The organism is Jeotgalicoccus coquinae, assembly GCF_014207425.1.
GTDB lineage: Bacteria > Bacillota > Bacilli > Staphylococcales > Salinicoccaceae > Jeotgalicoccus > Jeotgalicoccus coquinae.
The window spans coordinates 57672-115342 of record NZ_JACHFF010000001.1 but is presented as its reverse complement, the minus strand read 5'-3'; the positions used below and the strand labels follow the sequence as shown (position 1 = coordinate 115342).

Here is a 57671-nt window from a genome sequence, read left to right as displayed (position 1 = left end):
TCTCATCTACTAATGCTTTAACCTGATCTTCATCGCTGACATCACATTTGAAAAACTGTGCTTCGCCCCCGCCTTCTTTAATTAACTTGACTGTTTCTCTGCCGCCCTCTTCACTGACATCGGAGACCATTACTTTAGCACCTGCTTTTGCCAAAGCAACAGCACTTGCTCGACCGATTCCTGAGCCTCCCGCTGTTACCAAACCGGCTTTATCTTTTAGTAATTCTGTCATCAAATACATTCCTTTCAAAAAATTATTTTATTACCAGACATTTCTTTTTGATTTTTATTACTCATTTTGAGTTACTAATTATTTTCAAATACCATTCTTTCATCTCTTGTATGGCTTTCAAATTTAGCAATAATATTATCATCATTATCTTTAAATTCTATAAGAGGAAGAGTACCATGTTCTTTATTGTAAAGAACTCCGGAGGTCATTTCTCTAATAGATTTACCCATACCTTCTAATTTTGAATTATATCCTTTTTCATTAATATCATCAAATTTGTCACTTACGTAAACTGTAAGTTCCATATACTCGTCATTCTGAGTCTCGATTGATTCTATAAAACCATCACGAGTCATTTCATCGTATTTTTCTTCTAAAATGGTGATCTGATTATCGGAAGGATTATTCTCTGAATTCGTCTCTTCTTGTGAATTTTCTACAGGAGATTCATTTTCTTTTTCATCTAATTTCTCTTTTTCCACAGTGTCTTCACCGACCTGCTGGTTTTCTTCTGATGAATTATCATTTTCCGCAGTTTGTTCTGCGGTTTCATCTGCCCCGCCGCAAGCTGTTAAAAATAAAATTGATGATAAGGTGCCTGTTAGAAACAATCTTTTCATAATATAAATCTCTCCCATAAGTATTAAAGTGCACTATAAAATATACCAAAAATCGGATATATCGGCAACAACTGAGAGGATTATAATTGATTAATAATAATTACAGAAGTTTATGCGCTTCCTTTATCTCGCTCGTTATATAAATAGTCAAAAGTTTTTTTAATACGGATGAGCCCATCTTCTATTCGTGCACGACTTGAAGCCACGTTAAATCTGAAGTGTTTATTCTCGTAGTCCAAGTATAATTTGCCCGGTGATACTGCAATTCCTCCTACTTCAACCAATGCTTTGTGGACCAGTTCGGCATCGAACCCCGATTTTTCAAAGCTTATCCACCCGAGATATGTTGCTCTTGGAATATCAAGAGATAAATATTGAGATAGATTGTCATCAATGTATTTCTGGACATATTCAAAATTGTTCAAGATATGATTATTTAATTGATCCACCCACTCGTTACACTCAGTGTAAGCAGCTTCAATAGCTGCGAGAGCGAGGCTGGAAGCATTGCCAACGTTGTATACTTCTTTCGTTACCTCTGTAAGAGTTTTAGTGAGTGTTCTGTCTTTCGTAACGAAATAAGAATGAGGGATACTTGCTAGATTAAACGTTTTGCCAAGGCAACTTGCAACCAAAACCTGATCGCCTTCTTCAGATAAAGCTGCCAATGATACAAAATCCTCTTTCGGTCTGACGAAATCCATATGTATTTCATCGCTGATTAAGTATATATTATTTGCTGCGCAGATGTCTTTGATAGTTTGCAATTCTTCTCTTGTCCAGACTTTGCCGGTTGGATTATGTGGATTGCAGTGGATGTACATGCTTACATCATCACGTTCACATAATGAAGTGAAATGATTTACATCCAAAAAGTATTCCTTTAAATCCTTATCATATATTAAAGGAGACTCGACGATTTTCCGGTTATTGCTTTCAATTAAGCTGGGAAATTTATTGTATGAAGGAGTCGTTAATATAATACCGTCTCTCTCTTTTGTCACTTGTCTCAGCGCTTCCCCCGCAGTAAACAGAACTGTCGGTGAGTAGTGGATGTCAGTGTCACTCAGTACTGTATTATAGCGAGATTGCCACCAATGTTTAATGGGTTCATAGAACTGTTCGTTTTGCCATATTGTATAACCGAAAATACCATTATCAAGACGTTCTTTGATTGCCTCCCTGATTGTTTCAGGTGTTTCTATATCCATATCGGCAATCCAGAAAGGTTCCAGGCCCCCTACTCCGAATAAAGCCTCAGTCCCTTCATATTGAACGCTATGCGTGCCTTCTCTTGTTGTTTCCTTATTAAAGTCGAATTGCATAATTCCTGCCCCTTTTCAATCTAAATATTCAGTTTTTTATTATCTTATCATTAAACTTCAAATAAATATATCATGGAGAAAGAATGTGATTTCTGACATATCCATCTTGAAACTAAATGTCTGTCTTGTTTTTGTGGCTGACACAGCTGTTCTTTCAGAGTTCGACAGAATTTAAATATAAAAAGTATCATACAAATTCTTCTGTTCCAATAACTCTGTAAAGCCTTCTAGAACCTTAGATTGATAATGACTGTTTTTCAAATAAGAAAAAGTTCTTTTTAAAGATATATCCGCTGGGTTTACTGTAATCAAATCTCCGTACTTCAGTTCTTTTTGAATGGCCCATCGGGACAATAGACTGAGACCGAGCCCTGCTTCAGCTGCTGCTTTTATAGATTGGGTACTGCTGAATGTTAAAAAACTCTGTGGAACTATTTTAAATTCCTCAAACAATTTTTCACTCGCTTCCCGTGTTCCTGATCCGTTTTCTCTCATCAGCCATGTATACTTTCCGAGTTCTTTCACTGAAATACTATCTTCCCGTTTTAAAGGAAATCCAGGCGATGCGACAATCACCATGGAATCTTCCAAAAATTCTTTCTGAACCAGAAATTTTTTCGGTGTATAACCTTCTATGATACCAATATCCAGCTGGCTGTTGTTAACTAAATGGGCAATTTCTTCTGTATTTCCAATGGTTACAGCGGGCTGACTGTAGGGATACAGGCTAAGCAGTTCAGCAATTAAATTTGGAAGCAGATATTCTCCAAAAGTATAACTGGCTCCGATGTTAATAGGTCCACTTGCATTATTCGTCAAATCATCGACAAGGTATTCCATTTTGTTATAGAGCGCGGCAATTTCTTTACCGTAATGATATACAATTTCACCTGCTTTATTTAATTTTACAAATTTGTTATTACGATCAAGCAGCTTTGTTCCTATTCTTTCCTCCAGTGCTTGTATATGCTGACTGACAGCAGGTTGGGACATGTAATATTTTTCTGCTGTTCGTGAAAAACTTTTATTTTCGGCAACGCTTAAAAATATTTTTAATTGGGAATCCATGTTAAGTGCCTCCTTCTATAACCATATGCTTATAGTATATATCACTATAATTTATTTTACTTATCCATGTGGAGATTTTAAACTTATAACTATCAGGAGATGATACTTATATCTATAGAAAAGAAACAAAAACTAAACTCCCTTTTATGGTGGTCAGCGGGCGTCGCCTTTACATTTTTAATTGCTTTTTGGGGTTATCTTTTTTCATTATTACCGGGTTTGAATAATGTCGGACAGCTGGCATGTGCAATAATTATTGCTGTGATTTACCGGCATTTTTTTGGATACCCGATGATTTTGAAAAATGGTATAGTATTTTCTTCTCAAAAACTTTTGCGTCTTGCGATAATATTATATGGTCTTAAATTAAATATTGACGTTATTTTACAAGATGGACTGGGACTGCTACTGAGAGACGGGATAATTATTGCTTCCGTGATTCTATTAACAGTCTGGGCTGCCAAAATCTTTAAAGCAGACAGTACAATATCTTTATTATTGGGTGTTGGGACAGGTGTGTGCGGAGCAGCTGCAATTGCAGCGATAGCTCCAATTGTAAAATCTAAAGATGAAGACACAGCAATCAGTGTAGGTATTATTGCACTGGTGGGTACTGTGTTTGCTGTCGGTTATACTTTGATTGAACCTGTGCTGCCTTTGTCTTCCGAAAGTTACGGTATCTGGGCGGGATCTACGCTTCATGAACTGGCACATGTCGCCATTGCGGCGGAACCCGCTGGTGAAGATGCATTGGCAATTTCTCTGCTGGCAAAACTGGGCAGGGTTTTCTTACTGGTTCCACTGGCGTTTATATTTATATTGATAATGAACCGTAAAGAAAAAGGGAAACAGACGGAACGTAATAAAGTACAATTTCCATGGTTTCTCGTTGGATTTCTCTTAATGAGCATTATTGGGAGTTACGTCATCGACAATACTGTACAGGTGACAGATAATATAATGGAAGATGTTTCCACTCTCACGACATGGCTTTTAACTGCCGCTATGGTTGGGTTGGGTCTGAATGTTAATTTAAGTGATTTACGCAGTAAAGCATTTAAACCTCTTATTATTATGATTATCGTCTCTCTAATCTTATCTGTACTGACATACTTTTCTGTTTAGATTTAGCTATGATCATTAGAATAAGATAATGGTATGTCAACAGAATATTAGACACTTTTTATAGAAGTTTTCTTTATACTCCTTTGGTGTGAGATAATCCAATGCACCATGCGGTCTGATTGTGTTATACCAGTTTACATAGTCGAATAGTCCCATTTTTAACTGTTTGATTTTTCTAGAACTTTATTATCTTTCATGTATTTCTTCATGCCTTCAGCTGCTCTGTAAGTGAGTGCGCCAAGTGTACCTGTAGGATTTGATTTTGAATGTAACGGGAACGAAGATGCACCGACTACAAACAAATTTTCCATATCCCACATTTGTGAATAAGTATTTACTGCTGAAGTTTCCGAGTCGTCACCTATTATTACTCCGCCGCCTGTATGGTCGGACAGAGAGTCTTTTCCAAACTCTACTGAATCATCTATTTCAGGAACATTAATATAATCTGCACCCATTTCTTCTAAAATTTCTTTACATTGCTGATGTGCATATTTTACAATATTTCTATCTATATCACTGAATTTGTAAGTTACATGCAGTAATGGGTCTCCGAAAACATCTGTATAGTTCGGATCTAAATACATATAATTTCCTTGTTGCGGCAGTACGCCGTTTTGCTGCTGCATATCGATTCTTCTGTTTGTATAAAATAACAACTTATCTTTAAATTCCTGACCCCATGGTGATAACTCCAATGCTCTAATTTAATAACTAAAAATAACAATATTTCTTGATTCTTCTAGGCAAATTAAATTATTAACTCAGTTGTAGAAGCTCCGCATTATTAAAATTCTGTGCAGTTTCGATGGAGTTTTACAATATCGGTTTATATGCGAAACAGATGGGAATTCACTCAATGTAAGTGATTCAATTCTATAGGAGGGATTTACAATGGCACATGAACAACACCAACAACTGATTCAGACGTTACATGAATGTATGGAAGCCTGTAACCATTGCTACGATGCCTGTTTGAAGAAAGAAGACGTAAATATGATGGCAAAGTGCATCAGACTGGATCACGAATGTGCAGATATCTGTGCATTTCTAGAACAAGCATTAATGAGAGGCACTCCATTTTCTTCTGATTTAGCAGCAGTATGCGCCAAAATTTGCGAAGCTTGCGGAAATGAATGTCAGAAACACGACCATGAACACTGTCAGAGATGTGCAGAAGCGTGCTTCAAATGTGCAGAAGCATGTAAGGAAATTGCTTAGAATAAAACTTGTGTAGAAGAAGTGCCATGTCAGATAATAATTCTGGCATGGCACTTCTTATTAATCGAACAAAAGCAAGCAGTCTAACGTTTTAATATTGAAAATGTGTTTTAATTTTTAATCCATTTGTAACCAACGCCCCACACCGTGTGAAAGTAATCATCGATAGGAAAGCCGACTTCCCGAATTTTTTCCCGCATATTTCTAACATGGGAATCCACAGTACGTCCTTCCGTTTCAGAATGCATGCCCCACACTAAATCAATCAATTGATTTCTAGAAAATACCCTTCCTGGATTTTTCATGAGTAATCCAATGAGTGCAAATTCTTTTGGTGTTAATTTTACAAGCTGTTTTTTATAGGATAGTTCAAATTGATCTTCGTCCCATAACAGTCTTTCGACTTCAATCCGGTTGACAGGTCTTGTTCTTCTTAGTAATGCATCCATTCTTGCAACCAATTCTTCTTCATTAAAAGGTTTTGTGATATAGTCATCTGCACCCAGCTTGAGTCCTTTTACAATATCTTCTTTCTGCTCACGTGCAGTCACCATGATAATAGGTACATCTGAGTATTGCCGTATTTCTCTGCATACTTCCCATCCATTCATTTCAGGCATCATGATATCCAGTAGAATAAGATCAAACTTCTCTTCTTTAACAAACTTAAGCCCTGCTTTTGCACCTACTGCTTTTCGACAAAAATAAGGGTAAGGTTTCAAGTATAATGTCAACAGTTCGAGCATTCTCTCTTCATCATCGATTAACAGCACTTTATTCATTTACATTCTCCTTCTTTAAAGATATGACGAAAACAGTCCCCTTGCCGAGTGTACTTTCTACTCCAATCTCGCCACCATGCAACTCCACAATTTCTTTAGCGATTGTCAGCCCGAGACCAGACCCTCCGCTTACCCGGGATCTAGACTTTTCAGAACGATACAGTCGATCGAATATAAAGGGTATATCTTCTTCTGGGATTCCTTCTCCTGTATCTGAAATAGTTGTTAAAATTTCATTTTTATTTTGAATAACTTCCATTGTGATATGACCTTTCTCGGGAGTATACTTTATTGCATTATCTAATATATTCAATATAACTTGTTGAATTCTTTCGGGATCTGCCATAACAACCAAGTTGTCCGGACAATGAAAGAAAAGCTCTATCTTTTTTTCATTGAGCGCTGGACGGATTCGTGCTAAAACCGTCTCAATGAAAGCGCTAAATACTACCCTCTCTTTTGTGATGGCAAATTCATTATGATCGATTTTAGCTAATTCAAACAGATTTTTTATCAGGTCTGCTAAATGCTCTGTTTCTTCCTGAATGATTTTAATGTATCTATTCCTGTCCGTCGTGGATATTTCTTTTCTGCTAATAATATCCGTATACCCTTTCATATAGGTTAAAGGTGTTCGTAGCTCATGCGATATACTCCCTAAAAATTCATTTCTCTCGTTTTTTAAACGTTCCAGATCTTGCGACAGCAAAGTAATCGAAGTCGCCAAATCTCCAAGCTCATCTTTTCGATGTGTATACAATTCCACGTTATGATTGCCTCTACTTAATTGTTCTGTCGCTTTTTTCATCCTCAATACCGGTTGGGTAATAACTCTGGAAAGAATAAACACCGTTATAACAGTCAGAAGTAAAGTCAATAGACCCACAAGCCAAAACTTATGGCTGAGATGATCAATAATCCGTTCGATGCTATCACTTTCAGCAAACATAAAAACATGCCCGCTATGAGTTTCGTTAAAAGTTAGGGGGCTGTCTGTAGCGGTGTGTCAACAGAATATTAGACAGTTTTTATAGAAGTTTTCTTTATACTCCTTTGGCGTGAGATAATTCAATGCACCATGGGGTCTAATATTGTTATACCAGTTTACGTAGTCGAATAGTTCGATGTTTAATTGTTTTAATGATATAAAAGTATATTGGTTAATAAATTCAGTTTTCATCGCTTTGAACGTGGTTTCAGCCACAGCGTTGTCATAAGGACAGCCTTTCATACTAAGTGATCTTTCAATATCAAAGCCATCTAAAACTTCATCAATCAGCTGGTTATCGAACTCCTTTCCTCTGTCTGTGTGAAACATCTGCACATCTCTTAAATCATGCTTAATGGTGCTGATTGATGACAAGACCAGCTCATCACTCTTTCTTGAACCTGCACTGTAACCAACAATTTCTCGATTAAAGAGATCAATAAATACACATATGTAATGCCATTTCCCTGCTACTTTTACATATGTTAAATCACTGACAATGACTTCCATTGGTTGTGCTCTGTTAAAATCTCGGTCTAGACCATTCGTGATCAGACGCTCGTTCGACTTCGACGGATAGGGCCTATAGCTTGCGATAGTATAGGTTGACACCAGATTATTCTGTTTCATGACCCGACCGATGCGTCTTCTCGAGACTGTCAAACCTAGTTTATGTAACGCATTTTTTATTCTTCGGGTACCAAAACATTTTCGGTTTGAATTAAATACCTGAATAATCGTTTCATTGATATCGTTATCGCGCTCACACTGCTTGTTGGTTCTTTGTTTATTAATTTCAAAATAATAGGTACTTCTAGAGATTTGCAGGACTTTGCACATTGCTGACACTGAATATTTGTGTGCATTCTTACGAATGACTTCTATTTTCGTCCCATGATCAGCGCTGCTTGCTTTAGAATCTCGTTTTCCATTTTTAACTGTTGAATGTCTTTGCGAAGTCTTCTGAGTTCGCGCTCTTCTTCAGATAAATTGTCAATATGATTAAATGAACCTGTGTTCTGATGATTTTTAACCCATTTATCTAAAGCTGAAGCCGTGAGATCATACTCCCGTACAATTTCAGATTTTGATTTACCATTTTCAAATAATCGGACCATCTGTAGTTTAAATTCAGGGGTAAATGTTCTTCTCGTTCTTGACATAAAAAAACGCCTACTTTCATTGATTTAACAATAACCTCCCTCATAGGAGTTGTCCAATCAAGTGTAGACGATTCATTAGCATGGAAGGAGGTGACATCATGTGGCTAACTTTATTTGATTTAATAATTGCACCAATTATTGTCGGTGTAATTATAGCTCTATTTAATTATTGGTTAGATAGAGATAAAAAATAGCTAGATGACTTCCAATACACCATTAAAAATCCCCAATCTACGGACATAGATTGGGGATTCGGTGTTTCATCATGTGGAAACTTTATTTGTTAAGTAAATTATAGCATTCCGAATACTCACTTGTAAATAAAAAAAGTCTATACCTGTCAAAACAATTCAGTATATTTATTGCCCTTATGTCACTCACTTTTTCTCTCATTAATCACTTTATAAATGGTTAATCTATACACACCTACCATCTTTGCGATTTCTTCATCTGAATAGTTGTACTATTTATATAGCGACATTATCATCCCTTTCTTTTGATCCGTTATGCCAGGTCGCCCACATAATCATCCTCTGTCACGTGCTGGCTCTAGACCTTTCTTTGTCGCTCACTTAATAAGTTTGTTTATAGTTCTGCAAATTCACTCATCATAGTAAAGTACATTTCCCCCATCGCATCTTTAGTTGTAATATTCACATCTATAATTTGAAAATCAATCTTTTCATTTTCAAGGTGTTGAGATAGCTCAATCAATTGTTTCGTCGTGCGACCTAATCATCTAGCTCAGTAATCACAAGTGTGTCACCATCACGCATGTAATCTAAAAACTTATCTAACTCTGTCCGTCTATACTTTCTTCCACTGAATTTCTCTGAGAATATGCGATTACACCCATATTCTTTTAATACATCGATTTTTAAGAACGATCAATATTTTGCATATAAATTTATGAACGTTTTCATTTATAAAAAGAAAATTAATCTTCTGGTTAAACAATTTATAGATGTGCTTCTTTCTATTAAATTTTGTTTTTTAGGGTAGACCCTTATCACACAGATAGTGTTTGCTGATAATCCTCATTATTTGATGTATGATTAGGGTGTTAAATAAGCATTAGATAAAACGGATGGTTTCATGATAGTTGCGTATTCTCGTGTTTCTATATTGTATTAGATTCTTAAAAGACAGTTTTCCATAAAAAAATAATGTCCCCTTGAGGGACATTATTTTTTTATAATTTATCTAAACGCAGTACCAAATGCTGTCCCTTTAATAAACGCACCCTGGCCTTTTTCTCCAACGTATTTACCGTCTTTAACCACTTGCGTTCCTCTTAAGAACACCGCATCACATTCACCAATCTGGTCAAATCCTTCATACACTGTATAGTCCAGTGCATTCAAGCTATCTTCTGCCGTAACTTTCTTCTCGACAGCCGGATTATAAATCACAACATCCGCATCATATCCCGGCGCGATGTATCCTTTTCTGTGATCGAGGCCGTTGTTTTTAGCCGGCATCGTCGAATAGTAATCCACCAACTCTGATTTCGTAATTCTCCCTGCTTCCACCCCGTACGTCCATAACATCGGCAGGCGGTTTTCAAGTCCCGGTGTCCCGTTCGGAATCAGTCTGAAGTCATCCAGTCCCATCTTCTTCTGGTCAAACGTAAATCCGCAGTGGTCAGAGCTTACAGCATTAATCGAACCGTCTTTTAACGATTTCCATAAATACTCCTGGTCACCCACATCTCTTAATGCAGGTGAACATACATATTTAGAGCCTTCGAAGTCTTCTTTGGCAAGATATTCTTTATCGAAAAGTAAATACTGCGTACATGTTTCACCATATACCGGCAGTCCTTCTTCTTTCGCTTTCTTAATTGCATTTACTGCACCTTCAGTCGTTACATGAACGATATAAATCGGTGCTTCTGCAAATCGCGCTAAGTTAATCGCACGTTCCGTTGCTTCCGTTTCAACAATCGGCGGACGTGTTAATGCGTGATAATACGGATCCGTCTCGCCATTCGCAATTGCTTTTTTCTGCATAAGTTCAATCAGATCCGCATTCTCTGCATGAACCATGACAGTTACACCCGCCTCTTTAGCTTCCAGTAATGCATTCGTTATCGCTTCATCATCCGAATGGAAGAACTGCCCTTTATACGCCATAAACAACTTCACCGTCGGATAACCTGCTGCAGGCAGGTTTTTAATATCCTTAAACGTTTCCGGTGTCGGGTCAGTAATTACCGGGTGGAAACTGTAGTCCACCATTGAGATACCCTCAACCCACTCTTTACGGTACCCTTCGACAGTTTCAACAAGGCCTTTGCCCTGTTCCTGGTTTACGAACTCAATGACCGTAGTTGTGCCCCCAAGTGCCGCTGCATTCGTCGTTTCAAAACCTTTCGTCCGCTCTCCCATAAACTCAAACGAAAAGTGCGCATGCTGGTCCACACCACCCGGTAAAATGTACATACCTTCTGCATCGATTACTTTGTCCGCTTCCACTCTTAAGTTTCTGCCGACCGCTTCTATTTTAGTCCCCTCGATTAAAATATCGCCTTTATATTCATTATCTGTCGTTACGATAATTCCATTTTTAATTAATGTATTCATGTATTATATCCCCTTTTCAACTTCCTCTTCTTCCTTCTTATCTTCAATCAGCCAGCGGCGGTTCTCTTTGGCATCAAGTGCTTTTTGTTCCCGCAATTCACGTTCTTTTTTAACCTTTTCAAGTTCAAGTGCCATCACTTTATTTTCCAGCAGATAATTATCCTGTTTAACCTGTTCAAGCTTACGCTGCTCAATCATCTTTTTGATTTCAAGTTTCTCGTCGCTCTGGTTATATCCCCGGCGCATTGCATATAACGGAATACTCACGACGCCACCGACCAGTACAAGTGATGTAAAAAAGATAAATTCAAATACGCCCATGTCATTCCCCCCGATTTTTCTTAGTTACAGTTTAACATACGATGCTCTTGCTGATTAAAAAAGACAAAGCCTTATTCAGCTCTGTCTTTCTCTTCTTCACTCTCTTCAATCAGCCAGCGTCGTTCTTCTTTATTCTCCAATGCTTGTTGTTTCTTCGCATTTTCTTTTTTGATTTTATCCAGTTCAATACGCATCGATTCATTTTCAAGCAGGTAGTTCTCCTGTTTAATTTCTTCCAGTCTTCTCTGTTCGTATAATTTCTTTGTTTCTATCTTGTCGTCACTCTGATTATACCCTCTGTAAATAGCATACAGCGGTATTCCCAAACTAAGCAGCACAGCGATTAATCCAATAAAATTTTCCACCGGCACACTCCCCTTGTATTTAATTTTATTTTACCATAATCAGAAACAAAAAAATCGGGACATCTCTGTCCCGATTGCTAATTAAATATTATTTTTCGTCTTCTGATTCAGCGTCTTCTTCAAGTTCTGTTTCATCAGATACTTTGTTGTATTCTTTTAGATATGCAACCTGTTTAATCGAGTGGTTTTCAACTTCCAGCACCTGCCAGCGGTCAAATTCCGTATCGATATATTCGCCTTCTTCGATGTCAGTATTAATGCTCTGCATCCATCCGCCGATCGTATCGATATCTTCGCTTTCATTAAAGGCAATTTTAAAGTCGTCTTCCAGATCATCAAGCAGCACTCTTCCGCTGATGTGGTAAATATTCTCGTCGACTTTAACCATATCCAGTTCTTCATTTTCATCGAACTCGTCACGGATTTCCCCGACGATTTCTTCAAGTATATCTTCCATTGTAATCATCCCGGCAGTTCCGCCGTATTCATCAATGATTAACGCGATATGCACACTTTCTCTCTGCATCTTAACTAACGCGTCACTGATGCGTGATGATTCTGTAATCACCGGAAGTTCATGTATATAATCGCCTGCAGCGACATGTTCATCCGATACGTGATTTGTTAAATATTCTCTGACGTTAATGAAGCCGATAATGTTATCTTTGTCTCCATTGCTTTCAGTCACAGGATATCTTGTATAGTTGTACTCTTTAATTGTTTCAATAACCTGTTCAACCGTTACCGGTTCTTCCAGTGTAATCATTTGTGTACGCGGCACCATAACGTCTTTCGCCGTACGTTCATCAAATGAGAATATATTCTGCATGTAAGCAAGTTCTGTCTGGTTAATTTCACCGCTCTGGTAACTTTCAGTCATAATCACTTTAAGCTCTTCTTCCGAGTGTGCCTGTTCTGTCGGCATTTCTTTAATACCGACTAAACGTACAAGTCCTCTTGCTGCACCGTTCATTGTCCAGATAAATGGTTTTAAAACGACACCGAAGAAATATAACGGACCGCTTAATGCCATTGACATTTTTTCTGCATACTGAATCGCAACTGTCTTAGGTGCAAGTTCACCAACAACTACGTGAATGAACGTTACAATAATAAATGCTGCTGCCACTGTTGCAACAGTTGACATTGATTCAGGAATACCGATCAGGTTAAACAGCGGGTGTAAGATTACTTCGAACGTAGATTCCCCGATCCAACCTAAGCCCAGCGCTGTAACTGTAATACCCAGCTGACAGGCAGATAAATAATAGTCCAGGTTGTTAATCATTTTCTCTACACGTATTGCTTTCTTATCTCCCTGTTCAACCAATGCGTGAATTCTCGACATGCGCGCTTTAACAAATGCAAATTCTGAACCTACAAACAGCATTGTAAGTACAATTAATAATATAAATAGTAATAAATTAGTTATAGTGGATATATCCAATCTTTCCCCCTCCTACGGGGTTCACCTCCGATAATTTGTGACCGCCTGGGTCGTTTGTTCATGAAATAGATTTTTATTTATATTATTTAACAGAGTATTCTCTGCAGTTCTTTTCAGATACACCTTCCCAACAGCCGTCACCTCCACTAATTTTGTTAAATTAAGAACATTATATCATAAATTAATCCGTTTTCATAAGGTTATCCCTATGTTAAAGATATCTTTACAATGCGTCCCTGTACCGTTTATATGCTTCTTTAACCGGTCCGTCCTGCTGCAGTGCATTTGTAACACTGCTGCTTTCAGTTATCGTGCCGTTTTCAAGGTAGTGCACATAGTCAAACTGTTCCAGATGACTGAGATCATGCGTTGCTGCAATGACTGTATCTTTTTTGAATATTTCTTCCCAGATTTTACCTCTCAGGCGCGTATTTAAACTCGCTGTCGGTTCATCCAGTATCCATATATTTTTGTTTTCGATATACATACGGATCAGATGCATTCTTTTTTTCTCACCGAGTGACAGATACTCTGCCGACGTAATATAGTCTTCAGGATTAAAGTGATCCAGCTCGAATTGTTCAAGCAGATTCTTCATTTCACTTTCCTCTGATTCAAAATGATTAAACATCGTAATATTCTCTTCCACTGTCGCATTGTAAAAATCCAGATGCTGCGGCATAATTCCTGCATCCGACTGTTTAATCAGCTGATTGAGCAGTGTCGTTTTACCTGAGCCGCTGCTCCCGATCAACGCATGTTTCTCACCGGGTTTAATATCGATATTTATATTGGTCAGTACATCGCGCTTCGTTGACGGGTAGCGGAATGTCATGTTCGACAGAGTCAGCGACTGATGTTTATCTTCTGTTACTGACTCCCCGGTATCGCTGACTGCTTCAACACGTGCTTTAACTGCTTTGTATTTACTTGCCGGCTTAATAACCGGGATCGCCAGCTCAAAGAAACTCATTAACAGTAAAATAAGCATCGGAATTAATAATGGATAGTCTCCGCTGAACAGTACAATGATTAAAATAATGACACCCAGCTGGATCAGCAGACTGACAGTATCAATCACTGCATCGAGCGCCGCTTCTTTGTTTTCATTTTTAGTAATCTTTTTATAGGTTTTTTTAATATTTTGATTAACTTTTGTATCTTCTTTAACGACAAACAGATTCGTAAAGTCATGAATGTAATGATACAGCTGTGTAAACAGCGTATCTTCAGCACTGTTTCTCTCATCGTACAGCTTACCTGAAATGCTGCTGATAACAAGCGGCATCAGGAGAAGCATAACTAATACGGATGCGAGCAGTATAAAGAGCAGTTTCGGGTCGATTAACAATGATAACACTGTCAGTATTAACGAGATAAAGACCGCAACAATATACGGATAAATAATCCGGATGTAGTAATCTTCAATATCATCAAAGTAGCTCGTCAGCTTTTGAATGTAGCGTACGCTGTGCGTGTCTTCAGCACTGTTTACCGACTGTTTGAAGTACGATGCTCTTAATCTTCCAATCATCTTGAACGTTGCATCATGGCTTAACAGTCTTTCCATATACTTCGCTGTACCTTTCGTCAGCCCGAACATTTTAATCATCGCGATAATTAAAATAATAAGGAAGAACGGCGGTTCAAAGAAACTTAAGCTGATCATATAACCGCTTAAACCGAAAATCGCCACACCGACCAGTCCGCCGATAATACCAAGGACGATACTGTAGAAAATATGCATCTTTTCACCTTTTAAATACATCATACCGCGTCACCTCTTTTCAGTTCGCCGTTATCCAGCACATAGTGGCTGTCTGCTATTGACAGCAGCTGACGGCGGTGAATGACTGCAATAATTGCAGATGTTTCTTTTAATTCAGTGAGATACTTCATAACCAGCTGCTCTGTTTCGGCATCGAGGAATTCTGTCGGTTCATCCATAATAATAATCTCAGGTTTATTTATTAATACTCTCGCCATCTTAAGACGGACGATTTCCCCGCCCGATAACGGAATATCATGGTTCACGATCGGTGTGTAAATGCCCTGTTCAAGATTGTCGATACTTGCTGACAGCTTCAGTTTGTTTAAGATGCCGTGTACTTCATCTTCTGAATGATTATTTGCAGAGACATAATCGTAAATCGTCGTATCCGAGAAATACACCTGATCCGATACATAGCCGATATCTTTCGTCAGTACATTTAATTGTCCTGATACCGGTTCGTGCAGACCGAGCAATGTGCGGAGCAGTGTCGTCTTCCCTGCACCCGACTCACCTGTAATAGCTGTCAGGCCTGTTTTACTGAACGTAAAGTCCGAGTTATTTAAGAGTATTTTATCTCCGTGGCCGACAGAGAGGCTTTCCGCCTCGGCGGCAAAGCTTTCTGTTTTGCCTCTGTATGATGTATTCATCTTCGGTTTATTTATAATCTTCTCTGCTTTTTCGAAACTCCCCATCGCGAGCTTGCCGTTATGGAATTCCGTACCGAGTACTTTTAACGCATTGTAAAACTCCGGTGCCAGAAGCAGCACGAAAAATGCAGTATAGAACGAGATATTCTGGAATATAATAATGCGCAGCGCCACTTCCAGTGCGACAAGTCCGATACCCAGTATCGTTATAAACTCGAGCATCATCGTCGACTGAAATGCATATTTTAAAATGTGCATTGTCTCTTTAACGAAACCTTTGTTGTCCGCTTCCAGTCTTTTAATAACCGTCTCTTTCGAGTTCGTATTTTTAACCGTGTCCTTGCCGCGGATCAGGTTTAAAAATAACGTCCCGATATTATCAAATCGCGTTGCCTGTTTCACCGATTCTTCCTGTGTCTGCAGTCCGACCAGCACGTAATACAGCGGTATAAACGGTGCTGTAAACAGCAGTATTGATGCGGCAAAACCGTCTATAAAGAATAAGGACGCTATAATGAGCGTGACTTTAACAGCCGTTTTAATAATTGTCGGCACAAATGATGTTTCATACGGACGGTATGCTTCCAGATGCACAAGCAGCGCATTAATCATTCTTTCCGATTCACGCTGTGTTTTTACATCGATGCTGTCAATCAGCTGATTGGCTTTCTGCTCAATCGATTTGTTCGCAATTGTTCCTGTAAATAAATTGTAGAGCTTATCCGTCAGTATAAACAGCACAAAAAACGCGCTCATGTATATGAGCGGCTCTGAAATTTCCAGGCCGGTATTCATCACGATGCTTTCCAGTATACGGGACAGATGATGGCCGAATGCTATATAAAATACAACGCTGATTATCGCGATTATACTGTATAATACAGCGTATTTTAAGTTTAAATTCAGTTTCATATTCTCACCTTCAGACACAAAAAACGTGAAGAGTCCCCTTCACGTTTTTTGTAATTTAACCGCCGATGTAGCTCATGTTGATTTTCTTTCTCTTTTGGCGCATTTCTTCTGTAATTTCAGTTCTGATTTCCGAATAACGGTCATCACGTTTGTCCCATACACCCATCAGTACTTCTGTCAGTTCCTCGTCGCTGATACCATCCCGCATCAGTGTCTTAATATCGAAACCGTCGACTGCGAACAGACAGCCGTAGAATTTACCGTCAGATGACAGTCTTGCTCTCGTACAGGTTGAACAGAAACTTTCGGAGACACTCGTAATAAATCCAAGGTACGAATCCGCAGCATCATTATGCTTATACACTTTCGCCACTTCACCGTAATATGCCGGATCCAGCGGCTCAAGATCAAATTCAGTCTGCAGTGTTTCAAGTATTTCTTTTTTACTGACTACTTTATCGAAGTTCCAGCCGTTGTCGTTGCCGACATCCATAAATTCAATGAAACGCAATGTGACCGGCAGATTTTTAAAGTATCTCGCCATCGGCAGTATTTCCTGCTCGTTTAAGCCTTTTTGCACAACCATGTTGATTTTAATCTGGAATCCGAGACTAATCGCATACTCAATTTGTTCAAGGATGCGTGACGTACCGATACCGCGGTCGTTAATTTTGCCGAACAGCTCGTCGTCCATTGCATCGAGACTAATATTAATGCGTCGCAGTCCTGCATCATACAATTTCTTACCGTGCTTTTTAAGCAGCAGTCCATTCGTTGTTAAACCGATATCTTCAATTCCTTCAATAACATTTAATCTTGCGATTAATTCATGAAGGTCTTTTCTCATCATCGGTTCCCCGCCTGTTAAGCGTAACTTCTTCACACCAAGACTTGCATAAATTCTTGCGAGCCTTTCAATTTCATCAAATGAAAGCAGCTGTTCGCGCTTTAAGAATTCAAAATCATCACCGAAAATCTCTTTCGGCATGCAGTATCGGCATCTGAAGTTACATTTATCAGTGACCGATATTCTTAAGTCCCTGATCGGACGGCCAAATTTATCTGTAACTACCTGAGCCATGTAATTCCTCCTTATTTAATATCAGTCTTCCGATTGATATTAACCAGCGTCGTACTATTGAGATTATAGGACTCAATGTTTATGTAATCGACATTGAGATTCTCGAAAAACGCTTTTAAACTTAACCTTTTCGTCTCAAGCTGATTCTTTAACAGTTCAGCCAGAGTGTCATGCTGATAAACCCCGATGAGCGGATGCTCTCTGTCATTATCAGTCGTAATGGTCGTGTTGCCTGTTTTCCGGGCTTCGTCCGCCAGTATATTCAGCCATGCTGAACCCACATATGGTGTATCACATGAGACAATCATTAACGGTTTTCCCGGATACTCTTTTGCCGCAGCATACAGCCCGCCGAGCGGTCCGTGATCAATATAATCCGGATCATCGACAATTACTTTATAATTTTTGAAGCGTGTCTTCAGTTTATCATTTGTATTAACGACAATCCCGTCTATTGCTTGAACATTTTCCAACGATTGTGCGACATGTTCATACATCGGCATGCCGTCGAGTTCATAAAGTGACTTATCTTCACCGAAACGGCTCGATTTGCCGCCGGCTAAAATAACGCCAATCATCTTCAGCCTCCGCTTACCGGCGGGATTAATGCCACAGTATCGTCCGATGTAACGACTTCGTCATCTTTTACAAATGATTCATTTTTAGCGACCTGGAACACTTCGCCGTCCAGTTCAGGATAGTCGATAAAAATATGATTCTTTAACTCGCCTACTGTAATTGAGTCACCGATAAATAAATCAATTGTGTCACTGCCGATTTTTTCTTTTATACTCGCAAAAACTTTAATTTCCATTTATTTTCCCTCCACACTTGGATGATATTTACGGGAATCGCCAATCCATTCTTCGCCGTCTTCCCATATTTCTTTTTTCCAGATCGGTACGATTTCTTTTAACCGTTCCACTGCGTATTCATTCGCACGGTAGCTGTCTGTACGGTGCGGCGAGCTCGTGACGATTACAACTGCGATATCGGAAATTTCAAGCTTGCCGATACGGTGGCCGATTGCTGTAATCACGCCCGGCCATCGTTCCGATATTTCATCGCCGATCTGTGCAAGCATCTTTTCCGCCATCGGAATATACGCTTCATATTCCAGATGTACAGTACGCGTGCCTTTTGTCCATTCACGGACATGTCCTGTAAATGTACAAACAGCACCCTGATGTTCGTTTACGGTCATCCGGTGATAATTGTTTATATCCAGTTCATCAAATGTAACTTCAAACATTTTCATTGCCAATATTGCTCCATTCTTTAAACCAGTCCATTGCATTATCCATATCATAACGCATATCAAAACGGTTTAACACGTTCGTCAGACCGATTTCGTTAATATCCGTTTTGCCTTCAGTGAACGAATATGTCAGGATAATTTTCGAGTAGTTTTCCTTTTTATAGCCTTCAACGAGGACGAAGTCCACACCTTCGGTCTGGAAACGCTGCAGCTGTACTGTCAGCGGTTTTTCCGGACGTTCGGTCATAACGGAATGCCCCGGCATATTGAATGCTGTATAATCTGCCCCCGCTTCATAAAATCTGCCGGTATCTGTATCGTTCGGCACGATTTCTTCAACGTGGTGATGTTTAATAATCGCAACAGTATAGCCGTGCTGTTTTAATAACTTTACAAAATCGAGAATCAGCGTTGTTTTCCCGGTATTTTTATAGCCTGCTATCTGTAAGGTTTTCATTTACTCCACCCCGAAACTGTCTGCACCGGTTGTTACATCGGTCATCATAACCTTCACAGCATCACCTTTTTCAAAGCCGCGTGTTCCGCCCGGCAGGACGATTACGCCGTTGCTTCGTGCGATTGATGTGACTGCGTTTGATTTATTGAATCCCGATGGCCGTGCATAAATTTTTCCTTCTTTAAAAAACAGCTCTGCACGGATAAAACGCGAGAACGGGTTCGGTTTTGTGTGATCTTCATCGAGCACCGCATCAACAATCGGCGCGAACGGCAGTGCCGCTTCCTGCATTAAGTTCAGCGCAGGACGTGCGAATAACTCGAACCCTGAATAACATGCGGACGGGTTGCCGCTCAGGCCGAAGAGCAGTTTATCGCCTAAAGCACTTACAGTTGTGACACTGCCCGGACGCATTGCGACTTTGTTAAATAATACTTCCGCGCCAAGCTCATCATATATTTTCGGCAGCAGGTCGTAGTCTCCGACCGAAACGCCGCCTGTCGTAATAATAACGTCCACTTCGTCGAGCATTGATTTAATACGCGTATATAACGTATCGAAATCATCTGTCTCAAGTTTATAGTGTTTCCCTGCGATGCCCATGCGTTTCAGCTGGCCGAGCACCATCGGTGTATTCGAGTTGCGGATTTTGCCGCGTTCGAGTTCGTCTTCAACTTCCAGCAGTTCCGTTCCTGTAGATAGAACACCCACAACCGGCTGTTTGAACACTTCCACTTCGCTGTAGCCGAAAGTTGCAAGCGTTGCGACAGTCCCCGGGTTAATCATCGTGCCTCTTTCTACGATTACGTCGCCGACTGAACACTCTTCACCCTTTTCGGCGATGTTTTCTCCTGTTTTAAATTCACGGCGTACCGTGAAGCCGCCATCTGTTTCTTTCGTCTGTTCAAACATCACGACTGTATCCGCCGACTCCGGAATTTCCGCGCCGGTCATAATTCGGAATGCTTCATTTTCTTTTAACACGTAATCACTCGAACTGCCTGCAGGCACTTCCTCCACTACTTTGAACGCGACTCTGCTGACGCCTGAAGCCCCTTCAGAATGTTTTGAGTTAATCGCAAAACCGTCCATTGCAGATTTAGTAAATAACGGAACATCAGACGTCGCTGTTAAATCTTTCGCCAGCACTCTGCCGTAGCTGTCGTTGTAGCCGACAGTTTCCGTACTTAAAGAAGTGACACGCTCCATCAATTTAGCTACTGCATCGTTTACATGAACCGGTGTTCTGTTTAAAGTCATTTCTATCATCCTCGCTGTATTTAAGATATTTATCGTTTTGTCTTAATGTCTGATATAATTTGATTACTTACTACTTATTGTACTAAATGGGAGGATTAAAATGTCCAATTTCACGCATTTTAATGATGAAGGCCGTGCCAGAATGGTCGATATATCAGATAAATCAGTAACGAAACGCAGTGCAACTGCACAGGCAATGCTCGTCGTACCGGAGAACATTTACCTCGGCATTACTGAAGGCACTGTGAAAAAAGGCGATGTTCTCGGTGTCGCACAGGTTGCAGGCATTATGGCTGCGAAAAATACGCATCAGATTATTCCGATGTGCCACCCGCTGCCACTTTCAGGCATTGACATCTCGTTCCGCTGGGAAACACAGGATGCCTGTACGCTGATTATTGAAGCGACAGTTAAAACGACGGGCAAAACCGGCGTTGAAATGGAAGCTCTGACGGCAGCAAGCGCTGCAGCTTTGACCGTATATGATATGTGCAAAGCCCTCGATAAGGGAATGATTATTAAAGAAACAAAACTCCTTGAAAAGTCAGGCGGAAAATCCGGCGACTACAAAGCGTAAATATGATTGAATCCGTCTGCTCGAGTGAGCAGGCGGATTTTTTGGGGAGTGCGGGTGGTGATGTTGCGCGCTCATTGAGACGAATAATCGTATTTGTCTCGATGTGACGTGCTCGATGAGATGATTAACCTTTATCGTCTCAATGAACTGCTTTCGATGGGACGTTAGACTTTAATTGTCTCAATGTGACGTGCTCATTGGGACAAAACTTCGTATTCGTCTCAATGTGGAGCACAGTCACCCCCGAATACACCCTAGTTTTCCTTAGTCAGTTCAAATACCAGGTGATTCAGTTCCGGCATCACAAGTTTTTCCATACCGAGTTTCACCGCTCCGCTTGAACCCGGCAGTGAAATAATCAGCTGGTTATCGTGGGTGCCTGCTGCTGCGCGTGACAACAGGCTGCGTGAACCGATGTCTTCCGTATAGCTCAGCATACGGAACAGTTCGCCGAAACCTTCGATTTCTTTGTCGAACAGCGGCGTGACCGCTTCAATCGTGACGTCGCGTCTTGCGATGCCTGTGCCGCCTGTCGTAATGACAGCGTCCACACCTGCCGCAAGGTGTTTCTTCACTGCGTTCTGGATCGTATCGATATCGTCTTTCACAATTTCATAATGCTCGTCCGGTACAAATGCGTTCACTGTATTGATGTAGTCGATAACGAGCTTGCCGCCCTTATCCGTTGACTTGTCACGCGTATCACTGACTGTCAGTACCGCCACTTTGATATCTCTATCTATTCTGTCCACAATACTCATTTAAAATCCGCTCCTAGCCAAATAGTTGATTGACGATCGTACGTGCTTTATTTAAATTTTCGACATTATGCATCAGCATTCTGCCGTTTGAAAAACTGACGATTCTTGTACTTCCGTAATTAAACTCGATAAAGTACGGTGTCTTCTTATAGTCAATGTCCGCCTGCTTCAGTGTTTTCGTCACTACACTTTCAGTCAGTCGTCCATCGATAACCTGAATCATATCTCGTCCGCAGAATTTCATTGCGTTCGATTCCGTGCGGTTCAGTTCCGGGAATTCTTTAGTCCGGCACGTCGGACAAGCAGCTTCCGTCATATTCCCGATATTGAACTTCATATAGTCCATATCCCAGACGTTGCCGATATGCATAAGGTACGGTGCTGAAAATTGTTCCGTCAGTATTTTAATTGCGGTCGTGACCTGGTTGCTGACGGCCATATGGACTGCCGGCGAGATAACGCCTGCGGTGTCGCACGTCAATGTCGTCGACGGCAGCACCGGCGTTAAGCATCTGAAGCACGGTGTTTCTTCAGGGACGAATGCTGCACTCGAATATGAGCCTTCCACACATGCAGCGTAAATCCACGGAATACCGAATTTAAATGCCGCATCGTTAATCAGCATGCGTGTATCGAAGTTGTCCGTACCGTCCAGCAGCAGATCGGCATTCTTAGCCACCGACTCAATTAAACCTGTATCACAATGTGCGACATGCACTTCGATATCGATTTCGCTGTTAATTTTGGATAGTTTATCGTATGCGGCAACGGCTTTCGGTTTTTTTAGTTCTGCATCCTCTTCGTTATATAACGTCTGGCGCTGCAGATTCGTCAGTTCCACATAGTCGCGGTCAATTAAAATCAGTTTGCCGACGCCTGCCCGCGCGAGTATTTCCGACGACAGTGAACCGAGCGCCCCAAGGCCGACAATAACCACTGTCTTTTCCCCGAGCAGACGCTGTCCCTGAACACCAATATTAGAATAAAGCAACTGTCTTGAATATCTGTTATCCATTATTTTCACTCATTAATATATTAAATTTAAGTAAACGATTCACCTCTGATTTTAGCATAGACACGGGGTGAAATCATTTTATTGATTTACAATATATGGGCATTCCGCCCTATTGTTAAGATGGTGTAAAGTTCGTCTGATAATTGTATGAATTGTGCTAAAATGTAGTTGTTGTAATATAAAGAAATTTACGGAGGGCATTATAGATGAAAAAGCTGCTAGTCGTTGATGACGAACCATCAATTTTAACATTACTGAAATTCAACCTGGAACAGAGTGGATTTGAAGTACTCACAGCGGAGAACGGCAACGATGCACTTGAAATTGCTACGAATGAAGACCTGACGTTAATCGTACTCGACCTGATGCTGCCGGGAATAGACGGCATGGATGTGTGTAAAACACTCCGCCAGGAAAAAATTAATACACCTATTTTAATGTTGACAGCAAAAGACGATGAATTCGATAAAATTCTCGGTCTTGAACTGGGTGCAGATGACTATATGACTAAACCGTTCAGTCCGAGAGAAGTGGTTGCACGCGTGAAAGCTATTTTACGCCGGACGAACCTGGTGACTGCAGAAGCAAAAGATGAAGTAATCAAAATCGGCGAACTGGAAATTCATCCGGACAAATACATGGTGATGTTTAAAGGTGAACAGCTTGTATTAACACCGAAAGAGTTTGAACTGCTCCTGTATCTGGCAAACCACCGCGGTAAAGTATTAAGCCGCGACCAGCTGTTAAACGGCGTGTGGGATTTCCACTACGACGGCGATACACGTATCGTGGATGTCCATATCAGCCACCTGCGTGAAAAAATTGAAGCGGACACGAAGCAGCCGGTTTATATCAGAACGATCCGCGGCTTCGGGTACAAGATGGAAGGACAGGATTAAATGCAGAGACTGTGGCTGAAAATCACAGGATCGTATTTAATATTATCGATAACATTTATTCTCGTGCTGTGGTTTTTTATCAGCTCAATCATTCAGAATACATATACAGATATGACGGAAGACCACCTGATAGAAAATGCCCAGCTGGTGTCGGAAGTAATTACGCTCGGCGGGCTCGATGAAGACCGCAAAACGCTTGATGAATGGACAAGTCATTTCAATGAGGAAATTACGCTGCGCTATACGATTATCGGGAAAGACGGTACAGTAATTGCCGATTCTGAAAGCGATATTGAAACGATGGATAATCATATTGACCGCCCGGAAATTGATGCGGTGCTCGTGCGCAATCAGGACGTGGGTTCCTCCACACGCCTCAGCGATACGAAAGATACTTCGATGATGTACGTCGCGACTCCGGTTAAAGCCGATGGTGAAATTATCGGTGCCGTCAGAACATCTATTACGACGGAATCAATCGATAATGCCATCAGTGCCATCTGGACGACGCTGAGTGCGATTCTGTTTATCATTCTGCTCGTTTCTGTAATTTCCGCCGCACTGTTAAGCTATAACATTACGAAGCCGATTAACAGAGTAATTAATGTGACGAAGCGGCTGCAGAATAAAGATTACAGTGCGCGCATCAATGCAGACTATTCCGGGGAAATCGGTAATTTAAATACATCCGTTAACGCGCTCGCGGCAAGTCTGCAGGCGCACGTGAATGAAATAGAAGAAAGCGAAAAGCAGTTAAACAGTATACTGTCGAACCTGGTGAGCGGCGTTGTACTGATTGACGATAAAGGTTTCGTCGATTTGACGAACCATGCAACAGAGCGATTTTTATCGAAACATACTTCGAAAATTACAGGCAAGGAATACAGCTATGTATTCGGTCCGCTCGGTATCGATCATTTAATTGAAACGGTGATTGAAGACAATGTGAAGCGGCATGACGAAGCCCATATTTACTTCCCGGAAGAACGCATTCTGGACGTGCATATTGCGCCGTACTACAGTCAGGGCTGGCATCAGCGCGGTGCAATTATTGTGATGCATGATATTACCAATATCAGACGTCTTGAAAAAATGCGCAGCGAGTTCGTTGCGAACGTATCGCACGAACTCAAGACGCCGATTACCTCAGTTAAAGGCTTTGCGGAAACACTGCTGAGCGGCGATGTTCCCGACAAAGAAACATCCGATCAGTTCCTGCGTATTATTTACGACGAAAGTGAGCGGTTAAACCGGCTGATTACGGACCTGCTCGAACTGTCGAAAATCGAGAAGCAGGCAATGCCGCTGCAGATCACTGACGTTAACGTGAATGAAATTATTAACAACTCGACGCAGACGATTTCCAAGTTCGCACGCGATAAAAATATTACGCTGCACCTGCCTGAAATTGACGAGGCGGTTCACGTTGAAGCCGATAAAGACAGACTTGGCCAGATCGTGCTGAATCTGGTCGCAAATGCGGTGAACTACACGGCGGATAACGGCGCGATTTTTATCAATGTTGAAGAACGCACATCGAAAGTTGTAATTTCTGTACGGGATACCGGTATGGGCATACCCGCCGAATCACTCGACCGGTTATTCGAACGATTCTACCGCGTTGACCAGGCACGGAGCCGTCATTCCGGCGGTACCGGACTCGGACTCGCTATCGTTAAACATTTGGTTGAATCACACGGCGGGAATATATTCGTAAAAAGTAAAGAAGGCATCGGCTCTACATTTACGGTGGAACTGCCGAAGACCCAGGATTAGACATATTTAAGATTTATTGCCCGGACGCAGGTGCTGCGTCCGGTTTTTTGTGCGGGGAAATCGCAGGATTAATCGCTCATCTGCGTGACAGTCCCTATCCCGGGTACTTGTCAAAATCACAATGACCCGACAGCTCCCTTCCCGGGTACTTGTCAAAACCACAATGACCCGGCACCCCCTTTCCCGGGTACTTGTCGAAATCACAATGACCCCGCAGCTCCTTCCCCGGGTACTTGTCAAAATCACAATGACCCGGCACCACCCATAAACAACAAAAAACCCGCTCATTCCAGCGGGTTTTCAAATTTTCACATCTCCAGCCTATCTAAATGGAGTGAACAACAGATTGTTTTCCAAGTGCAGCAGGGTCATAATGTTTTCTTCGTTTTCTTCCAGTTTCTTCATTACAAAGACGTTTAATGGTTCGTTGCTGTCGACCGGCGTGTAGCCGTTTGTCAGCGAACGGATCTGCTTGAACCAGTTGACAATGTTTTTGTGTTCATCCAGCAGTCTTGTAATGTGCGGTTTCAATGCTTCGAAAGCTACCTGGCTGTCATGTTCATAATACGTTAAAAGGAGCGGATAAACATCCGACTGTTCTGTTTCGATATGAACCGTCATTTCCCGGTAAATATTATAGAAAAGTTCGGCTACTTTATCGTATTCCGCATCTTCTTTCTTGTATTTACTGCCAAGTTTTTCTACATAGTCGTTTAAGACAGGCAGCTCATCCAGCAAGTCTTCGTAGTATTTACGTTCGATATATTTAATGATGCTGATCTGGTCCATATAGGACACATCGATACCTTCAATCCGTTCTTTGCCAAGTTCGTTGACTTCATAAACAATATTGACCAGATCAAAGTTGACTTCTTCATGTGCTTCTTTCAACGTCTGCTCTCCGTGATTCACAAAGTCGATATCAATTTCGCGGAATATGCCCGCCGCAGCAGGGACTTTAAATAAAATATCTTTTAATTTCATCGTTTCATTTATATTTGACATGTCGAATCCTCCTCGTCTATTCTTTATATTCATACCATTAATTGAAATTATTTAAACCTCGGTATCCGTTTAATTCTTTATCCCCGGGGGTATTGTATAATTAATCTAAACAGCTATTTTATATGGAGGTCAGTCCCAGTGAATAAAAACTTAAAAATGTTGGCAACAATAATACCATTAATTGCAGTTCCATTATTTAATGAACGTAAAAAGATAACGAAACATCCGGACATGCAGAAGCTCGGTGCAGTATCGGGCTCTGTTTACACACGCGTTAAGGACAGTACAGCAGGTGCTGCATCAACAGCATATGAAACAACCAGAAACACTGCACAGAATATCAGCAGTAAAGTGAGTCATACGCTTGAAGAACGCAGCTACAACAAGGAAGCGAAGAGTTATCAAAAGAGCCTTAACAAAGAAGAAACTTTAGAAAAACGTTTTGAAAAAGATAAAGCAGCTCATAAAGCGAAGCGTAATGCGGATAACGAAGAAAAAGGCCGTTCATTCGTGCCTAAAATCTTCCAGTCACACAGCGAAAAATCTGCTGAAGATATTCAGGACGGCATGACAGTGTCAGACGAAGTAATGGATTCGAACGAAGTCATACCTGATATTAACACTGATAAATTAACGGAGCCTGACAACCGGGAGCCGGATTACGGTGAAATGTACATGTTCGAAGATATTGAAGAAGAGCCTGAAGATAGGTTAGAAGATGACAAAGTTCAGAACGAACTGGTACCATATAAAGGTAACGAAATTCAAATTAATGAAAGCAGTGAGAAAATGACTAACATCCAGGAAGTTAATGAAGAAAAAGTTCTCAAGGATACAGAATTCACAAGAAACTCCAACGAACAGCCTGACGGGACTTTACCACTTCGCGAACAGCACAAAAACATCTTAGATCCACGCAGTGCTGCACGTGACAAGTACATTGCAGAGAAGAAAAAAGAAAAAGAAGAACTGCGCAACAGCAACAGCTTGTTCAACCAGCACCGCCGTATGAATCTGGAGCACTCTAACAAACTTACACGCAAAGTTACTGACGGCAGTGCGTATGTTAAAGACCAGTCAATTAAAAACTACGAAGCGTTAATGTTTAATAAATAAGTTTAACATCATAGGAGCATAACTTTATGAACGTTAAAAAAATTACTGTATTTTGCGGTGCGAAAACCGGCAAAAACGAAAATTATGAAAAAGCTGCATATAAGCTCGGTGCAGATGCTGCGAAAAAGAACCTGACTGTCGTTTACGGCGGCGGCGCGACCGGCCTTATGGGCGCAGTCGCGAACGGTGCGCTTTCTGAAGACGGCCACGTTACAGGGGTTATCCCGCAGTTTCTCGTCGACCGTGAAGTTGCCCATCCCGGTGTGGAGGATATGCGTATCGTGCAGTCAATGCACCAGCGCAAGCTTGAACTGGAAGCTGAAGGTGACGCAATTATTATGATGCCCGGGGGTGCCGGCACGCTTGAAGAATTCTTTGAAGTATTCACGTGGGGTCAGCTCGGTCTTCATGAAAAACCTATCGGCATATTAAATGTCGACGGTTATTTCGATGCGTTAAAAACGGTTATTTACAAGTCAATTGAAGAAGGTTTTTTAGAAGAACGCTATCTCGATATGCTGTTCATTTACGATAACCTGAATGATATTCTCGCAGGGTTTGAAACATACGTCCCTGTTAAAGTGAGAACTTATGAAGATTTAAAATAAACAGTAAAAAAAGAGCGTGGATTCAAAGTTACAACTTGAATCTGCGCTTTTTTTGTGTGGATTTTTTAAACAGCACGTGCCGTTTTAAAGAATGGCCGTCCATAATTCCCGGATGGTCAAACGTTTTTACGGGCTCCATGCCAATTTTCTCCATTATATTTATCGATGGAATATTGCGTACCGAAGTATAAGCATATACTTCTTTAATATCCGTCTGGCGTTCAACGAACTTCAGCACAGCACGGGCGGCTTCCGTTGCGAATCCCTGGTTCCAGTGTTTCTTCTGAAGCCGCCATCCGATTTCAATGGCAGGTAGAAAATCAAAGTCCAGTGTGTCGTCTGCTTCCAGCACATGGATTCCCGTAAAACCGATAAATTCTTTCGTATCTTTCCGTTCCACAGCAAACAGACCGAAGCCTCTGTCGACAATACACTTTTGAGCTGTGCGTGCGTATTCGACAGATTCTTCAGGTGTCTGGAGAGATGGGAAATAGCGTCTGACATCCGGATCCTGATTCATCCTGATAAATGTTTTTAAATCACTTTCCTGCCAGTCGCGTAAAATTAGACGTTTTGTCTTAATATACTTCATTTTACCTCAGGCCTATCTATTAAAGTTCTGATTCATTTTTCATTGGTACATCACGGCGGATGTAGCTGATTAAACGCACGGTGAACTCATTGTTCTCAAAGTCGTAGTCAGAAAGGTGTTTTTTCTTGTTGTCAGTCGTCACAACTGCATCGATGAGATCTACTGTATGTTTCATTTTAAACGTAATAGTAAATGCTTCAAAGCCCTGTTCCGGCGCCGGCTTCTTAACAACTACACGATTAATTGAACCGCGGATATCTTCCAGTTCCCCGCCGGTTGCCGACTCAATTTCATTTGCCAGTTCTGTGAGCTTCATTTTCTTACCTTCTATTAAATAAAATTTCTCTTCATGCATTGCTAAAACTCCTTTACTCTTTAGTTTCTTTATCTTCTTCGGTTTCTGCTGATCCGTCAGCAGAAACCTCTTTTTCAGGCTGCTGGTTTTCTTCGAATTCCTTCTCAAGTTCTTCCAGTTCCGACTCTTTGGCATCTACTTTTTGCTGGAGTTCTTCATTGTCACCCTGCATGTTATTAATATTTTCTTCCAGCTCAGTGATTTCCTTGTTGATATTTTCAAGATCTTTTTCCGCCTGGGTTGCTTCATTGCTGCACGCTGCAAGTCCCAGTACAAGTATTAGCATCATCAGTTTTTTCATTATATCCACCTATATTTTATCTTACCCAATATTATACCATTCATATGCCTGTTTTTAAATTTTATAGAAAAGAACCCGGCAAAAATCTGCCGGGCTCTTCTATATTTTACTATTCTTCAATTGTTACCTGATCCACATGATAAATACCCTGTGCATCAACCCAGAAACCTTTAACATTACTGTTTAGGCCTGTCAGGTAGTTTTGGTGGTGAATGTACGCCATTGGCGCAGCTTCAACCAGCTGTTCCTGAAGTTCCGAGTAGATTTCCAGACGTTTTTCTTCGTCTGTTTCACGACGTCCTGCTTCAAGTAATTCGTCTACTTTATCGTCTGTCAGGAATGAACGGTTACCCGGGTCACCATGCATAGATGAGTGGAATAGCGGGTAAGTGCCGTAGTCCGCGTCACCTGTTACAGTTGACCAGCCCAGGATGAACATGTCGTGGTTGCCGGCTGCTGTTTCTTCCAGATACGCACCCCACTCCATCTGCTGAACTTCCAGGTTAATACCGATATCTTTAAGTGATTCCTGCAAGTAGATTGCAGTGTTAACACGTTCCGGACTGTCGTTAGTCAGAATTGACACATCGAAACCGTCTTCGTATCCTGCTTCTGCCATTAATTCTTTCGCACGGTCAAGGTCATAGCTGATACCTTCAACGTTTTCATCGTAACCGAATACGCCTGGAGCAAGCGGTCCGTTAGCCGGAATACCTACGCCGTCGTAAACACCGTTGATAATTTCTTCACGGTCGATCGCGTAAGAAATTGCCTGGCGTACTTTTGGATCGTTTAATGGTTCTTTTTCAGTGTTGTAACCGATATAAGAAAGTGACATTGACTCAGTTTCGTCAAGTTCAGTATCTGCACCTTCAGCTACACGCTCAGCGTTACTTGATTCTACAGCACCTGCAACGTGTGAAGATCCTTGTTCGATTTCAGCGATACGTGCTGCTGTTTCCGGAATAACTTTGAAAGTTACTGTATCAAGAGTTGCGACTTCACCGAAGTAGTCGTCGTTGCGCTCAAGTACAACCTGTTCACCAGGCGTGCGTTCCTGTAACTTGAATGCGCCCGTTCCAACCGGATTACCAGTTACATACTGACCAAGGTCAGATGAAATAGCATCCTGTACTTCTTCAGCGTCACCGCTGTCGCGTAATTCGTAGTATTCTTCTGCAGTCATATCTTCGCCTGCATTATCAAGTGCCTGCTGATAGTCAGCATCGATAACATCTTTACTGATCATGCCGCCCCCATCGTGTGCAAGGTGTGCAAGTAATGGTGCGAACGGATATTCAGTCGTAATTTCAACCGTGTACTCATCTACCGCTTCTACATCTGTGATCATTTCGTATAAGAACATACGAGGTGATGCCATAGCCGGGTCAAGCACGCGGTCTAAGTTTGCAACAACAGCTTCAGCGTTGAAAGGTGTGCCGTCGTGGAATGTAACATCGTCACGCAGAGTGAAGCTCCATGTTGTGTCATCCACAGGTTCCCATTCTGTCGCAAGAGCAGGTTCCACTTCCATATCTTCATTCAGGACAGTGAGTCCATTGTATAAGTTGTAACGAACGTTTGATGATGGTACGTCGTTATTTCCGTGCGGGTCCATTGATACGATGTCACTCATTTCAGAGATAACAAGGTCCTGGCCGCTGGCCGGTGTACCTTCTGCAGCACCGTCTTCCGCTTCAGGATCAACGTCGCTGTCGCTTGTACAAGCTGCCAGTACTAATGTGAACATCAGCACTAAACTTAAAGTCAGCAGTTGTTTAAGACTTTTCATTATGTATTTCCCCCTAAAATAATTTTAAATTTTAAGACTATTTAGAATCCTAAAATTTCACTCTTACAATACTACCGTAAAACATTTTTTCTTACAAGGTTGAATTTTGAAAATATTAACACTATAATCATTTGCTGTTAATTCATCAAATTCCAACTCCCTATCACTATATCATTACTTTTATTTAAAATAAAGCGCTTTCAATAATATTTATGAGTGTGTGCATAATTGATACAGTTAAAATAATACAGCTGTGACATTTCAAAATATCACAGCTGCATAATGAAATTTTATACTTATTCTTCGTCGATATAAGTTTCACTGAAATCAAGCATATTGAAGCCGTCAGCTTTAAATTCATGGACATTGCCGTTATGTGCATTTAAATATTCTCCGTGGCGGATAAAAATAGATGGTGCTTCTTCTATGATGATTTCCTGTGCTTCAATGTACATTTGTTCCCGCGCTGCTTCATCAGTTTCCTGACGTGCATTATCTAAAATCTCATCGAGTTCCGGATTGCTGTAAAACGCACGGTTTCCGTTGTTTCCGGCATTATCCGTATGATACAGCGATGTTATCGTTTCATCCGGATCTCCGGTTGTATTACCCCAGCCGAGAATAAACATATCGTGTTCTGCATTGCCGGTCGCATCGAGATACGCACCCCACTCGACCTGCTCCACATTTAATGTAACACCGATTTCATTTAATGATTCCTGCAGCCACAGTGCAACGTCCAGACGTTCCGGATTATCATCGTTCACCATGAGGTTTATCGTTAAATCTTCCGCATCTGCTTCATCGAGCAGTTCTTCTGCACGCGCCATATCATATTCCCGTCCTTCGAGTTCTTCGGAATAACCGAGCAGTGCCGGGGCCAGCGGGCCGTCAGCCGGCATACCTGAACCATTATAGACGCCGTCCAGTACAGCTTCGCTGTCGAAAGCATGAGATATTGCCTGACGGATTTTCGGATTATCAAACGGTGCTTTGCTCGTATTGAAACCGATGTAGTCGACGTTTACCGCATCACTCCGCATTAATGTCATGCCGTCTGTCTGTTCCACACGGTCGGTGTTGCTCGTTAATGTGGAAATAATTGCATCTGATGAACCTGACTCAAGTTCTGCGATACGCGTTGCCGGTTCCGTTACGACTTTAAATGTGATGTCATCGAGCAGTGCCGGAGTATTCCAGTAGTCATCATTTCGTGAGACAACTGTTTCCTCACCCGGATTTCTCGACTCAAATTTGAAATAGTTTGTTCCTACAGGACCGGTTTCAACTTTCTCACCAACATACTGACTGATGTCTTCAACTGCGGCCTCGTGTTCTTCGCCGCCGGCCGTACGGAGTTCGTAGTATTCTTCAAGCGATAAATCACTTTCCGCCTGTTCAAGCGCATTTGTATAATCCGCGTCAATCAGATCTTTACTGATCATCTTGCCTGCGCCGTGCGATAGGTTGTTTAAGAGCGGTGCATATGGATATTCAGTAACGAGTTCAATATTATAATCGTCGATGATGTTTATTTCGCTGACCATATCAAAATACGATGCACGGGCAGAAGCCCTTGCCGGATCCTGAATACGTTCGATATTCGCTTTAACTACGTCGGCATTAAAATCACTGCCGTCATGAAACTTAACTCCTTACGCAATTTAAAACGCCACGTTGTCTCATCGACCTGCTCATATTCCTCAGCAAGAGCCGGTACGAGATTTAAATCCTCATCATGAGTAACGAGCGGTTCGTAAATTGTATCGCGAATCTGTTCTGATGGATCATCGTTGCTGCCATGCGGATCAAGGGATACAATGTCCGATGGGATTGCAATCGTCATATTGCCGCCCTGTTGTGAATTACCTGAATCGCTGCTCTCTGCCTCTTTATCAACATTGCTGTCATCCGAACACGCTGCGAGAATGAACAGTAAAAATACTGTCAGTGAAATAAAACCGAACCTCTTCATGAACAAAACCTCCGGATTTTTTATTTAGTTTTATATCACTAATACCCTGTTGCCGGAAAGATATTTCTGTATATGATAAAAATTGCATTTTTTTACAATGCGGGATGTCGAAGGGCCTCGTGACTTGGACGGGGGATAGCAAACAAAAAAACCGTAAATCTTATTGCTAAGATTTACGGGATGTTTATCGTGTTTAATATTCTGTTACTGCATTGAAGTTCCTCTGAAGTCGAAGATGTTGTATGCATCGCCTTCGAATCCTTCAACGTGATTGCCATGAGCATTTAAGTTTTCACCGTGGCGGATAAAGATTGCCGGTGCGTCGTCTACTAAGATTTGCTGAGCGTCCATGTATAGCTGTTCGCGTTCGCTTTCTTCAGTTGACTGACGGGCTTCGTCTAAAATGCTGTCCAGTTCAGGGTTGCTGTAGAATGAACGGTTACCGTCCGGACCGATGTTATCGCTGTGGAATAATGGTGCAATTCCGTTATCCGGGTCACCTGTTGAGTTGCTCCAGCCAAGGATGTACATGTCGTGTTCACCTTCACCAGTTGCTGCAAGGTACGCACCCCACTCAACTTGTTCAACGTTCACTTTAATTCCAAGTGTGCTTAATGATTCCTGTAACCATAAGGCAACGTCTACACGTTCAGGGTTGTCATCGTTAACCATTAAATTAATCGTTAAGTCTTCAACGCCTGCTTCATCAAGAAGTTCCTGTGCGCGTTCCATATCGTAGTCCAGTCCTTCAAGGTCTTCCGAGTAACCAAGTACTCCCGGAGCAAGCGGCGCTTCCGCCGGTGTCCCTGATCCGTTGTAAACTCCGTCAAGTACAGCTTCACTGTCAAACGCGTGAGTGATTGCCTGACGTACTTTCGGATCGTTAAATGGTTCTTTTTCAGTATTGAAACCGATGTAGTCGATTGATACTGATTCATTACGTAACAGTGTTACGTCCTCGTTGCTGTCTACACGTTCAATGTTACTTGAAAGTGTTGCAAGAATTGCATCTGATGAACCTGACTCAAGTTCTGCAATACGAGAACCCGGCTCTGATACTACTTTGAACGTTACACCGTCAAGTTTCGAAGTATCTCCCCAGTAATCGTCGTTGCGTACTACAGAAGTCTGTTCACCGGGGCTTCTTGAATCAAACTTGAAATAGTTCGTTCCAACAGGCTCGGTTTCAACAAGCTGTCCGACATATGCACTGATCTCATTCGCTACAGCTTCGTGCTCATCGCCGCCTGCATCGCGCAGTTCATAATACTCTTCAAGCGATAAATCGCTGCCTGCTTCGTCAAGTGCCTGCTGGTAATCAGCATCGATTAAATCTTTACTGATCATTTTACCGGCACCATGCGTTAAGTTGTTCGTAAGTGGTGCGAAAGGATACTCAGTTACAAGTTCCACAGTGTAGTCATCGATAATGTTAACCTCAGTTACCATGTCCAATAGGAATGAACGCGGTGATGCTTTAGCTACATCCTTAACACGTTCGATATTCGATTTAACAACCTCTGCATTGAATTCACTGCCATCATGGAAAGTCACACCCTCACGGAGTTTGAACTCCCATGTTGTCTCGTCAATCTGTTCATACTCTTCAGCTAAGACAGGAACGATTTCAAAATTCTCATCCTGTGTTAACAGCGGCTCATAAATTGTATCGCGGACTTGTTCAGACGGCACATCGTTACTGCCGTGCGGATCCATCGATACAGCATCACTAGGTATTGCCAGAGTCAGAGTACCGCCTTCAGCAGCAGCAGCCTCCTCACCTTCAGTTGCTTCCTCTTCCACATTACTGTCATCAGTACATGCTGCGAGAATAAGTATTAATACACCGAGCAATGCGATAAAACTAAACTTTTTCATTTAATTCCCCCCAATTCCCAGAAGCTATAAAATAACTTCTTATAATATTCAGAATTTTACACTAGAAATTGAAATTATACAACTGTTATTTCTGAAAACTCTAATTATTGTATACGCTTACTATTTTGGTGGTGATTAGGGTGGGGTTTTGGTGTTTTTAAGGATGTAATTCATTTCTGTTGTGTATTGGATGTGCTGGAATGACAACGGCGGGTCCCTGTTGTGAACCGGCTTATTCTGAATCAGAAAAGCTTTTAAAATACACCACCTAACCCCCCATACCCAAAAATATACCCCTGAATCCAGACTCCAAATCCGGTTTCAGGGGCTTACAGGTCTTTATCAACCTAATTTAAATTAGTGCAGTGCTGCAGGTGTTTCTTTTTTCCATTTCGCATAGTTGACTGCGAAGATTGCGATTGCCATGCCCAGTCCGATAATATCGGTGTAGCCTTCAGGAACGACAAGCAACAGTGCCGAGATAACCAGCAGTATCCGGAACAGCGGATTAACGTGAGTCTTGAAGAATCCTTCAAGTCCCGCGGCCAGTGCGATCAGCCCAATGGTGGTGCTGGCGACGACTATGGCTACATCCATAAAGCTGGCGAGCGGGTATTCACGTGCGTTCGTCATCAGACCGTCGATATCAACCAGCAGCATGGCCGGTTCGTAAATAAAGATAAACGGTATCAGGAATCCTGCGAGTGACAATCTCAATGCCTGGAATCCGGTCTTCATTGGATCCCCGTCCGCGATTCCCGCTCCGGCGAATGCCGCAAGGGCAACCGGCGGTGTAACGTTTGCGAAGATACCAAAGTAGAATACAAACATGTGCGCTAACAGAATCGGAACACCGAATTCTGCAAGTGCCGGTGCCGCCATTGTTGCTGTAATGATGTATGCCGGAATTGACGGCAGACCCATTCCAAGTACCATTGACGCAATCATTGTAAAGAATAGTGTCAGGAACAGTGAACCTGCACCTAAACCCGCGATTGCTGATGTCATGATTGCACCGAAACTTGTTAATGAAACGACTCCGATAATAATTCCGACAACCGCACAGGCAATCATTACTGATAGTGCCTGCTGTGCACCAAGTGCAAGACCGTCAAAGATATCCCTGAATGACATGCGGGTAGTTTTCCTTAATGTTGCGACGATAATTGTCAGGAAGATCGTGAAAATCGCTGCTCTCGGAATCGGCATGTTCATGAATAACATCACGATTAAACCGACAAGAGGAATCAGCAAATGTCCGCGTTCTTTCATTACTTCTTTAATTCTCGGTAAATCTGCTTTCGGAATTCCGAGCAGATTCTTTTTACCTGCTCTGTAGTGCACCTGCATGATTACCGCGAAGTAATATAAAAGTGCCGGGAACATCGCCGCAAGTGCAATTGTTCCGTAGTTGATCCCTGTCGTCTCAGCCATGATGAATGCACTCGCACCCATGATCGGCGGCAGTATCTGTCCGCCGACCGAAGCACTGGCTTCAACAGCACCGGCGAAGTTTCTGTGATACCCGACTTTTTTCATCAGCGGTATCGTAAATGCACCGGTACTTACTACGTTCGCAACGGCTGCACCGTTAATACTTCCCATAAACCCGCTGGAAACAACGGCAACTTTCGCCGGTCCCCCGCGCTGTGCCCCTGCCAGTGCCAGAGCAAGATCATTAAAGAACTGACCCATACCTGACTTTTGCAGGAAGGCACCGAACAGAATGAACAGGAAGATAAAGTTTACAGATGCACCGATGGCTGTGGAATACAGACCTTCAGTTTTTAAGTAAAGCTGCCCGAATATATCCCCAAGATCAAACGGGCGCGTCATCATCATGTTCGGTAAGAAGTCCATATGACTGAAGAACGGATAAGCCAGGAATATCAGTGCCAGTATCGGCAGTATCCATCCTGTGACGCGGCGTGCCGCTTCAAGAATTAACAGCACCGTGACGATTGCCATAATAATATCGACTGTATTCGGAACGCCTCCGCGTTCAGTTACAATAGCCTGGTACTCAATTAATATGTATCCGGCTGTAAATAAACTTGCTGCTGCGAGCACCCAGTCTAAAATCGGAAGCTTCGACCGGTCCTGTTTTTTGAACATCGGGTAAAGCATATAAACTAATGCAAGTCCGACTGCAACGTGAATCGAGCGCTGCTGCAATGCAGGCATCGGGTTAAATACCATGTATAAATGGAATAGCGAGTACAGCACTGCTAAAATTGTGACTGTCCAAATAGTGCCTTTACTGCTGAATTTCCGCGTTCGTGAGTCTTTATCGTATTTCTCCTGAATGGCCTGAGTATCAGGAGCAACTGCCGGTTCCGTCTGTTTGTTCATGTTAACCCCCCAGAATTTGTTTGATTAAAGGTACGTTTTCTACTGTAATTTCGACTGCAGTGTACGGTTCGTACATTTCATACAGCAAAACTTCTTCGTCATCCTGTACAATTTTCGTTTTGACATTTTCAGAGACATTCAGGTAAATATCCGGATACGGGTCGTTTATTACGTACTTCACGAAACCGTCATCCGTCATTTCAACCTGCTCATCCGAATCACTTGGCACACCGGCCCCAAACGTTTTGAAATGCGACTCTGTTAAAATAAAACTGTCATCTCCAATATCGTAAACTTCGAACCATTCTTCTTTTTCAACGGAATGAATCCAGTGAATTTCAAAAGTTTCCGGAGGCAGATAAAAATCCCCCGCCGCTTCTGCGTCAATTACAATCTTTTTTTGCGGTAACAAAAAGATGAAAAGGAGCACAACGAACATGCTCCCCATTATCATCCATTTTAATTTACTGCTCATCGTAATACTTTTGAGCTCCAGGGTGAATATCAATAACTGCACTGTCTTCTGCTGTTTCAACATTGATATCGTTCGCCGCCTGGTGGGCGTTGCCCAAACGTTCGAGGTTTTCAAACATGTACTTAGTTAAGTTATAAACATCATCTTCACTCATATCCGAACGGACAACGAGTGCGTTCATAATCGCAACAGTCGGCACCGCTTCTTCGTTACCGTAAGTATCTGCCGGAATTTCCATAGCTTCAAAGTAATCCGCATCTTCACTCAGCACATCCACAGCCTCCTGTTCGATTGGAACAATTTTGAGGTCTACTGAATTTTGAAGTTCCATTACAGATGCGTTAGGCAGTCCGCTCGTTAAGAACGCTGCATCAAGCTGTCCACCGCGCATTGCTTCAGAAGCTTCCGCGTAACCTAAGTAGTCGACTTCAATATCATCGTAAGTTATACCGTGAGCTTCCAGTACTGCACGTGTTGCGATTTCAACACCAGAGTTCTGGTCACCAACTGCTACGCGTTTACCTTTAAGATCTTCAACACTGTCCACTCCCGCACCGTCAGTTGAAATTAACTGAACAAAGTTAGGATAAAGAGCGGCTACCTGTTGAATGTTGTCTATTGGTTCTGAGAACGTCTCTTCACCATTAACAGCCTGCGTTAACGCATCACTCATAACAAATGACATTTCAACTTTTTCATCCGCCATTAAGTTTAAGTTCTCAGCAGAAGCACCAGTCGTCTGTGTTCTTGAGTTTACGCCAAACTCATTGCTGTAACCCTCTGCTAGCGTTGTTGCAATAATATTATACGGCCCTGAAGAACCGCCGGTAGCAATCGTAACGATATTCGTTTCAAGAGAAGCCCCATCCCCGGAACTCTCTTCACCTGCTGCTTCTTCTGTATCCGCAGCATCCCCGTCCCCCGAATCATCTCCACAGGCCGAAAGTACTAAAGTTGCACCCAGTAACATCGCTAAATACTTGTTAAATTTCATGATAAACCCCCTTCATATGTAATTAACTAGAAGTATAACAGAGTTATCCATTTATGAAAACGCTAACTTTTTTAATTTTCTAATAATTGATGATGGATTGTCACAACTTGAGGAAGTATGGTTGTTTTACAATGACAACGGTGGATGCCCGTCGTACCCCAGCACCCTTTAAAGTACGACAGCGAAACGCCGTTGTATTCCAACACCCTTTAAAGTACGACAGCGAAACACCGTCGTATTCCAGCACCCTTTAAAGTACGACAGCAAAACACCGTCGTATTCCAGCACCCTTTAAAGTACGACAGCGAAACGCCGTCGTACCCCAACCAATCCAACCACACCCCCATAAACAAAAAAGCAGAGCCGCGGCTCTGCTTTCTTCATATCAATACCTATTCAGCATAACTGATCAGTATTTCACCAATCTGTTTTCTCGCTTCAATGCCTTCTTTTATCGGATACAGCGGAAATACATGGTTCTGCATCTCATACTCGTAATATTCGTAGTCTGCTCCAGCCGTTTCAAGCAGCTGAACGTATTTACGTGCGTCGGGAAGTATAATTTCACGGGTTCCCACAATTAAATACAGTTTCGGCAAGCCGTTTAAATCTCCGAGCATCGGCGATACTTTATAGTAATCAGGATCTGCGTCACCTGACCAGATTTTCCCGATTATTTTCAGGTTATCCGGTTTAAGCATCGGCTCTACTGTTTCGTATGCTTCAATATCCGGATTGCCCAGCGTAATATCAAGCCAGGGTGAAATCACAATTTGTGCTTTCGGCATCGGCAGCTGTTCTTTTTTCAGCCACTGCACCAGTCCGAGTGTCAGCCCGCCGCCTGCCGAGTCTCCCATTATAATGATGTCGTCATTTTCACTGACAAGCTGTTTATATAATTCCTGAACCGGTTCGTATGCTTCGTCATACGTATGTTCCGGTGCTTTCGGATATATCGGCACGATAAATTCCGTTTCCGTTTCTTTCACGAGCTTGCTTATAAATCTCCAGTGAAAGACTGATGGCTGGTGTATATAACCGCCGCCGTGCAGATACAGTACCCGCTGCTTCCGCCTCTCAGTTTTAGGAGACACGACAAATACTTTCATGCCGTCCGATTCATAACTCTCAATATGCGATGTCACGACGCTCCTTGGAATTTCATACTCCTTACGGTTTTCTTCAGCATTATGATCAAGCATTTCATCGTCAACTTCAGCAATATCAAAGTTTGCGACTCTGATTAAATCTTCAGCGAGTTCACTGCCGATACTTCTTTTATTTACAAACAGTGCCCTGTAGATATACATAATGACACCGGATATTGCGGTGAACGCCGCCACACCTCTGAATAATGCTCTCATCTTATCCGTCCCTTTTATCTTCTATTGTATTAAAAATGAAATCGTCTGCCGAGCTGGGTCATCACTGACTGGTTGGCTACGAGCAGCATGACGATAAACGTCGCGACTCCGAATGATGCTGCGGATACGCTTGGCCACAGTACATCTGCGACACCTGATAAGTAAAGTATAAGCGGCAGAAATCCGAATCCTATCATCAGCAGCAGGAAGCTGATGTAGCCTGTCCAGTTCATGCGGACTTTCAGCATAATAATTGAAATCAGCATGATACCTGCAATAATGACAAACGGCACAACGTAATTGACCGACCACTGCATCGAACCTGACATGCCGTCGATAACGAGCAGCAGTATGGTCAGACTGATAACCTGTGCGGTTATTTTACCGCCGAGATGCGATGCTGACAGTATCGTATGGTTCAGCGACACGAGCAGATAAAAAATTGCGACTGCCACGTAGAACACCCACAGGAAGTGCGGCATCACAATTAAATTGATTGTAAAGCAGATCAGCGTTGCGAGTATGCCGCCGATGATTGCGAGTTTTGATACGCGTGCACGGGTTTTATATTCCTGCTGGTCATAAACAGGATATGCCCGGGTGTCTTCATCATTCCCGTTTTCACTCAGCACTTTGTGGCACAGCGGACACGTATTTTCCTCTGTAACGATTTCACATTCCGTGCATCTTTTCATCGCTACTCCCCCCATCCATTTGAAGATACTGTCACATCAAGTCCTGTCAGTCTTGTGATTTCTTTGAAAAATGTTCTTATAATTTCATTTTCCTCTATTGAACGTGAAAATGTAATGGTTAATTTATCGTTTACTGTTGCAGTGCCGCAGTTAATCGGACTTTTATTCGTCGGATAAAGTACGACATCCATCGAGTCCGCATACGGTCTCATCGATTCGGGCAGCTGTACGTTACCGAGATTTGATACCGTAATCGTTTTGGCACGTTCACCGAACTGATTAAAGGCAAAGCGCATCACCGGGTATTTAATGAACACCGGAACAATTCTAAGCCAGAGATGGCTCTGGAATGCGACAAACCGGTTAATACTTTCCTGCAGAAAGTTCTTATCGGTTTTTGTAATCAGCTGCTCTGTTACATGCTCGATAACTTCTTCAAGCGGTACATCATCGTTCATCTTCACACCGATATTCGATACCGAGAAAAAGTTACGGATTGAGACAGAGGGAAAATGTCTTCTGAGACTCACCGGCATCGCTACAGTGATCAGCGATGATTTGGATTTCACACGACGTTTTTCCATATGAATGACATTAATCAGCACACTCGTAATGAATCCAGTCAGTGAAGTCCCCTGTGATTTGGCATATGTATTGAGTGCTTTCGCATCAACAATACCCTGAATCACATTAATACCCGGCGGGTTTAATGACGTGCCTTTCAGCTGATATGCTTTCTTATCACTTGAAGCCGGATTTTTTACTGTTCGTGACGTCGCATATTTTTCGAAGCTGTCTTCTGTTTCTTCGCGTTTCGGTGTGTCATCCGGCAGCATAATATACGTGCCGTCTGCTTCAACCGGTTCGCCTTTTTGCGTTAAGTATTCGTAGATTAACGTTTTTAAAAACTCCGTTGCCCCGCCGCCGTCTGTCAGTGAATGGAATACTTCGACTGAAATACGCTTTTTAAAGTACAGTACACGGATTAAAAATGCATTGTTTTCTTTTCTGTCTATCGGTGCACATGGATAATCCGTTTCCTCTTTAACGAGCAGCACCTGATCATTCTGTTCGAGGAAATCCCAGAACAGTCCTTTTCGTACTCTTACTGTCAGCGTCGGGAACCGGAGTGCGACCGTGTCCAGCGCTTCCTGCAGAATTTTAGGATCAATCATTTCGTGCAGCGTCATCGATACACGGAACACCGCAGAGTTCGAAGCATTCGATACTGCATGAAAAATCTTCCCTGTATTATCTATTTTATACCACTGATCCATACTACTACCTCCGCCGTGCAATTTTCATATTACTTTGAAACCCAAAGAGATTCCTTTTTCTTTTTTATAATATCTGCTTATGAAATTCCCTCTTAAAATTATTTTATGCTTTATTAAAGTATAGCTGATTTACTTTTTCACGACTAAATTTTATACTCAAAATTAAGAAAAGGCTATTTTTTCTTTCCTCCGGGAAATTATAAATAAAAAACAGAAGCAAAACATACTATTGTAATAGCAGTTCCGCTTCTGTTTGATTCTATTCTCCCGTCTGCTCTTCCAGAGTCACCGTTCTGTAATCGGGTTTCGCCAGATGTCCTGTATCGAGATTACCGACTTCAGCACGTGCCGCATGAGCACTTGCTGCCTGTCTGATAAATATAGACGGCTGTTCTTCAACGAGTATTTCGTCAACCTGCTTATAAATCTCCGCACGTTTTTCTGTATCGGATTCTTCGCGTCCTGCTTCCAGCAGTTTATCGACTTCAGGATTATCGTAAAACGCACGGTTACCCGCCTGTCCTTTCATCGATGAGTGGAACAGCGGCCATAAGCCCTGATCCGGGTCGCCTACTGCGTTGGGCCAGCCGAGAATAAATAAATCCTGCTCTCCGTTTGAGATTGCCTCTAAGTAAGTCCCCCACTCAAGCTGTTCAACCTGCAGGTTAATCCCGATTTCCTTCAGCTCTTCCTGAAGCAATATTGCGATATCGATACGTTCCGGTACGTCGTTTGTCAGAATTTTAAGGTCGAGTCCGTCTTCGTAGCCCGCTTCCTTCATTAACTCTTTCGCACGTTCGGGGTCATGTCCAAGGTCAACGAGATCTTCGTTATACCCGAGAACTTCTTTTTGCAGTGCACCTTTCATCGTGCGGCCCTGTCCATAGTATACGCCGTCCATAATCGCTTCTTTGTCGACCATGTAGGCAATTGCCTGACGAACTCTCTTATCTTTAAGTGCACCTTTTTCTGTGTTCATACCGATGTACTCATTTGAAATATTGTAAATGCCGTCTTCAGTCTGCAGTTCCGGATTGCTTGCCAGTCTGTCCCACTGAGAGTTTTCAATACCGTAAATAAAGTGTGACTGTCCTGTTTCAAGTTCAGCGATACGCGCTGTTGATTCAGTCACCACTTTAAATGTCAGCGTATCGATTTTAGCCGGCTCCTGCCAGTAGTCATCAAAACGTTCAACCACAACTGATTCCCCCGGTGTTCTCGACTGGAACTTCATGTATCCTGTACCGACCGGTTTCTGTTCTATCACTGCACCGGTTTCCCCGCCGATTGCATTCGCTGTTTTCTCGAACTCTTCGCCGCCCTCAGCACGCAGCTCGTAATATTCCTCTGCTGTCATATCAAGTCCTGAATTATCGATTGCGTTCTGATAATCTTCATCGATGACTGCTTTTGAGACAATACCGCCCGCATCGTGCGCCAGATAGTTCGGCAGCGCTGCGAATGGATATTCAGTCACAATTTCAACAGTATGATCATCGATGACATTTATTTCAGAAATCATTTCAAAAATATTTGCACGTGATGACGCAACTGCCGGATCCACGATACGCTCGATGCTTGCTTTAAAAGCTTCCGCATTAAAATCTGTGCCGTCATGGAACTTCACATCATCTCTCAGATTGAATTGCCACGTCGTGTCATTGACCTGCTTGAAGTCCGACGCAAGTGTCATTTCCGGCTCCATATTTTCGTCTATATCAAATAACCCTTCATATAATACATCTCTTCGCTGATCGGAAGGCAGATCATTCTGCCCTGCCGGATCAAGCGATGAAGTATCACTCGCATATGATGCGATGAAATCTCCCCCTGAAGTATTTGTTTCCCCGTCTTCATCTGCAACTTCCACATTTGCATCACTCGTACATGCCGCAAGTCCCAGTGTCATTGCAGCGATTGTCAAACGTTTCAAATACTTCATATTATAATATCCCCCTGGATTAAGACTGAATTTTTATGATAAAACCCTATTGCTCATTAATAGTGACATTTCTGAAATCCGGTTTATTAAAGTGACTGATATATAATCCTTCCACTTCTGTGCGTGCTGCGTTTGCGCTCTGTGACTGTCTGATAAATACTGCCGGCTGTTCTTCGACGAGTATTTTATCGATTTCCTGATATATTTCTTTACGCTTTTCCTCATCTAATTCTCTCCGTCCCTGTTCGAGCAGTTCATCGACTTTTGCATTATCAAAAAATGAGCGGTTGCCGGGTGCGCCCTGCATCGAAGAATGGAACAATGGCCAGATGCCCTGATCAGGGTCGCCGACCGGGTTCGGCCAGCCTAAGATGAATAAATCATGTTCGCCGTTTGAGACTGCTTCCAGGTAAGCACCCCACTCAAGCTGTTCAATGTTTAATTTAATTCCGACTTCCTTCAGTTCTTCCTGCAGGTATATCGCAAGGTCGACACGTTCAGGTGTGTCGTTCGTCATAATATTCATTTCAAAGCCGTCGCCGTAACCCGCTTCTTCAAGCAGCTCTTTGGCACGTTCCGGATCGTATTCAAGATCTTCAAGGTCTTCGTTATATCCGAGAAGCTCTTCCTGCAGCGCGCCCTTCATCGTGCGGCCGACGCCGTAGTAAATGCCTTCCATTATCGTTTCCTTGTCGACCATGTGCCCGATTGCCTGGCGGACTCTCTTATCTTCGAGCGGTCCTTTTTGGGTATTCATGCCGACGTATTCATTTGAAAGGTTGTATACCGGATGAGTTTCCATTTCCGGATGTTCTTCAATGCGCTCCCACTGTCCGTTGTCGAAGCCCTGAATGAAGTGCGACTGTCCGCTTTCCAGTTCAGCGATGCGTGACGCATCTTCTGTCACGACTTTAAATGTAATCGTGTCGAGTTTCGCAGGCTCATCCCAATAATTATCAAAACGTTCAACAACTACGTTTTCACCTGGTGAACGGGACTGGAATTTCATATAGCCTGTACCGACGGGTTTCTGTTCAACAACAGTTCCCGTTGCACGGCCGACTGCGTCTGCTGTTTCTTCGTATTCTTTCCCGCCTGCTTCACGCTCTGCGTAAAACTCATCGAGTGTAATATTAAGTTCCGCTTCATCAATGGCATTCTGATAATCTTCATCGATTATTGCTTTAGATACCATGCCGCCTGCATCGTGTGCCAGATATTTCGGCAGCGGTGCAAATGGATATTCAGTTACGATTTCAACTGTGTAATCATCGATGACATTTACTTCTTCAATCATTTCGAAAATATTTGCACGTGATGATGCAACTGCCGGATCGACAATGCGTTCGATATTCGCTTTTACAGCTTCGGCCGTAAATTCAGTCCCGTCGTGAAATTCAACACCTTCTCGCAGATTGAACACCCACGTCGTGTCATCTGTCTGCTCGAAATCAGTCGCAAGACGCGGTTCCGGCTCCAGATCATCGTTTAAATATAAAAGTCCTTCATATATAACATTTCTGCGCTGATCCGACGGAAGGTCGTTCTGTCCTGCCGGGTCAAGTGACGATACGTCCGTTGCATATGAAGCAACCAGGTCTCCGCCTGATGATGCTTCTTCTGTGCTTCCTTCTCCATCCCCAACATCCACTTCGGAATCGTCCGTACAGGCAGCAAGCACAATGACCATTGCCGCCATTAATAGATATGTAAAATATTTTTTCGCCAATTTACAACCTCCGTTATTGTGATACTATCAATTCATAGTTTTCTCGTATGTATTGTAAATCAGATTATAGCACTAGGAATTGAAATGATGCAACATCTATTTTAAAGTTCACAATTTCCCGGAACCGTTGATACGTATAAGGAAACGCTTTCAATTACGTGGAGTTTTGTGAATATTGGCAGTAAAAAGTATAGACTAATACGTTTCATTCTTGTTATAGTCTATACAACGATGTATTATGAGTGAATATGTCTGTTATTTTTTGAGTAGTCTCAATATTTAGTATTAAGAGGGGGTTAAGTTGTATGTCAAATATACAACCAAGTCAGGTTCCAGCAACAAAACCTGCCAATCGTAGACTCGACAATTTCAAAGACTTCTATAAGAAGCTTCGAAAGAACAAAGCAGCACTCGTCGGCCTCTACGTATTGGTGTTTTTATTTTTTGTTTCAATCTTTGGCGCGCTGGACGCAAACTATAATATATTAGGCGTGAATTCAAACGCCACCAACCTTACTGATAAGCTGCTGGGTCCTTCGGCACAGTACTGGTTTGGTACGGATCACCTGGGACGCGATATCTTTTATCGTGTGCTTCACGGTATGTACATAACATTGGGTGTGGGTTTTGCAGCAACATTTATGGCTGCATTAGTAGGAGTGCCGATCGGTCTTTTGGCAGGTTACTACGGCGGATGGCTTGATACAGTCATCATGCGTTTAATGGACGTACTTCTTGCATTCCCTGGTATCTTACTTGCTCTTGCAATCGTAAGTGTACTTGGCGGAAGCACGTTTAACGTAACAGTTGCCATCGCAATCGGAGCACTGCCCCAGTTCGCACGTATTGTCCGCGGGTCAACGCTGACTACGCGCAAACTTGAATACATCGATGCTATCAGAGCATTGGGTGCACGCGACGGAAAAATTATATTCCAGCACATTCTGCCGAATATAATGTCGCCGATTATCGTTAACACAACTTTATTTGTCGCAACAGCGATTTTATCAGCAGCGGGTCTGTCTTTCCTAGGTTTAGGTGTACAGCCGCCGACTCCTGAGTGGGGAGCTATGCTTAACGACGGTCGTAACTACATGTATCAGGCAGCACACATTACGTTCTTCCCTGGTATGATGATCGTTATCGTAGTACTCGCATTTAACTTATTCGGGGACGGCTTGCGTGATGCGCTGGATCCGAAGGCCAAGAAATAGGAGGAGGATATCATGACAAAATTTATAATTCGCAGATTGTTTCAGCTTATTCCCGTTCTCCTCGGAGTTACGGTACTCGTTTTCAGTCTGATGCACCTCACTCCAGGTAACCCTGCCGTTATTATGGCCGGGGAAAGTGCGCCGGAAGCGACTGTAAAAGCGATTGAAGCAAGACTCGGGCTGAATGACCCGCTTTACGAGCAATATTTCAGGTTCTTAGGGAACGCGGCACAGCTGGACTTCGGTTCATCTATCCGTGACAACATTCCCGTCTTTAACCATATAAGCGCACGTTTCGCTATTACTCTAGAGTTATCTGTAATGGCTATGATCTTCAGTGTATTCTGGGGTCTGTTAGCTGGTATTATTTCTGCAGTAAGAAGATATACATTCGAAGACGTTGCAATGATGGTTGTTGCACTTTTCGGTCTCTCAATGCCAAACTTCTGGCTTGGGCTGATGTTAATCCAATGGTTTGCAATTGAATTCCAGATCTTTAAACCTACGGGCTGGGGCAGCCTTGAACAGAACGTCCTGCCGGTTATTACTCTCGGTACGGCCGGTGCTGCCATAATCGCACGTATGACACGAAGCAGCATGCTCGACGTAATTGATCAGGATTACATTAGAACTGCACGTGCCAAAGGTGTTAAAGAAGGTACAGTTATTTTACGCCACGCGCTTAAGAACGCGATGATTCCTGTAATTACTGTAATCGGTATTCAATTTGGTTCATTCCTTGCAGGTTCTGTATTAACAGAAAGTGTATTCGCGATAAACGGTCTCGGAAGATTGATCATCGATTCAATCCTTCAGCGTGACTTCCCTGTCGTTCAGGGTGCAATTCTTGTTATTGCAGTAGTATTCGTTATCGTTAACCTTGTTGTTGATATTACGTACAGACTGCTTAACAAACGGGTGGACTTAAACTAAGAAGGAGTGAAAATCATGTCAGAAGAAATGATTCTCGATATAAAAGATCTCCGCACTTCCTTCTTCGTTGATTCCAACGAAGTAAAGGCTGTCGACGGAGTGACATTCCAGGTTCCTAAAGGTAAAACTTTAGGTATCGTTGGAGAGAGTGGTTCAGGAAAAAGTATTTCTGCCCTCTCAGTATTAAGACTAATTGACCAGCCCGGTGAAATTATCGGGGGGAGCATTAAATATAAAGGTGAAGATTTAACAAAAGTTAAAAACTCACGTATGCGCCAGATCCGCGGTAACGAAATCTCAATGATTTTCCAGGAGCCTATGACGTCTCTTAACCCGACATTCACTATCGGACAGCAGCTTCGTGAATCTTATAAAATTCACGAAGGTCTCGGTAAAAAAGCCGGAACGCAGCGCGCGATTGAAATGCTTGAACTTGTTGGTATTCCTTCACCGGAAAAACGCGTTGACCAGTATCCGTTTGAATTATCCGGCGGTATGAGACAGCGCGTAATGATTGCGATGGCACTGGCCTGTAAGCCTGAGCTGCTAATCGCCGATGAGCCGACAACTGCACTGGACGTAACAATCCAGGCTCAGATTCTCGAACTGATAAAAGAACTTCAGGAAGAAATCGGCATGAGTGTTGTAATGATTACACACGACCTTGGTGTTGTTGCAGAGACATGTGATTATGTTGCTGTAATGTATGCCGGTAAAGTCGTTGAGTATGCTGATGTTTATACATTATTTGAAAACCCGAAACACCCTTATACAGTCGGTCTGCTGAATTCACTGCCGCGTCACGATAAAACGCAAGATGAACTTATTCCGATTAAAGGTAATGTACCTGCACCGAACGAGATGCCTACAGGCTGCCGTTTTGCACCCCGCTGCCCTTTCGCTTCGGATATATGCAACACGCTTCCTGAACTTGAAGATCTTGGAAACGGCAATGAAGTCAGATGCTGGATTCATACAGATCAGTGGGACGGAGACAAGGAGGTACAGTTAAATGCCAAGTAATCACTTATTAAATGTTGAAAACCTGGAGCAGCACTTCCCGATTAAAGGGGGCTTCTTAGGACGTACAGTCAATCACGTTAAAGCTGTCGACGGTATTACTTTCTCTATCGATAAAGGTGAAACTGTTGCAGTCGTTGGTGAGTCGGGCTGTGGTAAATCAACTACTGGCCGTGCCATCCTCCGTCTTGACGAGCCTACGGGCGGTAAAGTCGAATTCGAAGGACAGGACGTTCTTGCAATGTCCAAAGATGAAATGCGCAAGATGAGAAAAGATATGCAGATCATTTTCCAGGATCCATATGCATCGCTTAACCCGCGTAAAACTGTCAGACAGACATTATGGGAAGCGATGGATATTCAGAAAGTTGTCCCTCGCAGAGAGCGTAACGAACGAATTCTTGAATTAATGGAAACTGTTGGACTGCAGCGCCACCAGATCGACCGCTACCCGCACGAATTCTCGGGCGGACAGCGTCAGCGTATCGGTATTGCGCGTGCTCTGTCAGTTAATCCTAAACTTATCATCTGTGATGAGGCAGTATCTGCACTGGACGTATCAATCCAGGCACAGGTACTTAACCTGTTAAAGAGATTACAGCGCGAGCTTGGTTTAACTTATCTCTTTATCTCACATGACCTTGGTGTTGTCCGTCATATCGCTGACCGCATCATCGTAATGTACTTAGGTAAAATCGTTGAGGTCGGAGATACAGAAGAAATCTTTAATAACCCTCAGCACCCTTACACGAAGGCATTATTATCAGCAATCCCTGTACCGGATCCGCGCAAAAAATCAGAGCGGATTTTCCTGCGCGGCGACGTTCCGTCACCAATCGATCCGCCAACAGGCTGCCGATTCCATACAAGATGCCCGTTTGCGACAGACCTCTGCCGCACGGACTCACCGGAATTGGAGCAGAAAGACACTGAAACAGAAGGCTTCCATAAAGTTTCTTGTCACTTCGCATTAGACATCCAGAGAGGAAAACACGAACCGCAGTACGAAATGTACAACGTACGTAAAATACTCGATGACGAAGGCGAAGATGCAGCAACAGAAAGTGGAGAAGAATTTACAAAAACTGAAAAGTAGATGATGAAGAATGACACTGGAAGCTGTGAAAATAATAATAACGATACTGTTTATACTCGGTATTGCAGCAGTGCTGCTGTTGAAAAACGGCAACCTGAAATGGATTATCGGGCTTATAATTGCCCACTCCGTTATCATCTTTCTGATCCGCATGTTTATTGAAGATCAGAACTTCGTGAACTCCCTGTTGAGTATCGTATATTTTATTATTATCTCGGCAACTGCAGTGTTAGTATTCAGAGCTATGAAATATAATCAGTAATGATTGAATTGTGTTGTGTTGGAAGACCCCGCCATGTGCGGGGTCTTTTTTGGTTTGGTGGATGTTGGATTGGTCTTGGATGATTTGAAGCTCTATGAGAGGAGCTCATAGAAATCCAAACAGGTTTGAAGCTCGATGAGAGGGGCTCATAGAAATCCAAACAGATTTGAAGCTCTATGAGAGGGGCTCATAGAAATCCCAGCGGATTTGAAGCTCGATGAGAGGGGCTCATAGAAATCCAAACAGGTTTGAAGCTCGATGAGAGGAGTTCATAGAAATCCCAGCGGATTTGAAGCTCGATGAGAGGGGCTCATAGAATTCCCAACGGGTTTGAAGCTCGATGAGAGGGGCTCATAGAAATCCAAACAGGTTTGAAGCTCTATAAACACTTCCAACCATCACTTTCCTCCTCATTATCCCCATAAAAATACCCGCGCCTCATCCGAGGTGCGGGTTTTATCGTCCTAATATAAGAATACATCCAGCAGGAAGAATACAATCAGGAAGATATAAATAATCACATCGAAGATTGCGCTCGAAATGAATGCTAAAAACGAGCCTATCGATGCTTTAAATGCTTTGTTCATATCTTTTATTTCGATAAATTCCACTGCAAAAACGAAGATAAACGGTACGAATAATACACCGAATGGCGGGTAGACAAACATCCCGACGATTGCACCGATTATCGCTGCAAATTCACCTTTTTTGCTGCCTCCGAATTTCTTCACGAAGTAACTGTTTGCTGCAACGTCACTAATGAGAGCGACGAGTGTCAGTGCACCTGCGATAACCCAGAACATCCACGACAGTTCGTCGCCGATAAAGAAGTTATATACTAAAAAACCGACCCAGAACATGAGTACCGACGGCAGCACCGGATAAATAATTCCGGCAAATCCGAGTACAAATGATGCAATGACTATAAGCCATAAAATAATGTCCATCAAATTTCTCCTTTTCTGACTTCTTTCTTAGTAAAGAAGAACAGTATAAATGCGATAAATAAAAATGCGCCGCTGATGTAGAATGAGTTCTCTACACCGAGCGTATCGTTTGCGATACCGCCGAGCAAATTACCTACGAGCTGTCCGACAATCATTGCGTTTGCAAATAACGTCGATGCGTAACCCGGGAACTGAGGCAGCAGATCCTGGAAGTAGCTGATTCCAAGTCCTAAAAGTATCGCCAGAAATAATGCCAATGGCAGCTGGCCGATTAGCATCATCGTGTAGCTTTCAAATATTCCAATCGATAAAAAGTACATACTGCCGATGAATCCGGCAATTATCAGTAATGTCTTCGATGATACACGCGATGCGACATATCCCATAAAGATCATGAGCGGCACTTCAAGTCCCGCACACAGACTCGCAAGTATACCGACCGCACTGTCCGCTTCTCCTAAATACCCTGTAACAAACAGCGGCATATTGAGAAGATACATCCATTGTCCCACGTGCAGAAAGACAAAAGCAATAAATGGAATGAATAATCCCATATTGGTTAACAGATTCGGACTTTTCGGTTCTTCATAACTGGTTATTTCTATCGACTGTTCGACAGCCGGCGGATTCGAGTTTTTAATTAAGAAGCTCGACATAAACACAACTGCGAACATAATGACTGTTCCGAAAAACAGTCCTGTAAAGTCGTAACGTGCGAGTAAAATTGAACCGACGAGCGGGCCGAACAGGAAACCGAAACTGAACATCGAGCGCAATATCATGTTTGCCATAACTGCGATGCCGGAACGGTACTGGTTAATCGATTCGCGTGCAGATGCATAAAGCTGAGGCATTGCCGGAGCTCCAAGTGAAAAGAATATAATATAAGAAATAATAAGTATCCAGGTGTTCGGAATGATTAAGAAGCTTAAGAATGCCATAATCTGCATCAACAGGGCTGCGATAATTAAATACTTCCGGTCAAATTTCAGCCTGTCGCTGTATCGTCCCATAATCGTATTAACAAAGAAACTGCCGACAGCGGCCGAAGCCATAAATATACCGTAACCGGTTGAGGATAGCCCGTGGGTTTCCGTCATAAAAATAACGAGGAATGGTGCAGTTATTGCAACGGCCATTCCAAGCATAGTCATATTCGTTAAAAACAATTTATAATTCTGTATTTGAAATAAGTCTTTTATCATCATCATCCCCCGATTTTAGTTTCTGCTGATAATTGAATCTTTTTTAATTAAATCGATAAAAGACTCCACCTGCGGCAGCATCAGTACGCTCTTGTCGTAAGAAATGTAAGTGTCGCGTGTCAGCGGCTTGTCGCCGACAAGTACTTCTTCGATATGGTAGTTATCGAGGTCAAGTCCATCGAGCACAAGCTCAGGCAGCACCGTAATACCAACCTTTTTGCGTAGCAGTTCGCGGCACGTCGTAATCTGATCGACAAAAATCTGAGGTTCATACTTAATATTGAAGCGCGCTTCAAAATAGTTTTTAATATGGGTAATATAATCCGGGTCCGCCTGGAACTCTATAACAGCCAGATCTTCAAGTTCAACGTCTTTCGGAGTGACAAGGTAATGTTTATCGCTGTAAAGCAGTTCGTTTTCCTTATTTAATACACGGGACCCCCGTATGATTGATAAGTGGTAATCTCCCTGGTTCGCAATAATTTCCTTCGTCGAACCGACGTCGATTTTAACGTTAACATTCGGAAAATCACTTAAATATTTGGCCAGAATATCCGGCAGAATTGTATAACCGATTAGCGACGATACGCCGATTGATATTTTACCTTCAACCGCACCTTCATTCGCCGCAATATAATCTTTAACGAGGCGTTCTTCATCCACAACCTTTTTGGCATGTGCAATGATTCTTTCCCCGACACCTGTCGTATAAAGTGCCTTTTTCGTTCTGATAAAAATCTGTACGCCCCACTCGTCTTCAATTGACTTCAGACGCTGACTGACTGCCGGCTGTGATATGTACAGCTTTTCGGCTGCTTTACGCAATGTTTTCGCTTCGCTTAATGTTGCAAGTAAACGATAGTCATCTACTTTCACGACAATACCTCCAGTGAATAAGCCATCCTGATAAACCGGATGGCTCTACATTAATTTTTTAAGTTCTTTTAAGCACGCTGCCGCAAGTGTTTTAAACTGATCGAAATCTCTGTCGATTTCATCCATCAATTCGCGTGCGGTCTGATAAGCAAAATCTTTTTCTTTTGAACTGATAATTCCTTTTTTGAAGGCGCGTTTTATGTCCTCTTCATCTACGAGCTCATAACGTCCGTCCGGCAGCACCAGTACATCGAGATATAAATCCTGGCGCCGCGCTTTGCCGAGTTCCAATGTATGAGAATAGTTTATATCAAAATAATATTGTATTTCCTGCCATCTCTCATCGTACATGACAGTAATGCTGTAATTGCGTTTTTCAGGCAGGAGCTGCATCCATTTGAAATTATTGGCCACGACTAAGGTATCTTCCCCGACCACGGGAACGCTTAACGGTTCACGGACTTTATGCATATGAATCATACCCGCAAGGAACTTCTCACCTTGGATGGTAATGATCGTTTCATCATATTTTGAGCGCACCAGCCGCCGCCATTTTTTCTTATCCAGATACTTAGTTTTCATGGCATTCATCTCCTAAAGATAATTATACAAAAAAAAGAAAACAAAAGTATAGAGATAGGCATTATTTTTACCTATCTCTATAACTTTTGCTTATATTTTATTGTATTGCCAATATGCTGAAATCAAATTCAGCCGAACCTCCCGGATATTCTTCTTCCGGTGTCTCGTATTCAGGATAGCTGTATATCAGTAGTTTGTTTCCTTCAGGTGCGAATTCCAGGTTATTAACCTGTTCAATCATTTCCGTTTTTTCATCTTCTGATAAATTTTGAAGTTTATATTCATCAGCAAGTTCATCAATTGTTAACTTTTTATAATCATTAATAAACGTATTCATTTCTTCATCTGACAGCTCTGCTGTATACATCGTGCTGGACTGATCAACATACATCATTTCTTCCACTGTCAGCTCCGATGCTGCAATTTGCTCCAGTACAGCTTTGTTATAAATGGAACTGTAACCCGACTCATAATTGTTTTTATAACCTGCATTGACTTCAATACGTCCTGTGTTATTTACAATAGCAGGATCATACTTCAATAATTCATCAGCATGAGCCTGATAATCGTCTATTAATTTAACATCCGCAAGTATTGTATCATTCAGCAGCCACAGTTCAGTCATGTCCGGATGCTGTTTAACATTTGCAAGGAAGTCCGAATTCATATCGTATTTATTCTGATGCAGCTGATTGACGAGCTTTAATGATTCCGAGTCAGATGCCAGTGTCTGGAAAGTACGGATCATCTCAGTGCCGTCTTTCATTTTGTATTGAATTTCAAGATGACCCGTTTCTTCATCCGTGTAAATTGTTGGGAATGATTTATCTTCAACCGCAGCCTGATGCGCCGTAACGGCTGAGTCTATCACCCGTTTGTCACCGTTGAATAAATATCCTTCTTTAAAATATTCATCGAGAGTTTCACCAGTATAATAGGAGTAATCTGATGAAATGTAGACGCTGTCCACTTCTGCTGCTGCCGGTACATCATTGACGTATTTCGTCCATCCGGTAATAAACATTATCCAAAAAAGAATTATAACAATCAGTGTACATACTATCGATTTCCAGCTGAATTGTATTTTGGCACTTTTCTGGAAAAACATTTCTACAATCAGGTACGCAACGACCGCACCGACACCAAAGCCGATAATAGAAGAAACTGCCGACACCGGAATGAATATTGATACTGCGGTACCGATTGCCAGCATGCCTGCTACAGTCGTCACGGCTGTCAGTATTTCTTTCAGCCAGTTAAAGTTAAAGTTTAAAGTCACATACTCGTTGCGACGGAATTTATAAACTGCGAATGCCAGCAGAATTGCAGCTACTGCCGCAACTGCCCAGATCAGACTGTGTAATATGTTAATCCCTTCATACAGCTGATTCACTGCTACATACGGAAATGTTGCTGTAAGGACAAGTTCCGACTGTTCCATAAATGACGATGAAATTCCATCATACAGTGCAGTTGCCGCAGCAAATGTCAGACTCCATACTGCAAGCGGCAGAAACATTATCAGGATAATTAACTGCAGGTGCAGGAAGATACCATTTACCAGAAATCCCGCAAATATTGCTATAGAAAATATAACGATATGTGTAAAGACTGCATAGACAAACCATTTTCCGATATCTGTCACTGTAATTTCAGGTATAAATATCATGTGTTCTGCAAGCAGTATTACCGCAGTAATAACGAGCGGCACAACAATTGCAGTGACACCTGTAATTAGTACATGTATAAGTGTGGCTGTCCGTTTGACCGGCAGACTGTGCATAAAGTCCGACGATGCTTCATCGTTTAAATAGTTAAGTAAAAACATCGCCAGGAACGCAGAAAAGATCATTCCAATGATAATTTGTCCTGCTGACATCTGGAAGAGAAGATTTTCCGGTATCGTGTAATCCGGATACAGTTCTCTGTCAAACGTCACAATCCAGATCGACACCGGCAGTGCGATAATATTCAGTGCCATAAAGACAATAGTCAGCCAGAATACCGTACCGCTGAAATGGGACAGTAATGTTTTATTCAACAATGATGTTTGAGATTTCATAACCGAGTTCCCCCATTTCATAAGTAAATATTTCTTCCAGCGTCAGCGGCAGTATGTCGTACATCAGCGGATTGTATTTCGTCACTTTTTCTTCCAGGTTTGATATATCGCCTTTAACGATACATGTAATAATTCTTCCTTTAACAGTCTGATGAACGACATTCAGATCTGTAAAGAATTTCTCTTCAGGCAGTTCTTTAAAGGCAATCTGCAGTTTGCAGTGCGTGCCTCTGATATCGGTCAGTTCTTTATGGAACAGTATTTTCCCACCATGCATAATCGATACCGAGTCACACAAGTCTTCCATTTCTCTCAAGTTATGGCTCGATGCTACGACTGTCATGCCGTGGTTTGCAATGTCCTGCATCATAATATTTTTAATCTGTTTCCTCATAATTGGATCCAGTCCGTCAAATGGTTCATCCAGCAGCATAACTTTCGGTCTTGCCGAAAACGCGAGAATGAATGCCGCCTGGCGTTTCATTCCTTTTGACAGCTGATTCAGCTGTTTATTAGGCGCAATACCGAAGTGGGCAGACAGTTGAATAAAACGTTCGTCCGACCAGTTTTTATACATTCCTTTATAAAACTTCGCCATCTTTTTTAAGGTCACGCCCTTAAAGAAAAAGGGAATATCGTGCATGAAGATTACATTGCTTTTTACATCTGGATTTTCATAAATATTTTTACCATCGTAATTCACCGTACCGCTGTCTGCTTTATAAATACCCGACAGCACTTTCATCAGCGTCGTTTTCCCGGCGCCGTTCGAACCGAGCAGCCCGTGTATCGTACCTTCTGTTACAGATAAATCTATCTGCTCCACTGCTTTCTTTTTACCGAAACTCTTATCCACACTATTTACTGCAAGCTTCATTTATGCCCCTCCTTCTCGCGCTCTGCTTTATCTATTAATTCCTTTAAGTTCACGCCCGGTACATCAAGAAATACCAGTTCCTTAATCAGACTTTCCACTTCATCCGTCAATGTTTTAATATGTTCCCTGTTCATCGTTTCTGTCATATCATTCACAAAGCTCCCTTTTCCGGGACGGGAAATTACATACCCTTCCCTCTCCAATTCTCTGTAAGCTTTCTGGATCGTGTTGGGATTTATCGTAAGTTCCTGTGCGAGACTTCTCACTGACGGCAGTTTTTCTTCCGGCAGCAGCACACCCTGAATAATCAGTCGCTTAACATTTTCTGTGATTTGTTCATATATAGGCATGCGGCTCTTCTCATCGATATCAAACACGTATCCACCTCCTGTCGATTTGCTGTTTCATCTGTATTAACTAACATAGTACAGTTAGTACAGTAAACTGTCAATAAATTATTATTTAAAAAATAACTGAATTTTATACAG

General features: G+C 42.2%; 58 protein-coding genes and 2 pseudogenes (1 of these 60 only partly in view). 13 read left to right on the top strand and 47 right to left on the bottom strand.

The window, feature by feature from the left end:
• From HNR41_RS00615 to HNR41_RS00600, 4 genes are all read right to left on the bottom strand, one after another.
• Positions 1-232 carry the start of an SDR family NAD(P)-dependent oxidoreductase gene (locus HNR41_RS00615; RefSeq protein ID WP_026859515.1) on the bottom strand. It extends 542 nt beyond the left edge of the window, so the window shows 232 of its 774 coding nt (coding positions 1-232); its start codon is at positions 230-232; the stop codon falls past the left edge of the window.
• Between the two features lie 74 nt (positions 233-306).
• Positions 307-852 carry a hypothetical protein gene (locus HNR41_RS00610; protein ID WP_092596213.1) on the bottom strand — a complete coding sequence of 182 codons (546 nt, stop codon included), beginning with the start codon at positions 850-852 and terminating at the stop codon, positions 307-309.
• Positions 853-962: 110 nt separating this feature from the next.
• Positions 963-2177, bottom strand: coding sequence for a MalY/PatB family protein (locus HNR41_RS00605; protein ID WP_221432829.1), 1215 nt, complete (start codon positions 2175-2177; stop codon positions 963-965).
• Between the two features lie 171 nt (positions 2178-2348).
• Positions 2349-3245: a LysR family transcriptional regulator gene (locus HNR41_RS00600; RefSeq protein ID WP_184280724.1), complete on the bottom strand. Its 897-nt coding sequence runs from the start codon at positions 3243-3245 to the stop codon at positions 2349-2351.
• Between the two features lie 99 nt (positions 3246-3344).
• On the opposite strand from HNR41_RS00600, the gene HNR41_RS00595 reads away from it, so the two are divergent.
• A complete protein-coding gene (locus HNR41_RS00595) occupies positions 3345-4370 on the top strand; it encodes a YeiH family protein (protein ID WP_092596216.1) in 1026 nt (341 codons plus the stop codon).
• 36 nt (positions 4371-4406) lie between these two features.
• Here the strand turns inward: HNR41_RS00595 and HNR41_RS00590 are convergent.
• A pseudogene (locus HNR41_RS00590) lies at positions 4407-4526 on the bottom strand (IS3 family transposase); the annotation flags it as partial.
• Positions 4527-4528: 2 nt separating this feature from the next.
• Positions 4529-4999, bottom strand: coding sequence for a GMC oxidoreductase (locus HNR41_RS00585; RefSeq protein WP_184280722.1), 471 nt, complete (start codon positions 4997-4999; stop codon positions 4529-4531).
• Between the two features lie 265 nt (positions 5000-5264).
• On the opposite strand from HNR41_RS00585, the gene HNR41_RS00580 reads away from it, so the two are divergent.
• Positions 5265-5591 (top strand): four-helix bundle copper-binding protein, encoded by a 327-nt coding sequence (locus HNR41_RS00580; RefSeq protein ID WP_184280720.1) that lies wholly within the window; start codon positions 5265-5267, stop codon positions 5589-5591.
• Between the two features lie 110 nt (positions 5592-5701).
• On the opposite strand, the gene HNR41_RS00575 is transcribed toward HNR41_RS00580, so the two are convergent.
• The 3 genes from HNR41_RS00575 to HNR41_RS00565 form a co-directional block, all read right to left on the bottom strand.
• Positions 5702-6373: a response regulator transcription factor gene (locus HNR41_RS00575; protein WP_184280718.1), complete on the bottom strand. Its 672-nt coding sequence runs from the start codon at positions 6371-6373 to the stop codon at positions 5702-5704.
• Entirely contained in the window at positions 6366-7322 is a 957-nt protein-coding gene (locus tag HNR41_RS00570) for a sensor histidine kinase (RefSeq protein ID WP_184280716.1), read from the bottom strand. The genes HNR41_RS00575 and HNR41_RS00570 overlap by 8 nt, the downstream gene beginning before the upstream one ends.
• Positions 7323-7379: 57 nt before the next feature.
• Positions 7380-8524, bottom strand: a protein-coding gene (locus HNR41_RS00565) for an IS3 family transposase (RefSeq protein WP_184280714.1) whose coding sequence is annotated in 2 segments (ribosomal slippage) — positions 7380-8278 and positions 8278-8524 — 1146 coding nt in all. Because the reading frame shifts where the segments join, the coding sequence is not laid out codon by codon here.
• A gap of 98 nt (positions 8525-8622) precedes the next feature.
• Between HNR41_RS00565 and HNR41_RS00560 the strand changes: the two genes are divergently transcribed.
• On the top strand, positions 8623-8718 hold the full coding sequence (locus HNR41_RS00560) for a type I toxin-antitoxin system Fst family toxin (protein WP_156897181.1): 96 nt from the start codon (positions 8623-8625) through the stop codon (positions 8716-8718).
• A 179-nt stretch (positions 8719-8897) separates the two neighbouring features.
• Here the strand turns inward: HNR41_RS00560 and HNR41_RS00555 are convergent.
• From HNR41_RS00555 to HNR41_RS00495, 13 genes and pseudogenes are all read right to left on the bottom strand, one after another.
• Positions 8898-9399, bottom strand: a pseudogene (locus tag HNR41_RS00555) (recombinase family protein).
• Between the two features lie 324 nt (positions 9400-9723).
• A complete protein-coding gene (gene hydA, locus HNR41_RS00550; RefSeq protein WP_184280712.1) occupies positions 9724-11109 on the bottom strand; it encodes a dihydropyrimidinase in 1386 nt (461 codons plus the stop codon).
• Positions 11110-11112: 3 nt separating this feature from the next.
• On the bottom strand, positions 11113-11430 hold the full coding sequence (locus HNR41_RS00545; RefSeq protein WP_184280710.1) for a hypothetical protein: 318 nt from the start codon (positions 11428-11430) through the stop codon (positions 11113-11115).
• Positions 11431-11501: 71 nt separating this feature from the next.
• A complete protein-coding gene (locus HNR41_RS00540) occupies positions 11502-11795 on the bottom strand; it encodes a hypothetical protein (protein WP_229714939.1) in 294 nt (97 codons plus the stop codon).
• 88 nt (positions 11796-11883) lie between these two features.
• Positions 11884-13242, bottom strand: a complete 1359-nt coding sequence (locus tag HNR41_RS00535; RefSeq protein ID WP_184280706.1) for a hemolysin family protein — start codon at positions 13240-13242, stop codon at positions 11884-11886.
• A 223-nt stretch (positions 13243-13465) separates the two neighbouring features.
• Positions 13466-15013, bottom strand: a complete 1548-nt coding sequence (locus HNR41_RS00530; RefSeq protein WP_184280704.1) for an ATP-binding cassette domain-containing protein — start codon at positions 15011-15013, stop codon at positions 13466-13468.
• Positions 15010-16575: an ATP-binding cassette domain-containing protein gene (locus HNR41_RS00525; RefSeq protein WP_184280702.1), complete on the bottom strand. Its 1566-nt coding sequence runs from the start codon at positions 16573-16575 to the stop codon at positions 15010-15012. The genes HNR41_RS00530 and HNR41_RS00525 overlap by 4 nt, the downstream gene beginning before the upstream one ends.
• A gap of 55 nt (positions 16576-16630) precedes the next feature.
• Complete coding sequence (gene moaA / locus HNR41_RS00520) at positions 16631-17656, bottom strand: GTP 3',8-cyclase MoaA (RefSeq protein ID WP_184280700.1); 1026 nt, start codon at positions 17654-17656, stop codon at positions 16631-16633.
• Between the two features lie 11 nt (positions 17657-17667).
• Complete coding sequence (mobA, locus tag HNR41_RS00515) at positions 17668-18234, bottom strand: molybdenum cofactor guanylyltransferase (RefSeq protein ID WP_184280698.1); 567 nt, start codon at positions 18232-18234, stop codon at positions 17668-17670.
• A 2-nt stretch (positions 18235-18236) separates the two neighbouring features.
• On the bottom strand, positions 18237-18470 hold the full coding sequence (locus HNR41_RS00510) for a MoaD/ThiS family protein (RefSeq protein WP_184280696.1): 234 nt from the start codon (positions 18468-18470) through the stop codon (positions 18237-18239).
• A complete protein-coding gene (locus HNR41_RS00505) occupies positions 18471-18914 on the bottom strand; it encodes a molybdenum cofactor biosynthesis protein MoaE (RefSeq protein ID WP_184280694.1) in 444 nt (147 codons plus the stop codon).
• A complete protein-coding gene (gene mobB / locus HNR41_RS00500; RefSeq protein WP_184280692.1) occupies positions 18901-19371 on the bottom strand; it encodes a molybdopterin-guanine dinucleotide biosynthesis protein B in 471 nt (156 codons plus the stop codon). Before mobB ends, HNR41_RS00505 begins: the two co-directional genes overlap by 14 nt.
• Positions 19372-20631 (bottom strand): molybdopterin molybdotransferase MoeA, encoded by a 1260-nt coding sequence (locus HNR41_RS00495; RefSeq protein WP_184280690.1) that lies wholly within the window; start codon positions 20629-20631, stop codon positions 19372-19374. It lies immediately after the preceding gene.
• Between the two features lie 100 nt (positions 20632-20731).
• Here HNR41_RS00495 and moaC point away from each other — a divergent pair, with 100 nt between their 5' ends.
• On the top strand, positions 20732-21208 hold the full coding sequence (gene moaC / locus HNR41_RS00490) for a cyclic pyranopterin monophosphate synthase MoaC (protein ID WP_184280688.1): 477 nt from the start codon (positions 20732-20734) through the stop codon (positions 21206-21208).
• Between the two features lie 254 nt (positions 21209-21462).
• On the opposite strand, the gene HNR41_RS00485 is transcribed toward moaC, so the two are convergent.
• Both HNR41_RS00485 and HNR41_RS00480 read right to left on the bottom strand, forming a co-directional pair.
• Entirely contained in the window at positions 21463-21969 is a 507-nt protein-coding gene (locus tag HNR41_RS00485) for a MogA/MoaB family molybdenum cofactor biosynthesis protein (protein WP_184280686.1), read from the bottom strand.
• Positions 21970-21982: 13 nt separating this feature from the next.
• Complete coding sequence (locus HNR41_RS00480) at positions 21983-22984, bottom strand: ThiF family adenylyltransferase (RefSeq protein WP_184280684.1); 1002 nt, start codon at positions 22982-22984, stop codon at positions 21983-21985.
• A gap of 206 nt (positions 22985-23190) precedes the next feature.
• Here HNR41_RS00480 and HNR41_RS00475 point away from each other — a divergent pair, with 206 nt between their 5' ends.
• Both HNR41_RS00475 and pnpS read left to right on the top strand, forming a co-directional pair.
• The gene (locus HNR41_RS00475; RefSeq protein ID WP_184280682.1) at positions 23191-23883 is read left to right on the top strand and encodes a response regulator transcription factor; all 693 of its coding nucleotides are present in this window, start codon (positions 23191-23193) and stop codon (positions 23881-23883) included.
• Positions 23884-25659 carry a two-component system histidine kinase PnpS gene (pnpS, locus tag HNR41_RS00470; RefSeq protein WP_184280679.1) on the top strand — a complete coding sequence of 592 codons (1776 nt, stop codon included), beginning with the start codon at positions 23884-23886 and terminating at the stop codon, positions 25657-25659.
• Positions 25660-25980: 321 nt separating this feature from the next.
• Here pnpS and HNR41_RS00465 read toward each other — a convergent pair whose 3' ends face one another.
• Positions 25981-26664, bottom strand: a complete 684-nt coding sequence (locus tag HNR41_RS00465; protein WP_184280677.1) for a hemerythrin domain-containing protein — start codon at positions 26662-26664, stop codon at positions 25981-25983.
• 138 nt (positions 26665-26802) lie between these two features.
• Between HNR41_RS00465 and HNR41_RS00460 the strand changes: the two genes are divergently transcribed.
• Positions 26803-27780, top strand: a complete 978-nt coding sequence (locus HNR41_RS00460) for a hypothetical protein (RefSeq protein ID WP_184280674.1) — start codon at positions 26803-26805, stop codon at positions 27778-27780.
• 26 nt (positions 27781-27806) lie between these two features.
• Complete coding sequence (locus tag HNR41_RS00455) at positions 27807-28388, top strand: LOG family protein (protein ID WP_184280672.1); 582 nt, start codon at positions 27807-27809, stop codon at positions 28386-28388.
• Positions 28389-28416: 28 nt separating this feature from the next.
• On the opposite strand, the gene HNR41_RS00450 is transcribed toward HNR41_RS00455, so the two are convergent.
• The 15 genes from HNR41_RS00450 to HNR41_RS00385 form a co-directional block, all read right to left on the bottom strand.
• The gene (locus HNR41_RS00450; protein ID WP_184280671.1) at positions 28417-28980 is read right to left on the bottom strand and encodes a GNAT family N-acetyltransferase; all 564 of its coding nucleotides are present in this window, start codon (positions 28978-28980) and stop codon (positions 28417-28419) included.
• A gap of 19 nt (positions 28981-28999) precedes the next feature.
• On the bottom strand, positions 29000-29335 hold the full coding sequence (locus HNR41_RS00445) for a hypothetical protein (protein WP_184280669.1): 336 nt from the start codon (positions 29333-29335) through the stop codon (positions 29000-29002).
• A 13-nt stretch (positions 29336-29348) separates the two neighbouring features.
• The gene (locus tag HNR41_RS00440) at positions 29349-29636 is read right to left on the bottom strand and encodes a hypothetical protein (protein ID WP_184280667.1); all 288 of its coding nucleotides are present in this window, start codon (positions 29634-29636) and stop codon (positions 29349-29351) included.
• A 109-nt stretch (positions 29637-29745) separates the two neighbouring features.
• Positions 29746-31428, bottom strand: a complete 1683-nt coding sequence (locus tag HNR41_RS00435; protein WP_184280666.1) for a glutathione ABC transporter substrate-binding protein — start codon at positions 31426-31428, stop codon at positions 29746-29748.
• A gap of 296 nt (positions 31429-31724) precedes the next feature.
• Entirely contained in the window at positions 31725-33029 is a 1305-nt protein-coding gene (locus HNR41_RS00430) for an ABC transporter substrate-binding protein (protein ID WP_308807846.1), read from the bottom strand.
• Positions 33030-33040: 11 nt separating this feature from the next.
• A complete protein-coding gene (locus HNR41_RS11325; RefSeq protein ID WP_229714940.1) occupies positions 33041-33403 on the bottom strand; it encodes a hypothetical protein in 363 nt (120 codons plus the stop codon).
• 204 nt (positions 33404-33607) lie between these two features.
• A complete protein-coding gene (locus HNR41_RS00425) occupies positions 33608-35281 on the bottom strand; it encodes a glutathione ABC transporter substrate-binding protein (RefSeq protein ID WP_184280664.1) in 1674 nt (557 codons plus the stop codon).
• A 357-nt stretch (positions 35282-35638) separates the two neighbouring features.
• Positions 35639-37633, bottom strand: coding sequence for a TRAP transporter permease (locus HNR41_RS00420; RefSeq protein ID WP_184280663.1), 1995 nt, complete (start codon positions 37631-37633; stop codon positions 35639-35641).
• Position 37634: 1 nt separating this feature from the next.
• Positions 37635-38108 carry a DUF1850 domain-containing protein gene (locus HNR41_RS00415; protein WP_184280662.1) on the bottom strand — a complete coding sequence of 158 codons (474 nt, stop codon included), beginning with the start codon at positions 38106-38108 and terminating at the stop codon, positions 37635-37637.
• Entirely contained in the window at positions 38098-39102 is a 1005-nt protein-coding gene (locus HNR41_RS00410; protein WP_184280660.1) for a TAXI family TRAP transporter solute-binding subunit, read from the bottom strand. Before HNR41_RS00410 ends, HNR41_RS00415 begins: the two co-directional genes overlap by 11 nt.
• A 392-nt stretch (positions 39103-39494) precedes the next feature.
• Positions 39495-40466: an alpha/beta hydrolase gene (locus HNR41_RS00405; protein ID WP_184280659.1), complete on the bottom strand. Its 972-nt coding sequence runs from the start codon at positions 40464-40466 to the stop codon at positions 39495-39497.
• 29 nt (positions 40467-40495) lie between these two features.
• Positions 40496-41161: a DUF6320 domain-containing protein gene (locus HNR41_RS00400; protein ID WP_184280658.1), complete on the bottom strand. Its 666-nt coding sequence runs from the start codon at positions 41159-41161 to the stop codon at positions 40496-40498.
• 2 nt (positions 41162-41163) lie between these two features.
• Complete coding sequence (locus tag HNR41_RS00395; RefSeq protein WP_184280657.1) at positions 41164-42438, bottom strand: alcohol acetyltransferase; 1275 nt, start codon at positions 42436-42438, stop codon at positions 41164-41166.
• 259 nt (positions 42439-42697) lie between these two features.
• Complete coding sequence (locus HNR41_RS00390) at positions 42698-44380, bottom strand: ABC transporter substrate-binding protein (protein ID WP_184280656.1); 1683 nt, start codon at positions 44378-44380, stop codon at positions 42698-42700.
• 46 nt (positions 44381-44426) lie between these two features.
• Positions 44427-46109, bottom strand: coding sequence for a glutathione ABC transporter substrate-binding protein (locus tag HNR41_RS00385; protein ID WP_229714941.1), 1683 nt, complete (start codon positions 46107-46109; stop codon positions 44427-44429).
• 305 nt (positions 46110-46414) lie between these two features.
• Here HNR41_RS00385 and HNR41_RS00380 point away from each other — a divergent pair, with 305 nt between their 5' ends.
• The 5 genes from HNR41_RS00380 to HNR41_RS00360 are packed head-to-tail and all read left to right on the top strand — an operon-like array spanning position 46415 to position 50634.
• Entirely contained in the window at positions 46415-47323 is a 909-nt protein-coding gene (locus tag HNR41_RS00380; protein WP_184280655.1) for an ABC transporter permease, read from the top strand.
• A 12-nt stretch (positions 47324-47335) separates the two neighbouring features.
• Positions 47336-48256, top strand: coding sequence for an ABC transporter permease (locus tag HNR41_RS00375; protein WP_184280654.1), 921 nt, complete (start codon positions 47336-47338; stop codon positions 48254-48256).
• Between the two features lie 15 nt (positions 48257-48271).
• The gene (locus HNR41_RS00370) at positions 48272-49279 is read left to right on the top strand and encodes an ABC transporter ATP-binding protein (RefSeq protein ID WP_184280653.1); all 1008 of its coding nucleotides are present in this window, start codon (positions 48272-48274) and stop codon (positions 49277-49279) included.
• Positions 49269-50372 carry an ABC transporter ATP-binding protein gene (locus HNR41_RS00365; protein ID WP_184280652.1) on the top strand — a complete coding sequence of 368 codons (1104 nt, stop codon included), beginning with the start codon at positions 49269-49271 and terminating at the stop codon, positions 50370-50372. Before HNR41_RS00370 ends, HNR41_RS00365 begins: the two co-directional genes overlap by 11 nt.
• 10 nt (positions 50373-50382) lie before the next feature.
• A complete protein-coding gene (locus HNR41_RS00360) occupies positions 50383-50634 on the top strand; it encodes a hypothetical protein (protein ID WP_184280650.1) in 252 nt (83 codons plus the stop codon).
• A gap of 464 nt (positions 50635-51098) precedes the next feature.
• Here HNR41_RS00360 and HNR41_RS00355 read toward each other — a convergent pair whose 3' ends face one another.
• The 7 genes from HNR41_RS00355 to HNR41_RS00325 all read right to left on the bottom strand — a co-directional run bounded on the left by HNR41_RS00355 (position 51099) and on the right by HNR41_RS00325 (position 57560).
• Positions 51099-51581: a DUF456 domain-containing protein gene (locus HNR41_RS00355; RefSeq protein WP_184280649.1), complete on the bottom strand. Its 483-nt coding sequence runs from the start codon at positions 51579-51581 to the stop codon at positions 51099-51101.
• A complete protein-coding gene (locus tag HNR41_RS00350) occupies positions 51581-52786 on the bottom strand; it encodes a sugar efflux transporter (protein ID WP_184280648.1) in 1206 nt (401 codons plus the stop codon). The genes HNR41_RS00355 and HNR41_RS00350 overlap by 1 nt, the downstream gene beginning before the upstream one ends.
• A 15-nt stretch (positions 52787-52801) precedes the next feature.
• Positions 52802-53662 (bottom strand): LysR family transcriptional regulator, encoded by an 861-nt coding sequence (locus HNR41_RS00345; RefSeq protein WP_184280647.1) that lies wholly within the window; start codon positions 53660-53662, stop codon positions 52802-52804.
• A gap of 45 nt (positions 53663-53707) precedes the next feature.
• A complete protein-coding gene (locus tag HNR41_RS00340; RefSeq protein ID WP_184280646.1) occupies positions 53708-54244 on the bottom strand; it encodes a ribonuclease FAU-1 family protein in 537 nt (178 codons plus the stop codon).
• A gap of 97 nt (positions 54245-54341) precedes the next feature.
• The gene (locus HNR41_RS00335; RefSeq protein WP_184280645.1) at positions 54342-56306 is read right to left on the bottom strand and encodes a hypothetical protein; all 1965 of its coding nucleotides are present in this window, start codon (positions 56304-56306) and stop codon (positions 54342-54344) included.
• Entirely contained in the window at positions 56278-57183 is a 906-nt protein-coding gene (locus HNR41_RS00330) for an ABC transporter ATP-binding protein (protein ID WP_184280644.1), read from the bottom strand. The genes HNR41_RS00335 and HNR41_RS00330 overlap by 29 nt, the downstream gene beginning before the upstream one ends.
• On the bottom strand, positions 57180-57560 hold the full coding sequence (locus HNR41_RS00325) for a GntR family transcriptional regulator (RefSeq protein ID WP_184280643.1): 381 nt from the start codon (positions 57558-57560) through the stop codon (positions 57180-57182). Before HNR41_RS00325 ends, HNR41_RS00330 begins: the two co-directional genes overlap by 4 nt.
• Positions 57561-57671: the final 111 nt, after the last annotated feature.

What these genes read in the sequence shown, in the direction of transcription:
- HNR41_RS00380 (WP_184280655.1), top strand. Translation starts at nt 46,415, where the DNA reads ATGTCAAATATACAACCAAGTCAGGTTCCAGCAACAAAACCTGCCAAT.
- HNR41_RS00360 (WP_184280650.1), top strand. Translation starts at nt 50,383, where the DNA reads ATGACACTGGAAGCTGTGAAAATAATAATAACGATACTGTTTATACTC.
- HNR41_RS00465 (WP_184280677.1), bottom strand. Translation starts at nt 26,664, where the DNA reads ATGTCAAATATAAATGAAACGATGAAATTAAAAGATATTTTATTTAAA.
- HNR41_RS00525 (WP_184280702.1), bottom strand. Translation starts at nt 16,575, where the DNA reads ATGAAACTGAATTTAAACTTAAAATACGCTGTATTATACAGTATAATC.
- mobB (WP_184280692.1), bottom strand. Translation starts at nt 19,371, where the DNA reads ATGAAAACCTTACAGATAGCAGGCTATAAAAATACCGGGAAAACAACG.
- HNR41_RS00545 (WP_184280710.1), bottom strand. Translation starts at nt 11,430, where the DNA reads ATGGGCGTATTTGAATTTATCTTTTTTACATCACTTGTACTGGTCGGT.
- HNR41_RS00340 (WP_184280646.1), bottom strand. Translation starts at nt 54,244, where the DNA reads ATGAAAACTAAGTATCTGGATAAGAAAAAATGGCGGCGGCTGGTGCGC.
- HNR41_RS00440 (WP_184280667.1), bottom strand. Translation starts at nt 29,636, where the DNA reads ATGAAAAAACTGATGATGCTAATACTTGTACTGGGACTTGCAGCGTGC.
- HNR41_RS00355 (WP_184280649.1), bottom strand. Translation starts at nt 51,581, where the DNA reads ATGGACATTATTTTATGGCTTATAGTCATTGCATCATTTGTACTCGGA.
- HNR41_RS00425 (WP_184280664.1), bottom strand. Translation starts at nt 35,281, where the DNA reads ATGAAAAAGTTTAGTTTTATCGCATTGCTCGGTGTATTAATACTTATT.
- HNR41_RS00570 (WP_184280716.1), bottom strand. Translation starts at nt 7,322, where the DNA reads ATGTTTGCTGAAAGTGATAGCATCGAACGGATTATTGATCATCTCAGC.
- HNR41_RS00475 (WP_184280682.1), top strand. Translation starts at nt 23,191, where the DNA reads ATGAAAAAGCTGCTAGTCGTTGATGACGAACCATCAATTTTAACATTA.
- HNR41_RS00350 (WP_184280648.1), bottom strand. Translation starts at nt 52,786, where the DNA reads ATGATAAAAGACTTATTTCAAATACAGAATTATAAATTGTTTTTAACG.
- HNR41_RS00605 (WP_221432829.1), bottom strand. Translation starts at nt 2,177, where the DNA reads ATGCAATTCGACTTTAATAAGGAAACAACAAGAGAAGGCACGCATAGC.
- HNR41_RS00480 (WP_184280684.1), bottom strand. Translation starts at nt 22,984, where the DNA reads ATGGATAACAGATATTCAAGACAGTTGCTTTATTCTAATATTGGTGTT.
- HNR41_RS00400 (WP_184280658.1), bottom strand. Translation starts at nt 41,161, where the DNA reads ATGAAAAGATGCACGGAATGTGAAATCGTTACAGAGGAAAATACGTGT.
- HNR41_RS00415 (WP_184280662.1), bottom strand. Translation starts at nt 38,108, where the DNA reads ATGAGCAGTAAATTAAAATGGATGATAATGGGGAGCATGTTCGTTGTG.
- HNR41_RS00445 (WP_184280669.1), bottom strand. Translation starts at nt 29,335, where the DNA reads ATGCATGAAGAGAAATTTTATTTAATAGAAGGTAAGAAAATGAAGCTC.
- HNR41_RS00560 (WP_156897181.1), top strand. Translation starts at nt 8,623, where the DNA reads ATGTGGCTAACTTTATTTGATTTAATAATTGCACCAATTATTGTCGGT.
- HNR41_RS00450 (WP_184280671.1), bottom strand. Translation starts at nt 28,980, where the DNA reads ATGAAGTATATTAAGACAAAACGTCTAATTTTACGCGACTGGCAGGAA.
- moaA (WP_184280700.1), bottom strand. Translation starts at nt 17,656, where the DNA reads ATGGCTCAGGTAGTTACAGATAAATTTGGCCGTCCGATCAGGGACTTA.
- HNR41_RS00600 (WP_184280724.1), bottom strand. Translation starts at nt 3,245, where the DNA reads ATGGATTCCCAATTAAAAATATTTTTAAGCGTTGCCGAAAATAAAAGT.
- HNR41_RS00410 (WP_184280660.1), bottom strand. Translation starts at nt 39,102, where the DNA reads ATGAAATTTAACAAGTATTTAGCGATGTTACTGGGTGCAACTTTAGTA.
- HNR41_RS00390 (WP_184280656.1), bottom strand. Translation starts at nt 44,380, where the DNA reads ATGAAGTATTTGAAACGTTTGACAATCGCTGCAATGACACTGGGACTT.
- HNR41_RS00510 (WP_184280696.1), bottom strand. Translation starts at nt 18,470, where the DNA reads ATGGAAATTAAAGTTTTTGCGAGTATAAAAGAAAAAATCGGCAGTGAC.
- HNR41_RS00330 (WP_184280644.1), bottom strand. Translation starts at nt 57,183, where the DNA reads ATGAAGCTTGCAGTAAATAGTGTGGATAAGAGTTTCGGTAAAAAGAAA.
- HNR41_RS00505 (WP_184280694.1), bottom strand. Translation starts at nt 18,914, where the DNA reads ATGAAAATGTTTGAAGTTACATTTGATGAACTGGATATAAACAATTAT.
- HNR41_RS00375 (WP_184280654.1), top strand. Translation starts at nt 47,336, where the DNA reads ATGACAAAATTTATAATTCGCAGATTGTTTCAGCTTATTCCCGTTCTC.
- mobA (WP_184280698.1), bottom strand. Translation starts at nt 18,234, where the DNA reads ATGATTGGCGTTATTTTAGCCGGCGGCAAATCGAGCCGTTTCGGTGAA.
- HNR41_RS00530 (WP_184280704.1), bottom strand. Translation starts at nt 15,013, where the DNA reads ATGATGTATTTAAAAGGTGAAAAGATGCATATTTTCTACAGTATCGTC.
- HNR41_RS00580 (WP_184280720.1), top strand. Translation starts at nt 5,265, where the DNA reads ATGGCACATGAACAACACCAACAACTGATTCAGACGTTACATGAATGT.
- HNR41_RS00420 (WP_184280663.1), bottom strand. Translation starts at nt 37,633, where the DNA reads ATGAACAAACAGACGGAACCGGCAGTTGCTCCTGATACTCAGGCCATT.
- HNR41_RS00455 (WP_184280672.1), top strand. Translation starts at nt 27,807, where the DNA reads ATGAACGTTAAAAAAATTACTGTATTTTGCGGTGCGAAAACCGGCAAA.
- HNR41_RS00575 (WP_184280718.1), bottom strand. Translation starts at nt 6,373, where the DNA reads ATGAATAAAGTGCTGTTAATCGATGATGAAGAGAGAATGCTCGAACTG.
- HNR41_RS00435 (WP_184280666.1), bottom strand. Translation starts at nt 31,428, where the DNA reads ATGAAAAGTCTTAAACAACTGCTGACTTTAAGTTTAGTGCTGATGTTC.
- HNR41_RS11325 (WP_229714940.1), bottom strand. Translation starts at nt 33,403, where the DNA reads ATGAAGAGGTTCGGTTTTATTTCACTGACAGTATTTTTACTGTTCATT.
- HNR41_RS00335 (WP_184280645.1), bottom strand. Translation starts at nt 56,306, where the DNA reads ATGAAATCTCAAACATCATTGTTGAATAAAACATTACTGTCCCATTTC.
- HNR41_RS00395 (WP_184280657.1), bottom strand. Translation starts at nt 42,438, where the DNA reads ATGGATCAGTGGTATAAAATAGATAATACAGGGAAGATTTTTCATGCA.
- HNR41_RS00595 (WP_092596216.1), top strand. Translation starts at nt 3,345, where the DNA reads ATGATACTTATATCTATAGAAAAGAAACAAAAACTAAACTCCCTTTTA.
- HNR41_RS00495 (WP_184280690.1), bottom strand. Translation starts at nt 20,631, where the DNA reads ATGACTTTAAACAGAACACCGGTTCATGTAAACGATGCAGTAGCTAAA.
- HNR41_RS00585 (WP_184280722.1), bottom strand. Translation starts at nt 4,999, where the DNA reads ATGCAGCAGCAAAACGGCGTACTGCCGCAACAAGGAAATTATATGTAT.
- hydA (WP_184280712.1), bottom strand. Translation starts at nt 11,109, where the DNA reads ATGAATACATTAATTAAAAATGGAATTATCGTAACGACAGATAATGAA.
- HNR41_RS00485 (WP_184280686.1), bottom strand. Translation starts at nt 21,969, where the DNA reads ATGAGTATTGTGGACAGAATAGATAGAGATATCAAAGTGGCGGTACTG.
- HNR41_RS00370 (WP_184280653.1), top strand. Translation starts at nt 48,272, where the DNA reads ATGTCAGAAGAAATGATTCTCGATATAAAAGATCTCCGCACTTCCTTC.
- HNR41_RS00365 (WP_184280652.1), top strand. Translation starts at nt 49,269, where the DNA reads ATGCCAAGTAATCACTTATTAAATGTTGAAAACCTGGAGCAGCACTTC.
- HNR41_RS00610 (WP_092596213.1), bottom strand. Translation starts at nt 852, where the DNA reads ATGAAAAGATTGTTTCTAACAGGCACCTTATCATCAATTTTATTTTTA.
- pnpS (WP_184280679.1), top strand. Translation starts at nt 23,884, where the DNA reads ATGCAGAGACTGTGGCTGAAAATCACAGGATCGTATTTAATATTATCG.
- moaC (WP_184280688.1), top strand. Translation starts at nt 20,732, where the DNA reads ATGTCCAATTTCACGCATTTTAATGATGAAGGCCGTGCCAGAATGGTC.
- HNR41_RS00405 (WP_184280659.1), bottom strand. Translation starts at nt 40,466, where the DNA reads ATGAGAGCATTATTCAGAGGTGTGGCGGCGTTCACCGCAATATCCGGT.